Origin of the sequence: Rhizobium leucaenae USDA 9039 (genome assembly GCF_000426285.1) — a bacterium.
Taxonomy (GTDB): Bacteria; Pseudomonadota; Alphaproteobacteria; order Rhizobiales; family Rhizobiaceae; genus Rhizobium; species Rhizobium leucaenae.
Genome location: NZ_AUFB01000009.1, coordinates 1 through 55505, shown reverse-complemented (window position 1 = coordinate 55505; position 55505 = coordinate 1). Strand labels below are relative to the sequence as shown.

The window sequence follows — 55505 nt, the reverse complement described above, 5'->3', positions numbered from 1 at the left end:
CCGAGCCGTTGGGCGCACGGCCACCTATCACCGGCATGTCGGCGAAGGCTAAGCGCGCTGGTCGGAATCCGGCGAAGGAATAGCTGACATAGCCATAGGTGAAGGGAACGACCTCATAGGGACAATCCGGCTGGCTCATCAGATCGAAGACGGCGATCGGGTCCATGTCGTAGCATTTGACATCCATGCCCCCGACGAGCCGCGCCATCCAGTCGAGCACGGCTTCCCCATCCGCCCTGGCAATACACTCCGGCCCTTCGACGCTGCAGGGCGTGCCGAGATGCGCCGCAAGCGTGAAGAAGGTCATCAGCACATGCGGCGGCCGCATCGGCAGGATCGCCTTGCGCTTGGCCGCCAGCGATACAATCGCGGCAAGATCGGTGATCGGGCCGCTCAACCGATCCGGCCGGTAGGCCTGAACCTGCGTTGCCGCATCGATCGGGAATGCCCACTGCCGGCCCTGCCAATTGTAGCTCGGATAGGAGCGCCCGACCGTGCCGGCGGCGATTGCAGCAAGCTCCTCGGCATGCGCGGCATCGTCAAGCGGCAGCAGGCAGTTCTCACGCGTAATCTGGCCGACATGCGGATGATCGATGACGATGAGGTCGTAGGCTGCAGCCAGCTCTTCGACGGGAAAGGTTTCGAAATCCTGCAGCGAGCGCTTTTCCCAGACGACCTCGACGCCGGTCTTTTCCTTCCAGATGGCCGAGCAAGCCACCATCGGATCGTAGCCGCGCGGATGCGACCAGGTCATTCCCTTGAGTTTCGCCATCATTCTCCCTCAGTTTGCCGTTTTGCGCTCGACGATCAGGATGTGGTCGGCGGCGAGTACGACCTCGCCGCGCTGGTTCAGCACTTCGCAGCGTTCGACAACGCGCCCGGATGCCGGGCGTTTCGGATCGTCCTCTTTCGCCGATATCGTCACCCGCGTACGGATCGTGTCACCGATATGGACGGGGCGGATGAAGCGCAGCCGGTCGTAGCCATAGGAAAAGGCGACGGGGTTGATGAGCGATGCGGTCAGCCCGACGCCGATCGAAAAGATCATCGTGCCGTGAGCGATGCGCTGGCCGCCGGGCAAGGTCTTGGCGAATTCCGCATCCACATGATGCGGAAAGAAATCGCCGGTATGACCGGCATGGACGACGAAATCGGTCTCGGTGATCGTCCGCCCGGTCGTCGTGCGGACATGACCGAGCTCATAGTCTTCGAAATAGATGGTTTGTTCTGCCATTCCTCAAGCCTTTGGAAGTTCTGCGATCGGCGTCGCGGGAGCGGCGCTCGATTGATAGGCGGCCTCGACCAGCGCCATGGTCTGCCAGGCATCCTCGACCGAACCGATCAGCTCCTGATCTTCACCGGATGCGAAGCGCTGCAGACTGGCCATGCGATTGACGAAGGCATCCGGGAACCAGGAGCCTTCGAGCTTCACCTCGACCCAATCACTGCCGCCGGCCGGGCTAATCCAGAGCTCGTCCGGCTCGCCGTGCGGATAGTCGAGATTGACGCCGAGCTTGATATAGGCGGCACCCCTGGTCCCGGACATGCGGAATTCACAGGCCTGGAACTTGCGGCCGAAATCATGATCGTGGTTGACGGAGAGCACACAGCGCACCTTGTCGCCATAGTCGAGGATCGCGGCCGTACGTGTCTGTGCCACCTGATGGCTTGGATGGCCGATGGTCTTGGCATGCACGCCCTGGGGATTGCCGAGCAGCCCGCGAATGAAGTCGAGATAGTGGATCGAGTGCATGGCAATCTCGATGCGCGGCAGGCCCTTGAGAAACGGCCAGAGGCCCCAGGGCGTCGAGAGCGCCAGCCAAGCGTCGAAATCGACGACCTCGCCAAGGTAGCCTTTGTCCACTGCATCATAGAGCGCCAGCATCATCGGCGCGAAGCGAAGCTGGAAATTGACAGCCGCCTTGATGTCGCGCTCGCGGCATACCCTGAGAATTTCCGTCGCCGCGGCGAGATCACTGCCCATGGGCTTCTGAATCAGCGCGAAAGAACCACGCGGCAACTTGGTAAGAATAGAGGCATGCGCAGCGGGCGGAGTCGCCAGATCGAAGATCGCACCCTCGACGGCAAACGCCTCCGCCTCGGACGCGAAGGCATGGATACCCCATTGATCCGCCAAGGCCGTCGCCTTTTCCCCATTCGGATCATAGAGGCCGGCGACCGGAAAGCCCGCTTTGTTGTAGGCCGGCAAGTGTGCGTCGCCAACAATGCTGCCGGCGCCGAAGATGATGATCGGGCGCGGCGTAGCGGGCTTCGGCCACCATTGGCGAAGGGATGTGGGATCGAAGGTCATCGGATGTCTCCCGCGTTTGCGGCAGTCTTACCTTCTCCCCTCGGGGAGAAGGTGGCCCGAAGGGTCGGATGAGGGGGTGGCGCGGCATATTCGGAGCAACATTGAGCAACAAGCAAAAGGCGAAATTCGCCCAGCAACGCCCCCTCAACCCGCGCTCTGCGCGTCCTTCTCCCCGATGGGGAGAAGGTGAGAACATCCATCTCAACCATGATGAAACACCTCTTCCATCATGGCCCACCATTCGCCCTCCTTGCGGGTATCGAGCGGCTTCTGGCAGGGTATGCAGACGGACCACCATTCCTGGTTTTTCGGGCTTGCGGCCATCTTGGCCATATCAGCCTCGAAATCACTGCCGACATATTCCCAATAGCCGAAGAGCAGATTTTCCGGCTCCTTCAGGAAGATGGAATAGTTGGTGATATTGCACTCGGAAATCAGTGCCAGGATCTCGGGCCAGACGGCCGCATGCAGGCGCTTGTATTCCTCGATCTTCGACGGCTCCAGGCCGATCACCATACCCATCCGCTGCATGGCCCTATCCTCCTTCAGCCGTGGATCTCTTTCGTGAATTCGCCGATCGAGCGCGCCTTCACCGCTTCCCAATCCCAGGCGATGCCGATGCCGGGTTCGGAGGGCGCGATAGCCTTACCGCCAACGATCTCCATGCCGTTGGTGGTGAGATCGTCGAGCTGAGGGATATATTCGACATATCTGCCATTCGGCACCGCGCAGACGAGGCTAACATGCAGCTCCATCAGGAAATGCGGGCACACGGGAATGTCGAAGGCTTCAGCCGCATGCGCTACCTTCAGCCAGGGCGTGATGCCGCCGATGCGGGCAACGTCCACTTGGACGATCGAACAGGCGCCTTTCTGCATATATTCGCGGAAATGCCGGATCGAATAGATGGATTCGCCGACCGCGATCGGCGTCGGCGTCGAGCGCGTCAGCCGGATATGACCGTCGAGATCATCGGCCGGCAACGGCTCCTCGATCCAGGCGAGATCGAGCTCCCGCAACCTTGCGGCGCGGCGGATGACTTCATCGACCGTGAAGCCCTGATTGCAATCCGTCATGATTTCGAAGCCGGAGCCGAGCGCCAGGCGCATCGCCGAAAGCCGATCGTAATCCTCCGATCCGTGCGGCTTGCCGATCTTCACCTTTGAGCCGGAGAAGCCCTTGGCCTTTGCCTGCAGGGCATCCTCGACCAGTGCTTCCTTTTCGATATGCAGCCAGCCGCCCTCGGTCGTATAGAGCGGGCAACGATCCTTGGCGCCGCCGGCAAGCTTCCAGAGCGGCAGGCCCTGCTTCTTGGCGCGCAGGTCCCAAAGCGCGGTATCGATGGCAGCAAGCGCCAGGGCCGTAATGGCGCCGATGGTCGTCGCATGCGTCGCGAATTCCATTTTATGCCAGATCGCCTCGATGCAATCGGCATCTTCCCCGATCAGCAGCGGCACGAGATGGTCCGATAGCAGCCGCATGACAGAGGAGCCGCCGGTGCCGATCGTGTAGCTGTAACCGGTCCCGACAGCGCCGTCGGAATCGGTAATAGTAACGATCGGCGTCTCCTGGCTGACGAAGCTCTGGATCGCGTCCGTCCGCTTCACCTTCGGCGGCAGGTCGACCATGCGCAGTTCAATTTTCTCGATGCGGGCCATGTGCTGTCTCCCTCGCTCAGCCCGCCAGGCTCTTGCCCGTCTCGGCCGAAAAGAGATGCGCCTGACTGAGATCGAAGCTCATTTTCAGTTGTTCGCCGCTCTTCAATCCGCGCGGATTGAGCATGCGCGACACCCATTCGCGGCCGGCGAATTCGACGAAGACCAGAGTTTCATTGCCGAGAGGCTCGGTAATCGCGACGGGCAACGTCACCTCATGCACCGCCGCCTCAGCGCCCGAATGCAGGCCATGGCCGCTCGGAAAGATATCGTCCGGGCGCAGGCCGAAGGCGACCTTTTCGCCTTCCTTGACCCGGTCTGCAAATTGCCCCGGCAACGGCAGCTTGTCGCCGTTCTTGAACACCAGCGCGCCGGAGGAGACTGTCGCCTCCTCGATATTCATCGGCGGCGAGCCGATGAAGCCGGCGACGAAGCGCGTAGCCGGGCGCTTGAATACTTCATCCGGCGTGCCGACCTGCTCGATATAGCCGTCGCGCATGATGACGATGCGGTCGGCAAGCGTCATCGCTTCCACCTGGTCGTGGGTGACGTAGATCACCGTCGACTGCACCTTGGCATGCAGCTTCTTGATCTCGGTACGCATCTGCGTGCGGAGCTTCGCATCAAGGTTCGACAGCGGCTCGTCGAAGAGAAAGACCTCCGGCTGGCGGACGATGGCACGGCCCATGGCGACGCGCTGGCGCTGGCCACCGGAAAGCTGAGCGGGGCGACGATCCATCAACGCTTCCAGGCTAAGGATTGCAGCCGCCTCGTTGACGCGCTGGTCGATCTCCTCTTGCCGTTGCTTGGCGATCTTCAGCGAGAAGCCCATGTTTTCGCGCACGGTCATATGCGGATAGAGGGCATAGGACTGGAATACCATGGAGATGTTGCGATCACGCGGCGGCAGGTCGTTGACGATGATGTCGCCGATCATGATGGCGCCCTCGGAGATATCCTCGAGGCCGGCGATCATACGCAGCGTCGTCGACTTGCCGCAGCCGGAAGGCCCGACCAAGGCGATGAATTCCTTATCCCTGATATCAAGATCGATCCCGTGGACGATTTCCAGGGCGCCGTAGCGCTTGACGAGTTTTTTGAGCGTAACCTGAGCCATGGGGTTCAACCTTTGACGGCACCGAATGTCAGACCGGACACCAGGTGCTTCTGAATGATGAAGGTGAGAGCGAGCGCCGGGACGATCATCACCACCGCGAGAGCGCACATGCCACGCCAATCGATGGTGAATTCGGCCGTATAATCGAGAAGCCCGACCGGCAGCGTCTTGGAATCGACCGAGCGCGTAAGCTGCGAAGCCAGCGCATATTCGTTCCAGCAGGTGAGGAAAGCGAAGATGCCGGCAGATGCGATACCGGGACCCGCGAGCGGAAACTCCACCTGCCAGAAGGCCTGCCAGCGCGTGCAGCCGTCGATCTGCGCCGCCTCGGCGAGATCCTTCGGAACCTGCCGAAAGAAGCCGTCGATCAGCCAGATGGTGAAGGGCACGTTCAACGCGACATAGGTGATGATCAGGCCGAAATGCGTGTCGATGATGCCGAGCCGAGCATAGACCATGAACAGCGGCAGCGACAAAGCCACGCCGGGCACGGAGCGCGTCAGCATCAGGCCGAGGAACACCGCCGATTTGCCTCTGAAACGGAAGCGGGCAAAGGCATAACCCCCGGACATGCCGATGGTGAGCGCAATGACGGTAGAGGTGACGGAGATCACCAGCGAATTGCGGAAGTAATCCCAGACGGGAATACCGCCCTGCCCCGCGCCACCGAACATGGCGCGATAGGCTTCGAGCGAAAGCTCCTGCGGGATCCAGACCGGCGGCTTCGCCATGATCTCGACTGTCGGGCGCAGCGAGCTGAGGATGATCCAGAAGCCCGGCAGGCAGATGATGAGCATCGCGATGAAAAGGCCGATGAGATAGGCGACTTTCCCGATGCGACGGCGCATGTGTTGTTTGGCGTTGCGATCCATGATTACCACTCCGCTCCGATCTGGGTGCGGGCAAGCGCCAGCTTACGGAAGAAATAGACTGTGAAGGCGATCGACAGGATGATCGAGACATAGGCCATGGCGTTGGCGAGCCCCATCTGCGCGTCGGCATAGGCCGTGCGCCCGACGAGCGTCCAGATCAGCTCCGTGCGCCGCGCCGGGCCGCCATCGGTCATGATCTTGACGATGTCGTAGGCGCGGGCAACATCGAGCGAACGGATGGTCATGGCGATGAAGGCGAAGGGCATCAGGAACGGCCAGGTGACATACCGGAAGGTCTGCCAGCTCGTGCAACCATCCACTTTCGCGGCCTCAACCGGCTCCTGCGGCATGGCAAGCAGGCCGGCAAGGATGAGGATGGCGAAGACCGATGTCGACGACCAGACTTCGGCGATGACGATGGACAGCAGCGCCAGATTGCCGTCGATCAGCCAGGGGATGGCATTGTTGGTAACGCCCAGGGATTGCAGGGCATTGTTGATGATGCCGACATTGTCGTTGAACATGAATTTGAACTGGAAGCCGACGAGCACAGGCGAGAACATCATCGGAAACATCATCAACGTGCGCAGGATGCGCTTGCCGTGAGTGGCCTTGTTGACCAGCAGCGCCAGCCCGAGACCAAGCAGCATTTCCAGATTGAGAGCGATGGTCAGCAGTACGACAGTCCGCACGAAGGCGGCCAGGAAGACCGGATCGGTGAGAATGCGGGTATAGTTCCGCAAGCCGATAAAGGTGAAGAGCGTCGCGGGCCGCGTCAGGCGGAACGGCGTGAAGCTGGAGTAAAAGGACAGAAGCAACGGAAACAGCACCACCGCCACAAGCACGATGATCGCCGGAAGAAGCAGTAGGACCGGTGGAGATATTTTCTTATACATGGTTTGCACCTGTCGGCATTCCTCAGCAGATGGCTCGAACTGCGCGGAATGCGATTGCATGGGGCCGAGAGGCCGGCATCACACCGGCCGGACAGACCGGCCCCTAAAGGCGCAGGTCATGAGTATTTTTGAAGCCCCGCACCCTCTGCCGGATGCGGGACCTTGATTGCAACGATCAGAGCGCGCCGGCGTCCTTCAGAACGTCGGCTGCCTTCTGTGCGGCCGTGTCGAGCGCTTCCTTGGAGGTCTTGTCGCCGAGGATGGCGGCCTGAAGCTCCGGATAGACCACGTTGGAAATCTCGATCCATTGCGGCGTGCGCGGAACCGGGAAGGCATACTTCATCGATTCCTGGAACGTGCTCAGCACTTCCTTCTTGTAGGGATCGGATGCAGCCTGCTGGATGTCCCAGTCCCAGACGGCCTTGCGGGTCGGCAGCGTGCCGTTGGCGGCCTCAAGCTTCTGCGAATCGTCGTTGGTCAGGAACCAGACCAGCGAGGCTGCGGCATCCTTGCTCTTGCAGGCCTCCGTCACCGAGAAGCCATGATGGCCGGACCAGCCGGTGTGCTTGCCGGACGAGCCGACCGGCTGCACGACGACGCCGACATTGCCGGCAATCTTCGAGGACTTTGGATCGTTGAAGTAGGTCGCCCAACCCGGCCAATCGAGATCGAGTGCAACGGTGCCCGACGCAAAACCCGCGCCGAGATCGTCCCAGAGATAGTTGGTCGTGCCGGCCGGAACAGCCTTCGCCTTGTACATGTTCACGAACCAATCGAGCGCGCGCACGCCGGCTTCGGAGTTGAAGGCCGGCTTGCCGTCCTTGTCGAGATATTCACCGCCCTCGGCGACCAGCATTTCATAGAAGCGGCCGTTGATCGCCTCTTCCTTGCCGGGAAACTGCGTGCCGAAGAAGTTCGGCGGATTGGCGAAGAACGTCGCCTGGTCGGAGACTTCCTTCCAGGTCTTCGGCGGCGCCAGATCGTAGCCGTACTTCGTCTTGAACGCCGTCTTCTTGGCCTCATCATTGTAGAGGCTCTTCTGGTAGTAGAGAGCCGAAACGTCGAACTGGGCGCGCGGCAACATGATCAGCCGGCCGTCGATGGTCGATGCCTCGATCGTCGAATCGACGAACTTGGCGATCTCTTCCTTCGGCAAGAGCTTGCCGAGATCGGTGTAGAGGTCGGGATACTGGGGCGCAAAGGACGAGTGGTTCGAGCCGACGCACCAGGAAATATCGCCTGACGCCATGTCCGACTTGATTTCCTTGTCGAGCTCGAAGTGGTTCTTCTTGGAGAGGATGTTGACCTTGGCGCCGGTCTCCTTCTCCCACTCGGAAATGCGCGCATAGAGCGGCTCATATTGCTGGCCGCCGATCAGCTTGGCGTCGATCGTCACGCCCGGGAACTTGCCGGGCAGGTCGGCAGCAGAGACCGCGGAGCTCGCGAGCAATGCCAATACGCCGGCGGCAAGACCGGCCTTCAAATTCCTCATTGAATTTCCTCCCTAAAGAACCGGACATTCCGCCCGATCGTCCTCTCGATCCAAATATGGATCAATGATTTATATGTAAACACCGTATTTACTGACCGTCAAGCTGCCATTGCAGGCGCTTGCAAATCGCTTTCATTCATATATGAATGATGAATCATCTTTCCCCAGCGAGGCCTCCATGAGTGTAGAAGACGATAGCGATCGATACCGCGCACCGGCGCTGGACAAAGGCCTCGATATCCTGGAATTGCTGGCGCGCATCGACGGCGGGCTGACACAGGCGGAAATCGCCAAGGCGCTCGGCAAGAGCCCGAACGAGTTCTACCGCATGCTCGATCGCCTGGTACGGCGTGGCTATGTGCAGCGGCAGGATGGCGACCGCTTCTATCTGACGCTGAAGCTTTTCGGCCTGGCGCATTATCATGCGCCGGTGCGCCGCCTCGTTTCCTTCGCCACGCCGCTGATGCGCGAATTCTCCAATCGCGCCGAGCAGGCCTGTCATCTGGCGATTTTCGACCGCGGCTCCGTTATAGTCATTGCCCAGCAGGATTCGCCGACCTATTGGGGCATCTCGATCCGTGTCGGCGCCCAGATCAACCTGTTCAACACCGGCTCTGGCCATGTTCTGCTCGCCTTTCGCGACGAAAAGCATCGCAAGATGATGATCAATGAGCAGCAGCGGCAACAGGACGAGGATGTGCCGATGCCGTCCGATCTTGATAGGCGCCTTCAGGTGATCAAGGAGCAGGGTTTCGAGACGATGGACAGCCTGCAGACCACTGGGGTACGTAACATTTCGGCGCCTGTGCTGGCATTGGATGGTTATGCGCTGGCCGCGCTCACCTGTCCCTATATCCAGCCGGTCAATTCGAATGCGCCGAGCTACGAGCAGGTGATCCAATATGTCCGCGAAGCAGCCAGGGACATATCGGAGACCGTCGCAGGCACCTTGGACAACGCCGAGATATAATTTCTATTTGAATACACTATTCTTCTGTGAGTATATATTGATCAGCATGATGGGAGGATCGCCATGCTTTTCGATAGTCACCTGCATATCGTCGATCGCACGAAACTTGGATATCCCTGGCTGGAAGGGGCCGGCGCGCTGAATCGCGACAGCCTCTACGCAGACTATGCACGCGAAGCCCACCGCCTGGGGATTACCGACACGCTGCATATGGAAGTGGATGTCGCCGAAAGCGATATTGAGCGGGAAACGGATTACGTCAAGGATCTGAGCCGACAGCCCGGCAGCCTGATCCGCGGCGCCATTGCTGCCTGCCGGCCGGAAGATGCCGGCTTCCCCGCCTATCTCGAACACGTGCTCGCCGATCCCTTCGTCAAGGGCTTCCGTCGTGTGCTGCATGTCGTACCGGACGATGTTTCCGAGGGCGCAGTTTTCCGCGAAAATCTGAAGCGGCTCGCCGGCACCCGCCTCACCTTCGATTTCTGTGTGCTGCCGCATCAGATATCCAAGGCGATCGCGCTGGCCGATCTCAATCCCGATGTTCAGTTCATCCTCGATCATTGCGGCGTGCCTGCCGTCAACGATGGCTTTAGCGCGATCTGGACCGCCGGAATCAGCGAGATCGCCAGGCGGCCGAACGTCATCGTCAAGATTTCCGGCGTCGTCGCCTATGCCGATCCCGATAGTTGGACCGTTGATACGCTGCGGCCCTTCGTCGAGCATTCGATAGCAAGCTTCGGCTGGGATCGCGTCATCTGGGGCAGCGATTGGCCGGTCTGCACGCTGGGCGGCGGTCTCTCCACCTGGGTTGGCGCGACGCATGCACTGACCAAAGGAGCAAGCGCCGACGAACGCAACAGCCTCTATCGGCTCAACGCCAAGCGCCTTTGGTCACTTTGAGCGCTCTACGATTTTCTCGAAAGCCAATGCGATGACCGCCACCGTCGGCATTTCCAGCACTCATCCGAAGACCATGCCGGCGGATCATGCCGATATTCCTGTCTGGAACTCAGAAAACTGGTTCTATGAGGATTTCGAAATCGGCCACAAGATTCGCTCGCTGCGGCGGACGATCTCCGAAGGCGAATCCCAGCAGTTCAACGCCCTCGTGCTCGACATGCATCCCTATGTCAGCGACCAAATCTTTGCGGAGACCGAAGGTCTCTTCGGCAAGCGCCTCGTCGCCGGCGCTTTCGTCTTTTCCGCTGGCCTCGGCCTCGTCGCCACCAACTGCATCAACGCCTTTTCCTATGGCTACGACAAGCTGCGCTTCATCAAGCCCACCTTTATCGGCGACACGATCTACACCATCCGAACCAATCTCGACAAACAGCCGAAATACAAGGATCTCGGCCTGATCCGCTCTTCCTACGAGGTCTTCAAGGGCGAGGGGGAGCTGGTGCTCTATTGCGAGCATATCCAGACGGTACGCTACAAGAACGGCCGGCCCGCAGACGCTCCGGAATTGAAGAGCTGAAATGACCAAAGAAAGCAATGACGGCCTGCTTGCCGGCATCACGGTGCTCGATATGAGCCAGTTCCTCGCCGGCCCGATGGCCGCCCTTCGGCTTGGGGATCTCGGCGCGCGGGTGATCAAGGTCGAGCGTCCCGATGGCGGCGATCTCTGCCGCCGGCTTTATCTCAGCGACACCGAAATCGGCGGCGACTCGACGTTGTTCCATGCGATCAATCGCGGCAAGGAAAGCTTCGCGATCAACATGAAGGACGAAGGCGACCTGCAGGACCTGCGAGCGCTGATCGCAAAGGCCGACGTCATCATCCAGAATTTCCGTCCCGGGGTCATCGACCGCCTGGGTCTCGATTATGCCTCGGTCACGAAGATCAATCCCCGCATCATCTATGGCAGCATCACCGGCTATGGCCCCAACAATGAGTGGCGGCATTTTCCCGGCCAGGACCTGCTCGCCCAAGCCCGCTCCGGCGCCATGTGGCTGAACGGCGAGGCCGATGACGGCCCCGTGCCATTCGGCCTGGCGGTCGCCGACATGCTGGCCGGCAATCTCATCGTCCAGGGCATTCTTGCCGGCCTCGTGCGGCGCAGCGTCACCGCCCAAGGCGTTCATGTCGAAACCAGCCTGCTGGAAGCGATGGTCGATTTCCAGTTCGAAGTACTGACCACCCATCTGAACGATGGCGGCCGTCTGCCGAAGAAATCCTCCGTGCGCAATGCCCATGCCTATCTCGCAGCTCCTTATGGGGTCTACCATTGCGCCGACGGTTGGCTGGCGCTCGCCATGATGCCTTTGGCGAAGCTGGCGCCGCTCTTCGAGCTTCCGGCGCTCGCCGAGTTTACGCCAGAGGAAGCCTTCACTCGTCGCGACCAGATCAAGAGCCTGATCGCCAGCCGCATGCACCAGAAGACGGTGAAGGAATGGCTGGCCATTCTGGAACCTGCGGATATCTGGGCCGCCGAAGTGCTGGACTGGCCGAAACTGCTGAAAACCGCTGCCTTCCGCCAGCTCGACATGCTGCAGACGGTAACCCGCGACGACGGCGTCTCCGTGCACACGACGGCAAACCCGATCCGCGTCAATGGCATCCGCAGCAAGAACGACGTGGCGGCGCCGACGATTGGCGGTCAGTCGGGGAAGATCAGGGCGGAGTTTATTCCCCCTTCTCCCCCGCGGGGAGAAGGTCGCGCGTAGCGCGGGTTGAGGGGGCGATGCACCGTAAGGGATTGTTTCCCAGGCGACCCCCAACCCGGCTCTTCAGGCCACCCTCTCCGCAACGGAGCGCGGGTTATCCCCAAACGCTGCAGCAAGAAGTGCAAAAGAAAAAAAGCGGCCACCCTTCGATAGCCGCCCTTTGTTCATGTCAGTCCAACTGCTCAAGCAGCAGCGAGCTGCAGTTCCTTGCCGACCATAGTGCGCAGGGCGATCAGGTCCTTGGCGAATGCACGAATGCCTTCGGCGAGCTTATCGGTCGCCATCGCATCTTCGTTCATCATCCAGCGGAAGGTTTTTTCGTCGACGGAGATCTTGGAGACGGAGGTTTTGTTTTCCGGCGAGAGCTTGCGCTCCAGCTTGCCTTCATCCTTGGATAGTTCGTCAAGCAGGTTCGGGCTGATGGTCAGACGATCGCAGCCAGCCAGCGCTTCGACTTCTCCAGCGCTGCGGAAGGACGCGCCCATGACGATCGTCTTGATGTCATTGGCCTTGTAGTAGTTGTAGATTTCGCGAACGGAAATGACGCCCGGATCTTCTTCCGGAGTGTACTCCTTGCCGGTTGACTTCTTATACCAGTCGAGAATGCGGCCGACGAAGGGCGAGATCAGGAAAACCTTGGCGTCGGCGCAGGCAACGGCCTGGGCCTTGCTGAAGAGCAGCGTCAGGTTGCAGTCGATGCCTTCCTTTTGCAGCACTTCGGCGGCGCGGATGCCTTCCCATGTAGAAGCAAGTTTGATGAGAATGCGGTCATGGCTGATGCCGCGTTCCTTGTAGGCCGCGATGATGGCCCGAGCCTTGGCGATCGAACCTTCGGTGTTGAAGGAGAGGTCGGCGTCGACTTCGGTCGACACGCGACCGGGAACGAGCCCGGAGAGAGCGGCGCCGACGGAGATGGCCAGACGGTCGGCCACGGCAGCGGCAACGGCGTCCGGCGTACCACCCTGCTTCTTGCCCCAGGCAACGGCTTCCTTGATCGCATCGGCGAACATCGGCGTGCCGAGCGCCTTCAGGACGATAGTCGGATTGGTCGTGCAGTCGACCGGCTTCAAGCGGGCGACCGCCTCGATATCGCCGGAGTCGGCCACGACCGTCGTCATAGCGCGAAGTTGGTCAAGCTTGGATGTCATGATTACGTATCCTTGTTGAATTGGCCCATTTTTGGGGATTATGGACCGGCGCGAATCCTGTCCGGTTCGATGGACGACACGAAACTGCAGGCGGATTGCACCTTTTCTCCCTTGCGTATGTAACGGGAGAAAAAGCGCGAAAGTTCCATTTCCGGCGAGCGGTCTAAGCAGTGAAAAAACAACCTGCTGGATCAGGCTTTCCACCGAAACAGAGCGCACTATATCGCATCCTGCCCAATGAAATATGTCCAGGGTTGCGCACCCGCACATTGTCCTCCTCGACTGGACAAAGACCGACTTCCTCACCGCGACTATCATCAATCTCGCTGCGAAAAGTCAAGGACATTTGTGCATTTCAATTGACATAAGTTTCAGGCCATAGAATATCGGCGGTAGAAGAGCTGATCTTGCCGCCCCTGTCCTGTGCAAACGCCGCAACCTTTGTCGTTTGCGATCATTAAGATAAAAGGGCGTGTAAAAATCTTGCCGGAGGATCTGTGGCCAAACTCAGACGCGGGACACATACCGCCTATTCGGAGACGGCGTCTCTGAGGCTGCGCGCTGCGTGGCTCTATTACAATCAGGGCCTGACGCAGAAGGATGTCGCCGAACAGCTCGGCATCAGCCGGACCACAGTGATCCGTCTGCTCGACGAGGCGATGCGTCGCAGCGAAGTGCAGATCTGGATCAATGAAGGCATCGACGATTGCGTCGAATTGGCGATCAAGTTGGAGCGCGCCTATGGGCTGGATGAGGCGATCGTCGTCCCCTCGCCTGCCGGCGGCGACGTCGACGCTCAGGCGAAAAGCGTCGGCCTTGCGCTCGGCCAGTTCCTGACTGAAGCAATCCCCGACAACTATACGATCGGCGTCGGCTGGGGCCGGACGATGACCGCCTCGCTCGCCAGCTTCCGCCCGCCGCGACGCGACAATTGCAAAGTCGTCTCCCTGCTCGGCGGCATCGTCGCCGTCCAGCAGACCAACCCCATTGATTATACCTGGCGTTTGGCGAGCCAACTCGGCGCCGAATGCTACATGTTCCTCGCGCCGCTCTTGGTCGATTCCGTCGAGACCAAACGCAATCTCATTGAAAAATGCGGTCTTGAGGCGATCTACCGGCTGGCCGAAAGCCTCGATCTCGCCATCGTGAGCTGTGGCGACATCGGCCCCCGCTCCACCTCGCTGTCGGAAGGCTTCATATCGAAGCAGGTGCTGGATCAATTGATCGACGCGGGCTGCGTCTGCGACACCATGTTCAATTTCCTCGATGCCGAGGGCAACTCCGTCGATCATCCGATCAACAAACGCGTCATGTCCGTCGATCTCGACACGCTGAAGAAGGCCAAGCACATCGTACTGTCTTCAGGCGGCGCCCACCGCGCCCTTGCGATCCGCGCCACCATCAAGCGCATCGGCTGCAATACGCTGATCACGGACGAAAGCGCGGCAAAAGAGCTGCTGCAGATGGCGATGGCGAAGGCGGCTTAAGGATATTTACCTTCTCCCCCGCGGAGAGAACGTCGCGCGGTACGCGCGGGTTGAGGGGGCGTTACCGGCATAGTTCGCCACATCGACTAGCGATAAATAAGGAAATTCTCCTCGTAACGCCCCCTCATCCGCCCCTTCGGGGCACCTTCTCCCCGCGGGAGAGAAGGTAAGTGTCTCACGCCTTCCCCGCTTCCCAGCCCAGCATTGCCCGCTTGCGCGTCAGGCCCCAGTGATAGCCGGTGAGATCGCCTTTCTTGCCGAGCGCGCGGTGACAGGGGACGACGAAGGAAATGGGGTTGCGGCCGACCGCAGCGCCGACCGCGCGCATCGCCGTCGGCTGGCCGATATCTTTGGCGATATCGGAATAGGTGACCGCCCGCCCCATCGGGATCTTCAGCAGGCTTTCCCAGACCCGCACCTGGAAATCCGTGCCGATCAGCACGACCCGCAGCGGCTGATCGCTCGACCATTTCGATGGCTCGAAAATCCGCGCCGCATAGGGCATGGTCGCCTGCAGGTCTTCCACATATTGCGCATTCGGCCAACGGCAGGTCATGTCTTCAAGGCAGGCTTTCTCGTCGCCGGAATCGCTGAAGGCAAGGCCGGCAAGGCCTCGGTCGGTGACCATGATCAGCGCCAGGCCGAAGGGCGAGATGTGGAACCCGTAGCGGATGACCAGCCCGCCACCCTTCGCCTTCCATTCGCCGGGCGACATCGCCTCATGCGTCACGAAGAGATCGTGCAGCCGGCTTGGACCGGAGAGACCCACTTCAAACGAGGTTTCCAGCAAGGGCAGGTCCTCCTCGCGCAGCAACCGCTTGGCATGGTCGAGCGTTACGGCCTGCAGGAAGGCCTTTGGCGACAATCCGGCCCAGCGGGTGAAGGTCTTCTGCAATTGAGTCGGCGATTGTCCGAGCCGCTCGGCGATCGTTTCCAATGACGGCTGATCGCGATAATCCTCGGTGATGAGTTCGATCACCCGGCGGACGGTATCATAATCCGGTCCTTCCGGCGTGATGTCTGTCTTCAACTGTGCGATAGCATTCATAATCTTTCTCCTTAAAAAGGAGAACACCACGAAGAGAAGGGTAAAACCACCCGTTTCTTGCGTAAGGGCGTGATCCCGAACCGAAGGACCGCGTCAGCGAAAAGTGTGAAGCGGTTTTTGGACAAGATCACGCCCATCAAGCAATCTATATCCGTTGCGTCACCGTTGCCAAAGCCCGCTTGAAGGCTTTGGCAAAACTCTCCCGGTCTTCCGGATTGAGAAAAGAGCCGACATCCGTGTCATGGCTTCTGTCGCGGACATGCATCGAAACGACGCCGATTTCGCTGTGCCGGCGGACGAGGAACCGCGTCCAGAAGGGATTGAAGCGATGCTCGACCATGCGGCCCGAAGGCGAGAATTTTCGGATCGAGACATTGGTGCGTGACACCGTCACCTCCTCGCGCACCCTGCCCGAGCGATAATTCAGCCAAAAAGCGCCGTAGAGCAGAATGAAATCGGCGCCGAAGAAGATGCCGATCGGCCATGCGCCGCGAATGACGAACACGATGCCGTAGATTAGGCAGAACGCTCCGGTCAGCATCAGCATCACCTTGAATCCCCTTCGCCCCAATGAGCGATGAGGAAACAATTCGGCGGCGAAGACCGGCCTGCTGCCATCGATGGCGGTATCGGCGTTGCGTTCGGTCATAGGACTTGAGTATAGGTCGTTCATGGCAAACCCCAAGATCAAATCCAGCGCGCAAAACGCGAAAAAGTCAAATGCGACGGCGAGCCGCAAGCCGGCTCGCAAGAGCCTCTATTCCAAGGCGGATTTGGAAGAGATCTTTCGCCGTTTCTCCGTCCAGCGGCCCGAGCCGAAGGGGGAATTGGAGCATGTCAATCCCTTCACGCTCGTGGTTGCCGTGGCTTTGTCGGCACAGGCAACCGATGCCGGCGTCAACAAGGCGACCCGCGCCCTCTTCGCGGTCGCCGATACGCCGCAGAAGATGCTTGATCTCGGCGAAGAGCGTATCCGCGACTACATCAAGACCATCGGGCTTTACCGCAACAAGGCGAAGAATGTCGTCGCACTTTCGGAGAAACTGATCCGGGATTTCGACGGCGAGGTGCCGCAGACGCGCGAGGAGCTGATGACGCTGCCGGGCGTCGGCCGCAAGACCGCCAATGTCGTGCTCTCCATGGCCTTCGGCCAGGCAACGCTCGCCGTCGACACCCATATTTTCCGCATCGCCAATCGCCTGCTGCTCGCCCCCGGCAAGACGCCGGACGAAGTCGAACAACGGCTGATGAAGGTGATCCCGAACCAATACCTCTACCACGCCCATCACTGGTTCATCCTGCATGGGCGTTATGTCTGCAAGGCACGCAAGCCGGAATGCGAGCGCTGCGTCATCGCCGATCTCTGTCGCTCGCCGGAAAAGACCTGCGATATCCCCGCGCCATTGATGGAACTGCCGCCGCAACTGATCGGCGCCGCCGATTAGAGCTGTGATCGCCAAACATTTGCTTAGCCGCGACGAGCCGCTTCCTTCTGAGAAATCAGCTTGTGCAAGTGGACCATCATTCCCGCCGCAAACAAAGGGGTCAAAAGATTGACCAAGGGAATGGCGAGGAAGGCGGCGATCACCAGACCGGCAAGGAAGACGGTGAAGGCATATTGGGAGCGAAACCGGCGTGCTTCTTCCGGCGGCCGGAAGCGCATGGCTGCGAATTCGAAGAATTCCCGGCCGAGGAGATAGCCATTGACCATGAAGAAAGCGACGAGATTGACACCGGGAATGAAAAGCAGAAGCAGCGCGATGATGTTTCCGGCCACAACAACGCCGAGGAATTTCAGCGAACTCTTCATCGCCGCAACGAACGGCAGAGCTTTTCCGGGCGCATCACCCGGATAATCCCTCCTCTCCACCACCTCCGCGACATCATCCAGAAAGAGCCCTGCGATCAACGCCGTTACCGGTGAGATCAGCAGCGCCAGGATCAGCGCCAAACCGAGACCGGCGAGAACAGCGAGGAGAAAGGTAAGCCAGTTCGTCCAATCCGGTACGGGCGGCATGACGCTTTGTAACCAAGGCAATACAAAGGCGATGAAGGTGCTGCGCAGCACGAACCAGAGAGCGATGAGCGCCAGCAATGTCAGCCCGAGAACTTTCCAAAAAACCTTGCGCGTCTCGGCTGCAAAGAGATTGGCGATGGAAAGACGCGCGGCATGGATGATCATTCGTCCGATATCCCGTTGGTCGTGGCCGGATATGTAAGTAGTAATTGCAGATATATCAATATATTCCCGCCAACCGCGTAATAACCCTCACCCATTTGAATTGTTGTAATCAAGTACGCACTAATATATTGTGTGTTTCATATGAAAAACAACAACCTAACATGATTAGCGGCCATCCAAAATCTGCAAGCACTCCGATTGTTTCGACGCTCGGCGCGATCACACTTCGGATAGACCGTCAACGAGGCGCAACATTTGGAAGACCTTGGCCAAAAGCTTAGACAATATATCAAAACAGGCACTCCTGCCGAGCGTCGAATCGCCAAGTATTTCTCCGAACACTTGAACGAGCTGCCTTTTGAAACCGCCTCTTCCGTCGCCGACAGGCTGGAACTGAGTCCGATGACTGTGGGGCGTTTTCTGCGGTCACTCGGCTATCAGGGCCTGGACGGCATCAAGGTGCATCTGCGGGAAAATGTGGCGCCGGTGGCACTGCAACTGCCGAACATTCTGGAACAATTGCAGAAGGACGCCAACGAGGGCCGCCCGATTGCCGGCCAAATTGCCGAGCAGGTCGAGATGCTGCAGCATATCTACAATCTCACCGCCCAGCCGCAATGGCTGGATGCGGTCGCGACGATATTGTCGGCGAGCGAGGTTTTCGTCACCGCACATCTCAGTCTCGCGAGCCTCGGCCGCCATCTCTGCAACCGCCTCGCATTCGCTCGCGACCATGTGCAATTTCTCGACGGCGCCAATGGCAGCTATATCGAGCTGCTCGGCCATCAGTCGAACGACGCATTGGTGGTGATCGTCGATTCGCCACGCTTCGTCGTCTCGCGGCTGCTTGCGCGCTCTGCCCGCCGCTCCGGCTACAAGGTGCTGCTGATCACCAGCCAATATACCGAATGGGCGCATGAATTCGCCAACATGACGCTGTCGCTGCCGCCGCTCCGCGCTGGCAACCATGAAAATCTGTCGGCAATGATGGCGCTCCTGGAATTCCTCGCCGCAGCCGTCATTCACGCGGCCGGCGAAGAGGCCGAGAGCCGCATCCACAGGATCGAAGAGCTGGAAGGCATGTTCGCCCATACGCCACTTCGGTAAGTCACGGCTTGAACGCCCGAAATCCTTTCGGCGTTTCTTATTCCATGGACTCCAACTCGGCACGGTGACGATACATCGCAAGAAAGCGCCGGTAATCGCGATCATAAATCGTCTTCTTACGCGTGTCGGGCAGGCGCTCGTGACCGCCGGGATACATGGCGGCGCCGGCTGCACCGAGGCTGTCGTAAAGGCCGCAGGAGACGGAAGCCGCAATCGCCGTTCCCAGGAGCACCGCCTCATTCATCTTCGGCACCACCACCTTACAGCCGGTAATGTCGGAATAAAGCTCCATCAGGACCGCATTCTTCACATGACCGCCGGCGACATGCAGCGTATCCGGCACATAGCCGTAGTCATGCATCTTCTCAAGAATATGGCGAATACCGAGTGCGACACCGATACTGGTGCGCCAATAGAGACGGCAGAGACCGTCGAAGGATGCATCGAGCGTCAGGCCGCTGACGACGCCGACCGCATGGGGATCGGCAAGCGGCGATCGATTGCCGTGGAAATCCGGAAGAACGTGGATGCGCTCGGCAAAGGCGTCGCCTTCGATGGCGCGAAGTTCGGCGATGCGCTTGACGATGCGGTCGTGCAATGCCGCTGTCGGTTCACCGCCGGCCGCATGCATGCCGACGATATAGTCGAGCAGCGCACCGGTCGCCGATTGCCCGGCTTCGACCAGCCAGGTGTCGGGAAACACGGCTTCGTAGTAGGGTCCCCACATGCCGGTGCTGCGCTTGCGTTCGCGCGAGAAGGAAACGATGCAGCTCGACGTTCCGGCAATCAGCGCCAGTTGATGCTCCAGCGCGTTGAGGTCTCCGGCATGTCCGCCGAGCGTGCCGAGCGCGCCCGCATAGGCGTCGATCATGCCGGCGCCGACGTGGCACTCGCGGTCGAGCCCCAAGGCCTCCGCCGCTTGCGCAGTCAGCGTGCCGACGCTTTCCCCGACCGGAGTGGTCTCTTCCGGCAGGCTGCCGCGCTCGCGCAGATCGCCAAGACCGATCACATTGAGGAAATCCGTCTGCCAGCCGGGCTGACGATGGGCAAGGTAGTTCCATTTCGCGGTCAGCGTGCAGCGCGAGCGTGCCAGCGAACCCGTAGCCTTCCAGGTCATGAAATCGGCAAGGTCGAAGAAATAGCCGGCCTTTGCCCAGCTCTGCGGCAGATTTTTCTTCAGCCACATCAGCTTCGGCATCTCCATCTCCGGCGACATGAAGTGGCCGGAATGTTCGAGAACCTGATGCTTGGTCGCCGTGCAGAAATCCGCTTCGGCAAGCGCCCGGTGATCGAGCCAGACGATGGTGTCGAACCGATCTTCGCCGCCGGTCGAAACCGTCAGCGGCTTGCCCTCCGTGTCGCGCACCACCAGAGAACAGGTGGCGTCGAAGCCGATGGCACCGATGACGGCCACATCGACGCCGGAGGCTGTGACGGCGGCCCGCACCGCCGTGCAGACCGCGGCCCAGATGTTTTCGGAATCGTGCTCGGCGTGATTTTCACGCGGGCGGTTCATGATGATCGGATGTTCGCCCTTGCCCAGCAGGGCGCCGCGTGATGTGAACACGCCGGCGCGCGCGCTGCCAGTGCCGATATCGACCGCAACCACGTGATCACGCATACAGCAGGGGCCCCATCCACTTACGTCTTGCTGCGGACAAGGTGTATCAAATCCGACATTGCGTCAAACACGACTTCTGGAGAAAGCCGCTCCAGTTCAGCCCGATAACTCGGCGAATGGGCATGCGAACCGCCGGTGAAGGCAAAAACCGTCATCCCTGCCGCCCTTGCCGCCGTAATCCCGGCCGGGCTGTCTTCGATGACAATGCAGTCCTGCGGAGCGACCTGCATCTGCTTGGCGGCATAAAGGAACAGATCGGGCGCCGGTTTGCCGCGCTTGACCATGCTGGCGCTGAAAATATTCGGCTCCAGCCGCGGCAGCAGGCCGGTAACGCCGAGCGACAACCGGATGCGCTCTATCTGGCTGGAGGACGCGACGCAACGCCGAGTTGTCAGCGCATCCAGCGTCTCGGCAACCCCATTGATCGGCTTCAATTCCTGCCGGAAGCGGTCATAAAGGTCGTTGCGGATACGATCGAGAAAAGCCTGGTCGATGAAAACATCGAACTCGGTCTCCAACGTATCGACGAGCGTAGCAAGGCTCTTGCCCAGGAAGCGGCTGTAGATGTCTTCCTCGCTCATATCCACGCCGACGTCGTGCATGGCCTGGATGAGCACGCTGACGGACAGCGGCTCACTGTCGACGAGCACACCATCGCAGTCGAAGATTACGAGTCCCTTCTCCGCATCAGTCATCGCAGATCCAGCCCGAACCCTTTATTAGTCGCGTCTCTCAAACGCAGGCTTGGCCATAAAAATTCGGCCGGGACTAGGGCGCCCCGGCCGATGGACAGTTATTCCGCGAGTTTGTTATCGAGGTATAGCTGCAGGGTGGCGCGGGTACCCTTTTCCCACAGCGTTTTTAATGCGTGGGCAAAGCGCCTGCGGAAGAGATCCGATTTGGCGACGTTGCCGAAGATATCGTCGAAGACGAGAAAGGCGTTTGGATCGTTCTTGGCCTTCAGCGCTGCAGCATGCAGCCGGTCGGCACTGGCATCGTTGAAGACGATATCCTTGCCGCTATCGGTGGTGCCGGCGAAGTAGCGGCACCAGAGCGCCGAAACCAGCGCCAGGCCCACGACATCCTCCTTCCGGCGAAGACGATCGGCCGTCGACGGCAGGATGAACTTCGGCTGCCGGTTCGAACCGTCCTGCGCCAGGCGCGGAATGGTGTCGGCAATCTTCGGATTGGAGAAGCGGCGCTCGATCAGCTTGAAATAATCGGCAAGCACCGTGTTCGGCACCGGCGGGATCACGGGAATGATCTCTTCGTTCTCGAGCTTCGCGAGATAAGCGCGGATCAAGGGCTCTTCCATGGCCTCGTGCACGAAATGCACATCCATCAGCGCCGCCGGATAGGCAATTGCCGCATGGCCGCCATTGAGGATGCGAATTTTCATGTGCTCGTAAGGCGTAACATCCGGTACGAACGTGACGCCGACCTTTTCCAGCGCCGGACGGCCTGCCGGAAAATTATCCTCCAGCACCCACTGCTTGAACTCTTCGCAATAGACCGGCCAGTTGTCCTCGATGTCGAAGACTTCCTTCAAGAGATCGATCTCGCGCGCGCCGGTCGCCGGCGTAATGCGGTCGACCATGCCGTTGGGGAAGGCGACATTGGTGGCGATCCAGTCGGCAAAGGCCGGGTCCGAAAGCTTCGCCGTGCCGACGACCGCGGCTTTGGTGACGCCGCCATTGTGGGGAATGTTATCGCAGGACATGACGGTGAACGGCTGCAGGCCGGCGGCGCTGCGGGCTTTGAGGCCAGCGACGATCAGACCGAACACCGTCTTCGGCTCATCCGGGTGCTGGCCGTCGGCAACGATCGCCGGATGGCCGGGGTTGAACTTGCCGGAGGCATCGATGAAATAGCCGCCTTCGGTGATCGTCATCGAGACGATGCGGATCGACGGATCGGCGAGCTTGGCGATGATGGCCTTGGCATCGCCGACCGGCAGGATGTCGATCATCGGGGCCGTGACGCGCGCGGCGGTGCGATTATTGTCCTGCTCGACCACCGTCGTCAGGAAATTCTGAGCCGCGAGTTTTTCGCGCATGGCGGCGTCCGAAGGCAGCACGCCCGCACCGATGATCGCCCAATTGTGATCTTGGCCGGCATTGAAGAGGTCATCGAGGTAGATTGCTTGGTGGGCGCGATGGAAATTGCCGACGCCGAAATGAACGATGCCCGCCGACAGTGACTTTGGATCATAGGTCGGGATGGCAGCCGTTGCAGCCGCCTCCTGAAGGGTTGCGAGCGATAATTTGCACGTCATGTCTCAAGTCCTTCTGAAAGGTCTTCTGCTCCGGATGGATTGGGAACGGCTCATCCGGCTAGGATGACCTAGGCCCGCCCGATGCGGGCTCAGGTTTGAACGGTATTCGCCATGCCGCGTGGGGCCGGGCATGGCGAGGGCTTCGACTAGATCGACAGGCCCCTTTCGTTGAACCGGTGGATGCGGGATTTATCGGGTGTCAAATAGACCGTATCGCCGGCGCGCGCCGGGAAGTCGCCGGTTCCGCGGGCCGTGATCGTGCCAATTCCGTCGGCATCGATATGCAGGAACGTGTCGGAGCCGAGGTGTTCGGCGACGCTCACCTTGCCCTGCCAGTCGCCTTCGGTGGTCGACAGCAGCACGTGTTCCGGGCGGACGCCGATCGTTTGCGCGCCGAGGTTTTGGGCATAGGCACCCGTGACAAAGTTCATCTTCGGCGAGCCGATGAAGCCGGCAACGAAGAGGTTCTGCGGATTGCGGTAGAGTTCGAGCGGTGAACCGACCTGCTCGATATTGCCGCGGTTCAGGACCACGATCTTGTCGGCCATGGTCATGGCTTCGACCTGGTCGTGCGTCACGTAGACCATCGTCGTCTTGAGTTGCTGGTGCAACTCGCTGATTTCAAGGCGCATGTTGACGCGCAATGCCGCGTCGAGGTTCGACAAAGGCTCATCGAACAGGAAGGCCGCAGGCTGGCGCACGATGGCGCGGCCGATCGCGACGCGCTGGCGCTGACCGCCGGAGAGCTGGCGCGGCTTGCGTTCCAGATAATCCGTCAGGTTCAGCACACGTGCTGCTTCCGCCACCTTCTTGTCGATCTCCGCCTGCGGCATGTTCGCCATCTTCAGCGGAAAAGCGATGTTCTTGCGAACGCTCATGTGGGGATAAAGTGCGTAGGACTGGAACACCATGGCGAGGCCGCGTTCGGCGGGCGCCAGATTGGTGCCGTCCTTGCCGTCGATCAGGATCTGGCCGCTGGAGACATCCTCGAGGCCAGCGATCAGGCGCAGCAGCGTTGACTTGCCGCAGCCGGAGGGGCCGACGAACACCACGAACTCGCCGTCATTGATGTCGAGGTCGATGGAAGGGATGACCTTGGCTTCGCCGAAGACCTTAGAAACCTTCTTAAGGACAATGCTACCCATGTTTCTCTTCCTTACTTAACCGCGCCGAAGGTGAGGCCGCGAACGAGTTGTTTTTGCGAAAACCAGCCGAGGATCAGGATCGGGGCGATCGCCATGGTCGATGCCGCCGAAAGCTTGGCGTAGAACAAGCCTTCCGGGCTGGAATAAGAGGCAATGAAGGTGCTGAGCGGCGCTGCGTCGACTGCGGAGAGGTTCAGCGTCCAGAAGGCCTCGTTCCATGCGAGGATGATGTTCAGAAGCATCGTCGAGGCAAGGCCTGGGATCGCCATCGGGGTGAGCACATAGATGATCTCCTTGGCGAGCGACGCGCCGTCCATACGGGCCGCTTCGAGAATCTCGCCGGGGATCTCCTTGAAGTAGGTATAGAGCATCCAGACGATGATCGGCAGGTTGATCAGCATCAGCACGACGACCATGCCGAGGCGGCTGGCGAACTGATTGTTGAGCAGGCCGAAAGCCTGGAACAGCAGGTAGATCGGGATGAAGGCGCCGACCGGCGGCATCATCTTGGTGGACAGCATCCACATCAGCACGTCCTTGGTGCGCTTGGTCGGCGAGAAGGCCATGGCCCAGGCAGCCGGAACGGCGACGAGCAAACCGAGGATCGTCGAGCCGAAGGCGATGAGGACCGAGTTGCCGAAGTGGAGGAAATAGTTCGAGCGCGATTGCACCTCGAAATAGTTCTCCAGCGTCCAATGGAAGAAAAGGAATTGCGGAGGCGAGGCGATGGCGTCGCCTTCCGTCTTGAAGCTCGTCAGGAACGTCCAGAGGATCGGGAAGAAGATCAGGATCGCCACCACCCATGCGGCGACGGATACGACCACCTTGCGTTTGGTTGAGACAGTACGTGCCATCTTAAGCCTCCAGATTCTTGCCGACCGCGCGCATCAGGAAGATCGCGACGATATTGGCGAGGATGACGGCGATGATGCCGCCCGCCGATGCGCCGCCGACGTCCTGCTGCAGAACGAGCTGCGAATAGACCAGGTAAGTGAGGTTGGTCGTTGCCGTGCCCGGACCGCCATTGGTGGTGACCAGGATTTCGGCGAAGGCCGAGAGCAGGAATATCGTCTCGATCAGGATGACGACCGTGATCGCACGCGCCAGATGCGGCAGGATGATGTAGATGAACTTCGATACCGCGCCGGCGCCGTCCATTTCGGCGGCCTCCTTCTGCTCTTCGTCGAGGGACTGCAAGGCCGTCAGCAGGATGAGCGTTGCAAAGGGCAGCCACTGCCAGGCAACGATGATGATGATCGAAAATAGCGGAATCGTCTCCAGCCAGGTCAGCGGATCGAGCCCGAAAAGCTTGAAAAGATATGCCAGAAGCCCGTTCACCGGGTTCATGAACATGTGTTTCCAAATGAGGGCGGCGACCGTCGGCATGACGAAGAAGGGCGCTAGCACCAGCATGCGCACAATGCCCTGGCCGAAGATCGGCTGATCAAGAAGGAGCGCGAGAGCAATGCCGCCGACCACCGTGATGATCAACGCGCCGACCACGAGCAGAATGGTGACGACAAGCGAATTCCAGAAGGCGGGGTCGGTGACGAAATATTCGTAATTCAAGAACCCGATGAAGTCATGCGCACCGGGGGACATGAGATTGTAGTTCAGCGTCGAGAAATAGATCGTCATGACCAGCGGGACGATCATCCACGCGAAGAGAAGCAAAACCGAGGGCGCCATCATGGCGCGTGCGGTAGAACGGGTGTGTAACGTTGCCATGGCAAGTACCGACCTATCTTTTAGCAGGGAGAGTGGCCGCGGACCGGCTGAAATAAAAGAGGCCGCCGAAGAGCAGTTCGGACACTCGGCGACCTGAAGGAAGGGGAGCGCTGCGAGACGCGCCCCTTCATACCTTGGGAGGTTTCTTATTTCGGATAGCCAGCCTTGGTCATTTCACGGCTGGTCAGTTGCTGTGCCGACTTGAGCGCCTGATCGACGGAGATCTGGCCGGCAAGGGCAGCAGAGAACTGCTGGCCGACGGCGGTGCCGATACCCTGGAACTCAGGGATAGCGACGAACTGGACGCCGACATACGGGACCGGCTTGACGGTCGGGTGGGTCGGATCGGCCGAGTTGATCGAGTCGAGCGTCATCTTCGCGAAAGGTGCTGCCTTCTGGTAGTCCGCATTCGCATAGAGCGACGCGCGAGTGCCGGGAGGTGCATTCAGCCAGCCTTCCTTCTGAGCAACAAGGTTGATGTAGTCCTTGCCGGTTGCCCAGGAGATGAACTTCTCAGCAGCTTCGGTCTTCTTCGAAGATGCCGGGATCGCCAGGCTCCAAGCCCAGAGCCAGTTGCCGCGCTTGCCGAGGCCCTTGTCCGGCGCCAGAGCGAAGCCAACCTTGTCGGCAACCTTCGATTCCTTCGGGTCGGAAACGAAGGAGGCTGCGACCGTTGCGTCGATCCACATCCCGCACTTGCCGGATTGGAACAGAGCGAGGTTTTCGTTGAAGCCGTTGGACGAAGCGCCCGGAGGGCCGGCGTCCTTCATCAGCTTGACGTAGAAGTCGAGCGTGTCCTTCCATTCCGGCTGATCGAACTGTGCCTTCCACTTCTCATCGAACCAGCGAGCACCGAACGAGTTCGACATCGCCGTCAGGAAAGCCATGTTTTCGCCCCATCCGGCCTTGCCGCGAAGGCAGATACCGTAGACTTCATGATCCTTGTCGGTGATCTTGCGGGCTGCATCGGCGATGAAATCCCAGGTCGGCGCATCCGGCATTTTCAAGCCGGCCTTATCGAACAGGTCCTTGCGGTACATCACCATCGAGCTTTCGCCGTAGAACGGCGCAGCATAGAGCTTGCCGTCCACCGTCAGACCGCTGCGGATAGCCGGGAGAAGGTCATCCACATCGTAGTTTTTGTCGGCAGCAAGCTTGTCGAGCGGCGCGAGCCAGCCAAGCTTACTCCAGATCGGCACTTCATAGGTGCCGATCGTCAGCACGTCGTATTGGCCGCCCTTGGTAGCGATGTCCGTCGTAACCTTCTGGCGCAATACGTTTTCCTCGAGCGTGACCCACTGCAGGTCAATGTCGGGGTTTTTAGCTTTGAAATCGTCCGTAAGCTTCTGCATACGGACCATGTCGCCGTTGTTCACGGTGGCAATCGTGAGGGTTTCGGCGGACGCCATCCCAGCAAACATTAGTGCGGAGCACGCGCCCAGCAGGAAAGTTTTCAATTTCATATCTTCCTCCCAGAAGATCAGCTAGCTATGAGCATTCGCTTTGCTCGTGAGCAATTACTCACCGCTTGCGACCAAATGTCAATGCGGATTCATTGCTGCGGTGCCGAACATGCGGCTCATCCTTTTGTTTTTGTGTGATTATTTTTTGCTCAGTCTTTGAGCAGAAATTCAGCGGCCGCTTCGTCGGTGATCAAACCATTGATCTGATGGCCGGTAACGGCCGCTTTAATGGCTTCGAACTTGCGTTTGCCCTTGGCAATTCCGATGACGGAAGAGGCTTCGCGCGGCGGAAGCGGCGCGCTGGCGACGCGGTCGTTGATAGCGTCCGACATCAACTTGCCGTCGCCGTCGAACACCCAGCCGCAGATTTCGCCGGCCGCTCCGCGTTTCATTAGCGCCAGCATCTCGTCCCTCTCGAGAAAGCCATCGAGACAAAGCGGGGCTTCGATGCCCATCTCGCCGATGCCGACGAAAGTCACGTCGGCCTGCGCGCTGATATCGAGCGTCGAGCGTACCAGTGCCTGCGCATGCAGAAGTTCTCGCTCCTCCGCCGAAGAGACGAGGACCGGCAGCGGCATGGGATAATGCCGCGCCTTGATCGCGTCGGCCATGCTGAAGATGACATTGTAATAGGCGGCCGAGCCATCCGGACCGATATTGCCGGTCAGCGATACGATCCGGTGCTGCGGACATTCGATGGCCGGTAGCTGATCGACCGCAGCCTTCAGCGTGCGGCCGGTGCCGATCGCCAGCACGATCGGGTCGCTGCGCTTCAGCCAACGCTCGATTTCGGCGGCCCCGGCTTCGGCGATACCGACCGTGGAGGATGTTCCGTCAGGATCGCTCGGCACCACTTCGACATGCCTGAGCTTGAATTTTTCCCGCAGCGCCACCGCATATTCGAGGCAGGCGGCGATCGGATGGTCCAGCCGAACCTTGATCAGCCTTTCGGCAACCGCGAGCGAGACCAGCCGCTGTGCCGATTGCCGGGAGATTCCCATGGCAATCGCGATCTCGTCCTGCGTCCGCCCGGCTACGTAGTACAGCCAGCCGGCCCGCGCCGCATCGTCAAGCCGCCCCTGGGAATCCAACTTCCTGACCATCACATTCCTCTGCGAAAGCAGCACCGCTTAACCCGATACGGCGCCAGTGCGGTACGTCACTCAGTTTCCGGCGGGATGACGCCCTTGGTCAAGGTGAAACAGCCATAGAAGCGGCGTTCGCCGGTTTGGATCACGCAATAGGCGGCTTTTGCCCGTTCATAGAAAGCAAAGCGCTCGACCGGCGTCAGCGGCCAGTGCTTGCCCTCGGCGCGATCGATCGCCGCCTGCACTTCCTGCTGGACCTGCGGCACTTCATCGGGCGCGCCGACCACTTCCATTCGGCCTGCCGCATCGGTGATGAACGTATCCAGCGGCATCAGCGACAGCACCGCTGCGACAGCCTCGGCAGCCGATACATTGTCGATCCGCAAAAGATGGCCGAGCCTCGTTTGGCGTGCAATCGCATCGGCCGGAAAATTCGTATCGACGATCGCCAGCATGTCGCCATGCCCCATCGATTTCAACGCATGCAGCACATCCGCATTCAATAGCGGTGAAATTCCCTTTAGCATGAACGAGTCTCCTCAAGGTCTTCGATCAGCGGCAGTTCCGACGGCCGCTCTCCTTATTGAGAGCAAAGAAGTAATCGCGGCTCCGATCTCTGTCCATAGTCATCGTGAACGTTCTCGGCCGGAGAAGTCAGGGATAAGAACTGCGCTTCTCTTTGTGGCTTATTTCGGCCTTTATTGACCAGATAGGTGCGTCGGCATTAACTGATGCGCCGACTATGGTTGCGAGGGACAGGTGAGGATTCTTCTGGTCGAAGACGACGATACGATCGGGGGCGCGGTTCGCGACCATATCGCTGCGACCCCACATGCGATCGACTGGGTGAAAAACCTTGCCGATGCGGCAGAGGTGACCAGCGCCGTACATTACGGCCTCATCCTACTCGACCTTCAGCTTCCCGACGGCATTGGCATCGATTTCCTCAAGAAACTGCGCCGCAAACCGGACGAGACGCCCGTCATCATTCTGACCGCCCGCGACCAGATTTCCGACCGTATCGAAGGCCTGAACAGCGGTGCCGACGATTATCTCGTCAAGCCTTTCAATCTCGGCGAGCTTACGGCCCGCATCATGGCGGTGGCCCGCCGTTACAGCGGCAGCCCGCAGCCGACCGTTCGTTTTGCCGATCTCGAAATCGACCTGCCGCAACGGCGCATCACGCTTTCCGGCAAGGATATCGTGCTGACCGGGCGGGAATGGGCCGTCCTCGATCTACTTGTTGCGCGGCCGGGCGCCATCGTCTCGAAGGACCAGATCGAAGAAGCGCTTTATGCCTTCGGTTCGGAAATCGAAAGCAACACCGTGGAGGTCTATGTCAGCCGCCTGCGCAAGAAGATCGGCAAGGACCGCATCCGCACGGCCCGCGGCGTCGGCTACTGCCTGGGTGAACGATGACGCGCAAGGGTCTCAACCGCACCAGCATCACCCGCCGCCTGATCGCGGCGCTGACCGGCACGGTCGTCCTGTTCTGGCTGATCGCCGTCGGCATCGGCGTCTATGTGGTCAACAAGGAGCTCTCCGAGACTTTCGATGGCGCGTTGCAGGAAACCGCTCAGCGGCTGATGCCGCTTGTGGTCGACGATCTTGCCGATCGCGATCCCTCTGCAGACCCGCAAACCCTCGAAAATATGGAGAGGGGACTTAACAAGGAATATCTGACCTACCAGGTGCTCGACGTGACAGGCAAGCTCATCCTGCACTCCCATGATGCACCGAAAACGCCCTACGACGTGCCTCTGAAGATCGGTTTCCACAACACGCCGAAATACCGAATCTACACCGAATCCTCCTCTGACGGCTCGCTCTTCCTGCATGTCGCCGACGCCTTCAAGAACCGCCGGGAAGCGTCGCGCGAAAGTGGCGTCGCCCTGCTCTGGCCGCTGCTCGCGCTCATCCCCGGCAGCATCGTCGCGATCTGGTTCATCGTCGGCCGCTCGCTTCGGCCGATCGATCGGCTGCGATCGGAAATCGCCACCAAGGACGGCGGCAATATGGCCCCGTTGGAGAGCGACACGCTGCCGCGCGAACTCCAGCCGATAGGTCGCTCTGTCAATCTATTGCTGGGCCGCCTGCGCTCCGCGCTCGAGGCCGAGCGCGAATTCACCGCCAACAGCGCCCATGAACTGCGCACGCCGATCGCCGGCGCGCTCGCGCAGACCCAGCGCCTGATCGCCGAACTGCCGAAAGGGCCGCTCACCGAGCGCGCCGGGCGGATCGAGACTTCGCTCACCAATCTCGGGCGCCTGGCGGAAAAGCTGCTGCAGCTCTCCCGCGCCCAGGCCGGTATTGGCACCGGCGACAAACCGGCCGATCTAATCACCGTCATCGAAACAGTCATCGGCGATTATGACCGGGATACGGGTACGGCAGGCCGCATCCTCCTCGAGAACGAGGTGGACGGAAAGCTCATCCGCAACGTCGATATCGATGCCTTCGCCATCGCTATGCGCAACCTCATCGAAAACGCGTTGATTCATGGCCCGACCGATGACGAGGTGACCGTCAGGATCGACCGGGCAGGAACGATCCGTATTCTGAATGGCGGCCATGTGCTGTCGCAAGAGGAATTGGCCGATCTGAAAAAACGCTTCTGGCGCGGCAAGACGAAAGCCTCCGGCTCCGGTCTCGGCCTTGCCATCGCCGAGCGCATCGTTGCGCAGATCGGCGGCCGCCTCGATCTCCTGTCCCCCGCAACTGGTCAGGTGGACGGTTTTGAGGCCAGGATCACTCCCCCGGAAGCCTGAGCACGCCGAGACTGGCATCGCGCGGATTGGTCTTGCAAAGACCGGCAAAGGGTGCGAGCAAGCGCAGGACGTTTCCTGCAGGCCACCATTTATGATCGTTTCTTTCGATATCGGGGGCACCGCCATCAAGGGCGGCATCGCCCATTCCATGACGGACATCACGCCGCTCGCCCGCCGCCCGACGCCGAAGCATGATTTCGGCGCATTCGTCGCGGCCTTGCGCGCCGTCGTCGCCGAGGCCGGCGAGAAGCCGGATTGCATTTCCTTTTCCATTGCGGGCGTCGTGGACGCCGATACGCAAGCGCTCATCTGCGCCAACATTCCCTGCATCCACGGCCGGCACCTTGCCGCCGAACTGGAAGCGGAACTTGGCTATCCCGTCCTGATCGCCAACGATGCCGATTGCTTCGCCATGGCGGAGGCCATCTCCGGCGCAGGCCGCGGCCATCGTATTGTCTTCGGCGCCATTCTCGGCACCGGCGTCGGCGGGGGCCTGGTGGCGGACGGCCGCCTCGTCAATGCCGCCGGCGGCTTTGCCGGCGAATGGGGCCACGGCCCGATCATCGCCTCCTTCGCCGGCAGTCCGCCGGCGGTCATCCCCGCCTATCCCTGCGGCTGCGGCCAGAAGGGATGTGTCGACACCATCGGCGGCGCCCGCGGTGTCGAGCGCCTGCACAGGACCTTGCACGGGTTGGAGTTTTCCAGCGAGGAGATTATCGGCCAATGGCTTACTGGCGACGCCAAGGCGGAGCGGACGATCGATGTCCTCGTCGATCTCGTCGCCTCGCCCCTGGCGCTGACCATCAACATCACCGGTGCGACCATCGTCCCGGTCGGCGGCGGCCTGTCCAATGTCGAGCCCCTGCTGGCGCGGCTGGACGCGGCGGTGCGCGCCCGTATCCTCCGCAAGTTCGACCGCCCGCTGGTCGTGCCGAGCGAATGCAAGGTCGAGCCCGGGCTGATCGGCGCGGCCTTGCTGGGACTGAAATTTGGCGAAGAGCGCAGCCATGCTGCTTGAAGTCTGCGTCGAGGATATTGCCGGCCTCAACGCCGCTATTGCCGGCGGTGCGGATCGCATCGAGCTTTGCAGTGCCCTCACCGTCGGCGGTCTGACGCCGAGTGCCGGCCTGATGCTGGCGGCAGCGCGCGCGTCCATCCCTGCCTATGCCATGATCCGCCCCCGCGCCGGCAGCTTCGTCTACTCAGCCGATGAACTGGACGTCATGAAGAACGACATCGATGCCGCCCGGCATGCCGGCCTGCCGGGCGTCGTGCTCGGCGCCTCCTTGCCGGACGGCCGTTTGGACGGCGATACGCTCCGCGCGCTCGTCACCCATGCGGGAAGCCACGGCAAGACATTGCATCGTGCCTTCGATCTCGTTCCCGATATCGAGGAGGCGGTGGAACTCGCCATCTCCCTCGGCTTCGAGCGCATCCTGACCTCCGGCCGCGCGAAAACGGCCGCGGAAGGCCTCACCGGATTGGAACAGGCGATCGCCATTGCCGCCGGCCGCATCTCCATCATGCCCGGCTCGGGGGTCAACATCGGAACGGTCGGCAAGCTATGGCCACGACTGCCGATCAGCGAAATCCATGCGTCCTGCTCCATTGCCGAGCCAGAGACGAAGGAAGGCCTGCTCGCCTTCGGGTTTTCGACACCGACAGTGCGCCGCACCCACGCTGCGACCGTCCGGGCGCTGAAGGCGCATTTCGCCTGAGCAAGCGCGGCGATTTGACAAGAATTGGTAGAGTGATCAATCGTTCATAAACGCATATTCTGTAGCTATGGATCGGCTGCAGAATGCCAACCCATTGCAGTTAAGCAGGTTTCCTCCGGAGTAGCTGTAGATCTGAACCATGTCGGTCGCGCCACCTCGCAAAAAAAGCAGGGCTGTTTTCTGGATTGCGGCGATCGTCATCGGCTCGATCATTTTAGCCACGGCCTTGCTTGCAAACGACATGCGCAATCTGAGAGCGCTCGATGCGCGCTATCATCTCGATCTGTTCAACGGGTCGGCGCAGCAGCCCTCGCCCCCCGCCGTGACAACCGCCGCCTCGCAAACCGCCACCCAACCTGCCAATTCGAAACCAGCGGAAATCGCCGGCGAGAAGAATGCGACGTCAAATCCTGCAGCGACGGCCGCACCTTCACAGAAGCAGGCCGCACATGCCAAGAGCCCGACAGCGATGAAACCGACGCCGGCCCGGCGCTCCCACATATTCGACCCGCCGGTCGATCCTCTGCGCGGCGCATTCGTGCGAAGCTGGCGGATAACGGGTCAGACGCTCTGTGCTGACCTTTCAAAATCGGGGCTGCCCGTCGGCGAATGGAAGCAGAGCGCGCTTGGCGCGGGAAACTTTGAATGCAGCTATGAGATTCAGAAAGGCGGCAACGATGACCCGAACGCCGCGTCCTTCTTCATCATCGTTCGCGGCAGCCCGACCGGAGAGCTCGACAATATCCGCATCAAGGTGATCATGCCCGACAATGCCGACGGCCGGGCCATCGGCGAGACATTCGTCGACGCTGTCGTCCTGCTGCTGACGGAAACCCGCTGGCTCGACTTCGAGACGGCCCTCGACGCGATCGGCAAACTGCAGGACGTGACGCTGGAAGCTTTCGGCGCAAAGCTCAGCTTCTTTCGGGAGTTCCGCAACGACCGGAGCTTCAATCTTCAGCTCGGACTGCAGCGAAAAGCACCGGAACAGATCCGCACCGCCATCGTCTTCGACAAGGCGCGATGGACGCTCCCCTCGCCGCCCCCTGCCAAATAACAAACCGCTCGCGAAAATTTTACATCGCCTTTGCGGCGAAGGGGCATGATTCGTTGGCTTTTTGTTGCACCGCGCCATCGATGGTGGTCAAATATGGCAGATCTCGATGGCCGGTGAATCGCCGGTTGCTCATTGCATGGTTCCCAAACTGCGTGATTTCCCAAAAATTGCGAAGCGGTTCTTGGACAAGATCATGCGCCAGCATTGACGCGCCGGCCCTCCCATCCGGCCGTGGAAAGCAATTGCATCCTGATGGATTCGACAGATACCGCCCTGGAAGGCCAGACCTTCGCGATCGACCGTGACCCCCGCCTGCGCTACATCATTCCCGCCGTGGTCGCTGTCGCATTCCTGATGGAACAGCTTGATGCGACCATCCTCGTCACCGCCGTTCCCGATATCGCCAGAAGCCTTGCCACCACGCCGGTGCGGATGAACCTCGCGGTGACGACCTATATCCTGACACTCGCCATGTTCATCCCGGTCAGCGGCTGGTTCGCCGACCGTTTTGGCGCGCGACGCATCTTTGCGCTCTCGCTCTTCACCTTCACTCTCGGCTCGATCCTGTGCGGCCTCGCGACAAGCCTGCCGATGCTGATCGTCACCCGCGCCCTGCAGGGTTTCGGCGGCGCGATGATGACGCCGGTCGGGCGCCTCATCCTCATTCGCAGCTTTCCCCGCAGTCAGTTGGTCACGGCGATGACCTACATGACGCTGCCGGCCATTATCGGCCCGGTAATCGGCCCCGTGCTCGGCGGTTTTCTCACGACCTATCTTTCCTGGCGTTGGATCTTCTGGGTCAACCTGCCTTTCGGCATCATCGGCATGGTGATGGCGCTGCGCTATGTCCGGGATACCGAGCGCGATACCTCGATCAAATTCGATTTTCCTGGTTTCATCATGGTCGGCGTCGGCTGCGTGCTGCTGCAATACGGCATCGAGAATATCGGCCGGCCGACCATTCCCGTCTGGGCCATCATCGTCGTCCTTGCCGCTGCCGGTCTGCTTCTCCTCGGCTTCATCCGCTATGCAAAGACGGCGGAATCGCCGGCCGTCGATTTGACTCTGTTCAAACTGCGCACGTTCCGCGTCGGCACATTGGCCGGCGGCATCTGTCGCGTCGGCCTCAACGGCACGCCCTTCCTGCTGCCGCTGATGCTGCAGGTCGGCTTCGGCTTAAGCCCCGTCGTTTCGGGCACGCTGACCTTCGTCAGTGCCTTGAGCGCTCTCGCCATCCGCCCAATATCATCGATGATGCTGCGCCGTTTCGGCTTTGATCGCGTGCTGATCTGGAGCGCCATCTTCGGCGCTGCCATCGTTGCCGGCTTCGCCCTGATCGGGCCGGAAACGCCGCATTGGTTCATCATCACCTATGTCTTCGTCTTCGGCCTTGCGCGGGCAGCGCAGTTCATGACGTCGAATACGCTCTCCTATTCAGAAACGCCTGCCGCCCAACTCAGCCGCGCTACCAGCCTCGGTGGCGTGCTGCAGCAGTTGAGCGTCAGCTTCGGTGTCTCCATCGCCGCCATGCTGCTCGGCCTGGTCACACTGGACGGATCGCCGCTGACGCCGGAAAAATTCCATCTGACATTCCTGCTGATGGCCGTGATCCCGCTTTTCGGCCTGCCCGGCTTTTTCATGCTGCGGCCGGAAGACGGCAGGCAGGTCAGCGGCCATTATCGCCAGTCGAAGGAAGCAGCCTGAAATTTTGCGCCGTCAAGCGGCAATGGCCGACGGACGCGGATGGACGAGGTGGTCGCGAAGGACTGAGCCGGAGCGGTCGACCTCCTGCAGGAGCACGTCGTAGCTCCAGAGATCGGCAAGATGCTGCAGCACGCGCTTGGCATCAATATCCTCCAGCAAGCCGCCGTTCAGCACCGTATGCTTGAGCATGAGCCGCCGGTCGCCGGCAAGATCGACATCGACGATCTCGATGTGCGGATCGATCCAGCCGACATCATATTGCCGTGCCAGCTCGCGTCGAATGCGCCTGTAGCCGCGCTCGTCGTGGATTGCTGCCACCAGCAATCCCTCTTCCTCTTCCGGATCGTCCGTGAGGTGGAACATGCGCATCTTGCGCATCAGATGCGGGCTGAGAAACTGCGATACGAAGCTCTCGTCGCGGTAATTGGCCCAGAGATCACGCAGCACCGCCATGGCATCGCCGGTCCCGGCAATATCGGGAAACCATTGCCGGTCCTCATCCTTCGGCTTCGTCACGATCCGCTCGATATCCTGCATCATGGCGAAACCGATCGCATAGGGATTGAAGCCGGAAAAACGCGGATCGTTGAAGGAAGGCTGGAAGACGACATTGGTGTGCGACTTCAGGAATTCGAGAAAATCGCCGTCACCGATGCCACCGAGCTCATGCAGCCGCGTCATGATGCGGTAATGCACGTAGGTCGCCGTGCCCTCGTTCATAACCTTGGTCTGGCTCTGCGGGTAAAAATACTGCGCCACATGCCGGACGATGCGCAGGATTTCCCGCTGCCACGGCTTCATCCGCGGCGCCATCTTCTCCAGGAAATAAAGGATATTTTCCTGCGGTAGGCCGGTGAGCGAACGCCGGTGCTCCAGATCGAGGTCGGGTGCCTTCTTGCCCTTTGCGACCGGAACCGTCCGCCAGAGATCGTTGAAGATCCGCTCGTCATATTCGCGCCGTTCGCGCTCGCGCCGCTCCTCGTCGCGAAGATCGAGCGTCTTCTTGCCTGCATAACGATGGACACCATGCGACATCAGCGCATGCGCCGCATCCAGCGTCCGCTCCACGGCGGCATGGCCATAGCGCTCCTCGCAGCGGGCGATATAGCCCTTGGCGAAGTTGAGGTAGTCAAGAATACCCTCCGCGTCGGTCCAGAGCTTGAACAGGTAATTGTTCTTGAAAAAATGATTATGCCCGAAGGCGGCGTGGGCGACCACCAGCGCCTGCATCGTCGCCGTATTCTCCTCCATCAGATAGGAGATGCAGGGCGAACTGTTGATGACGATCTCATAGGCAAGGCCGCGCAGACCTTTGCGATAAAAAGCCTCGTGATGCGCGAAATGCTTGCCGAAGGACCAATGCTTGTAGAACAGCGGCATGCCGATCGAGGAATAAACGTCGAGCATCTGTTCGGCGGTGATGATCTCGATCTGGTTCGGATAGACGTCGAGGCCAAGCTCGTCGAGGGCGATCCGCTCGCAGGCATTGTGGATCCGCTGGATGGTTGCGAAATCCCAGTCCGCACCGTCAAAAAGCCGCTCCATCGATGCCTTTGCCATTATCCACTCCTGGTTTCCGCCGCCCGGCGCTGAAAGAGATCATGGAAGACTGGGTAGATCTGGCTGCGATCGCTGACGCGGCGCATCGATAGCACGGGCCAGCCCACCTGAATGCGCTCATAGAGCGACCAGAGCGCTGAGCCGGAAGAGATCGCGACGCTCCGTGCCTCCCCCACCTCCAGATAGGCGAAATATTGGCTGACCGGCAGGATGGCATTGGTGAGCAGCGCCGCCGCCGTCGCATTGTCCGAATAGGCGTTGTCGCCATCCGATGCCTGCGCAGCGTAGATGTTCCAGTCCGATGGCGGAAAACGATCATGAACGATCCGCCGCATGGCTTCGAGCGCGCTCGACACCTGCGTGCCGCCGGTCGCCGGGCTGCGGAAGAACGTTTCCTCATCCACCTCTTCGGCCACGTCCGTATGACGAATGAAGACGATCTCGACACGGCGATACTGCCTCGTCAGGAAGATGTAGAGCAGCATGTAGAAGCGCTTGGCGAGATCCTTCATATGCTCCGACATCGAGCCGGAAACATCCATCAGACAGAACATCACGGCCTGAGCCACGGGCTTGGGCTCGTTCTCGAAACGGCGGTAGCGGATATCGATCGGATCGATATAGGGGATGCGCCGGACCTTCGATTCCAGAATCTTGATCTCGGCCTCCAGCGCGGCGCGGCGCTCCTCGTCCTGGCATTCCGCCGCCTCGGCAATAAGCTCCGCCACGGTCTCGGGCTTCGGACGGTGCAGCGCCACGCGCCGCATCATCGCGAGCCGCATGGTGCGGTTGATGGCAAGATTGGCCGGCGACCCCGTCACCGAATAGCCTGACCGTACCGGATTGGGTTGATCGGTCGTCGTCAGTCGCTTCTTGGCAAGATCGGGAAGTTCAAGATCGTCGAGGAAAAGGTCGAGGAATTCGTCGCGGGTGAGAATGAAGCGGAAGGCATCTTCGCCGCTGCCCTCGCCGCCGGCCCGCCCCCTTCCGCCGCCGCTCTCCGGCCGCGGAAGAATATCGCCTTCAAGGAAGTCCTTATTGCCGGGAAGTATATGCTCATGGAGGCCATCTGGGCCGCGATGGAACCGGGGCTCCTCGGTTCCATCTATGGGAATGCTGATCTCACCGCCCTTCAGAATGTCCTGAATGTCGCGATTTTGAGAGGATTCATAGACCGCTCTCTGCACCAGCGCTTTTGCTCTTCGCAAAAATCGTTGACGATTTTCTAGACTTTTGCCGCCTGGATTCAGGCGCCGGTCAACAATGTGCATTCCTTCTTCCTTGGTGGCTCATCCTGCCTGTTTCACACGCATGTACCATTCCACAAGCCGCCGAACCTGACGCTCGGTATAGCCGCGAGCCATCATGCGTTCGACGAATTCGCCATGTTTCTTTTCCGTCTCGCCATCCTTTTTGGACCCGAACGAGATCACCGGCAGGAGGTCTTCGACCTGGGAGAACATTCGCTTTTCGATGACCTCGCGAATCTTCTCGTAACTCGTCCAGGACGGATTCTTACCGCCGTGGCTTGCCCGCGCCCGCAGGCAGAACTTCACGATCTCGTTGCGGAAATCCTTTGGATTGGCGATACCCGCCGGCTTTTCGATCTTGGTCAATTCCTGGTTGAGAAGCTCTCGGTCCAGAAGCTGACCGGTATCCGGATCCTTGAAATCCACATCCTCGATCCAGGCATCGGCGTAATCGACATATCGGTCAAAGAGATTCTGGCCGTAATCCGCATAGGATTCCAGATAGGCTTTTTGAATCTCATGTCCAATAAATTCCGCATAGCGCGGTCCAAGCTCGCTCTTGATGAACTCGATGTAGAGCTTTTCGGTTTCAAGCGGCAGTTGCTCGCGGCGGATCGCTTGCTCCAGCATATACATCAAATGCACCGGATCAGCGCCGATCTCCGTCGTATCGTAGTTGAAGGTCGCCGCCAGCACCTTGAAGGCGAAGCGGGTGGAAGCCCCGTCCATGCCTTCGTCGACACCGGCCGCATCGCGATACTCCTGCACGCTACGCGCCCTCGGATCGGTCTCCTTCAGGCTCTCGCCGTCATAGACCCGAAGTTTCGAGAACGCCGTCGAGTTCTCGTGCTTGGCAAGCCTTGTGAGAACCGTGAAGCGGGCAAGCGTCTCCAGCGTCGACGGCGCGCAGGGCGCGTCGCTGAGCTCGGATTCCTCGATCAGCTTCTCGTAGATCTTCTGCTCCTCGGTGACCCGCAGGCAATAAGGCACCTTCACGACACAGATGCGGTCGATGAAAGCCTCATTGTTCTTGTTGGATTTGAAGGTCTGCCATTCCGACTCGTTCGAGTGCGCCAGAATGATGCCGGAGAAGGGAATGGCGCCGATATTCTCGGTGCCGATATAATTGCTCTCCTGCGTCGCCGTCAGCAGCGGGTGCAGCATCTTGATGGGCGCCTTGAACATCTCGACGAATTCGAGAATGCCCTGGTTGGCGCGATTGAGCGCACCGGAATAGCTGTAAGCGTCCGGATCGTTCTGCGCCAGGCTTTCGAGCTTGCGGATATCGACCTTGCCGACCAGCGAGGAAATATCCTGGTTGTTCTCATCACCCGGTTCGGTCTTGGCGACGGCGATTTGTCGCAGCCTGGACGGCTGGATTCTGACCACACGGAAGCGGGAAATATCGCCCTCGAACTCTTCCAGCCGCTTCAGGCACCACGGGCTCATCAGCCCGGTCAGCCGCCGACGTGGAATGCCGTAGCGCTCCTCGACCATCGGCCCCATGGAGACGGGATCGAAAACGCTGAGCGGGCTTTCGAACACCGGACTGAGCTCGTTGCCGGCCTTGAGAACATAGATGGGGTGGACTTCCATCAACGACTTTAGCCGCTCGGCAAGCGAGGATTTACCTCCGCCGACAGGCCCGAGCAGGTAGAGAATCTGCTTGCGCTCTTCCAGCCCCTGCGCCGCATGACGGAAGAAGGCGACGATGCGTTCGATCGTCTCTTCCATGCCGAAGAAGCCCGAAAAAGCCGGATAGGTCCGGATGGTTCGGTTCATGAAGATACGCCCGAGGCGGGTATCCTTGGCCGTATCGATCAGCAGTGGTTCACCCATCGCGGCCAGCAGTCGCTCCGACGCATTGGCGTACATGAGCGGATCATCCCGGCACGCATCCAGGTATTCAGAGAATGACATCTCGACTTCGCGCCGTGCTTCGAAAGAACGGGCGAACGTGTTGAATAGCACATCGTTGTTTAACATGGCGCCTCGATAGCTTGCTATTGCAATAAACGCCGGACTTAACGGGATCACTTCCCGCTAGTATCTAAGGTGCGGTAATACTCGCTTCGAATCAATAGGTGACCCTTCAATAATTCGTACGCTTCATTGCATTAGCCATCAATATCTTGAAAGGTTCTTTCACCGGAATTAATAATGAATACCTCTAAAGTTGCGCCGTTTGCCCGGATCTCCACCATTAGACGCGATTGACAGCCCCTGCAAAAGCGCGAGCCAGGCTCGCCCTTTCTGATGGCCCGAAGGCACGATATTCCGCTTGAAACAGAGGAAAAATTCAGAATGGAAGCTGGAGCGGAATCTGCACTGCCGGCCACCTACGGACGTGGATACATCCCGCAATTGCCGTTGCACATGAGCCACGCATTGCCGCCGACAGGGCGTCCGCAAATCGCGATGATCTCAAGAGGAAGTAAGGATGGTGCCCAGGACCGGAATCGAACCAGTGACACGCGGATTTTCAATCCGCATTTTATTGTGTGTTTTCTTTTCAGTTAGCATTTTCAATTGTGTCTAGACTGCGAACTGGCGTCAATAGCTTAGCTCGACATTGTCTAGAGAAAAATCAGACTGAGTTCGCCACCCGCCTACCCTTCGCATCCTAATCATATCCCATGCCCTCCGCACACATTTGTCACTTCTTCACAACATACATCTAACGCAAGGGCACCCTCATAAATTAACGTATTGCGCGATAGCCCGTTTTACTTATTAATCAACCTTGGGCTTAGACACCCTGACCTTCACTAGGCTCACACAAGTTTGTGAGCCGAACCATGCGCAGCTTAGCGGCTGGCGTATTTCACCTGGCCTTTATGGGCCGGGGGCAATGCGTCGCGCGTGCGTAACTGCCGCGCACCGCGCGAGCTCCGGCTCGCGCATATGTCCAAGGTTCGCCTAAAGGTGCATTGGCTGGTCGTGAGGCTGGTGTCTAACCCCCGGCTCGGCGCCGACAGCCGCCTTGGGGGGTTCATAAGAAAAAATGTCACTAGCAATGGACGATGGGAGAAACGCCAGAGTTAGAGTTTTCAATAAAGAGTGGAAATTTCGAATCGGGCAAACTGTTTCATTTGGGAATTTATCGGCGATCGTTCTGTCGAGACAGTGCTCCGCCATGGGGCGGCAGATCTACTATCTGTGGATTGTCGAAGAGGGCCGGCTTAGATGGGTGCTCGCCGATTATTTGCGGGCTGGCTTGGGGTAAATAAAAAAACCCGCCGGGCGGGGCGGGTTTTTGGTTGTTACTATCGCGCGTTTGAGATGCGGGAAAGTTACGCCGTCACCTTCAGCCGCTCAATCGCCTCGCTGGCCGACGCGCACTCCGGCCGATCGTCAACCAACCGACCGCTGGCCTGCGCATCGAGCAGGATAGCCATGCACGCCCTGACGTGCGCCAGGTGCGACGCGCCGCTCTCCTGATCAACATCCTCACCAGAGAACCATTGCAGCAAGTGGCGGATAGCCGCGCTGTAATAGGTGGTCGCATCAATCGGCTCGTCCTGCCAATTGAACGCGCCGTACTTAGCTGCGCCGAGCGCCATCACGGCGCTCTCCTCGAGGATTGCCACGGGCGGTATGAACTGCGCCGACGGCTTGCGGGCACCGAAGGCGCGCTTGGGGTTGGTGGAGGGGAGCTTGGTGATCTCCATGACTCGGTTGAACATGCTGCCGTCTGTGGTGGGTCCGTCCACCTTCCCTATTGCAGCGCCAAGCGCGCGCAATTCGGAAGGGGCGGCGGTAAGGTCGCCTTCTGCTGTGAATAGTGCTGTCATGGTTGCTCCTTGAGTGCGGCGTCGATCAATTCCGACATAAGCTTGCGAGGGAAAATCTCACCGTTGCTTTCAGTGCCGTATTTACGCGCGTCGCCAAGCGCGGCTTTCATCGCCTCCGTCGGCTCGCGCATCGCTTCGATTGCGGCGCGGGCGTATCGAAAATAGCTGTCGTCTTTGTCTACATCTCCCCAATCTAATGCAGCCATAGCCCTAGCCACCTTCTCCATCATACTGCTCACACCCTCTCCTCCTCTTTCACTTTCACCGGCCGCAACGGCCCTTCCACACTTGGCGCCAACGGCTGGCCCGGTACGAGCAACGCCCTTAACGACCCCAACCTGTCCGCTACGAGCGGGCGGAAGCGCGTAGCGCGGAAAGGCGTATCCACGTCTCCCCATATTTGGCACGTGCCGCGGTCGATGCCCTCAAGCCGTACGCCGATATAGGTTCGGTCCAAATAATGCGTATGCTCGCCGATCCACCTGATTTTGTAGATGGCCCCTTCCGTCAATTCAGACGGAAGGGTTGTGTTTGCGGGTTGGGCTGCCGAGATGCAGACGACTTGTTGGCCGACGTAGAATTGGTGGTTGGTCATGCTGCCTCCCCGTTACGAATTCGCCAAAGCTCGGTCGCTTGGCAAGCGCTGCCTGTTTGCCCGAACACGTCAGACACGCCAGACGCGGCGCGGATAACGTCAAGCAGGTGCCGATTCTCGCCTATGTATTCATCCCAGAGGCCAGAGTAGAGTTTGCGAACTTGCGTCATGTTGACGGCAAGCTTGCCCTTCGCATCGCGCCAGCCGAGCCCCGTAGACCCGTCAGCAAATACTTTCGAAGCCTGATAGATATCTTCAATGCTCTTTCCGCCACGCGAGCGTATGCGTGCGTGGAACGCAGAGAAGCGACGGTCACCCTTGCTGCTGCATTCTAGGTATGGTGCCTCACCGTGCCTAATCACGCCGCCGCCCTCCGCTCACTAACCCGCAGATCAGCCGGTTCGAGATAAAGGATCGGCTTGCCCGCCCGCATAAACTCCGAAATCTCATAGGTGAGCCCGACGGACTCCCGCCATCCCTGCATTTCAAGCACGATGATCGCGGCTGCAGCATCAATCAACGGCTGGTCTTGCGCCTTCCAGAAATCCCACTCGCGCGGCAAGGCGACATTCCGCGACACAGCATGGCCATGTGCGATCGGGCAGTAAATGCGCAGACCGCGCTGCATCAGCACGCCTGCGCACTCGGACACGACGCGAGCCGCCTCGTCGAGGCCGTGCGGATATTTCGCATACGGCGAGCCTAGATAGACGTATCCGGCCAGTTCGGCCAGCGCCTCGACGCCTTGCTGCTTGCGATATGGGAGCGTGTCGTTGGCCCGCCACTTGGCAACGTTGTCGTTGTGCTCTTCGTGGGTGGCGCGCATTTCTGAGGGGGTGCGCCGCAACCCGATATACCCGCCAACCGCAAAGCCAGCCGACGCGCCGGATTCGTCCGCGATGAAATTATCATTCGCAGGCACGGGTTGCGCGCCGTAGCCGGGGATCATAAGCGGTTCGTTATAAGGTTGTGGCACAACCTTATAACCGTCGCCGTCCTCGTTGGGGATTCTTCCGCCGAATAGGGTCATTGTACAGCCTCCTTCTCTTCCCAAAAACGGCAATACTTGGCGCCGATGCCGACTTCCTTTTCGGGGTAGCCATCGCGAACTAGCGTGTCTTCAAGGGTTTCGCCTGGATGGGGGTTATAGACGCGCGGGAAGCCGTGACGCCAGCCGCCTGGCGGGTCGTAAATGGTGGTGGTCATGAAGTCTCCTCTTCTGTGGTGGTTGCCGATTGGTGGTCGGCGGGTGGTGGTTAGTATCCGAGTCCGGTCATAATGAAGTGCTCAAAAGCAGCCTCGTATTCATCGTGCTCCGGACTTCCATTCCGATGCGGGTTGTTGGCGATAAATTCGGGAGGCATCCCAGATATAGACGCCTCGCCAAGCTGGCTCTTGGCTTCCCTCCTGGCCTCTTCCCATATTTCATCAGCGTTCAAGCCGCCCTCCTCTGCTCTGCCGGCACGTTGTCGTTTGCATTTGCGTAAAGCTCCGCCTGACGGATAACATCCAACTCCTGAACCTCATCAGACTGCGCCGCCACCCACGCATCAAATTCAACAATGGCCAGTTCAACTATTTCGTTGCCGGTCACGCCGCAGCCCTCAATGGAGCGTTGTCGTTTGCTGCATCAAGCATCGCGACACGAACACGCGAAATCTCGCCGTACTCCCTGTGGTAGGTGATCGTCTGCAGCGAACGGCCAGACAGGAAGCCGGAGCCGAAATGCCAAGCATCCTGCGGTATCGGTGCTTGGTGTGATTCCATAATCACGCCACCACCCTCCGTCGCAAGCTTAGACTTGTGGTGGACGTGGAATCCGTGGGCGTACCTGAACTTTGACGCTCCCCAGTCCTCGGCTCTGCGGTGCGCCATTATTCCCGGCATGTCCTGCAGCTTGGCCTCGTGGCCGTGTGTCGCAGAAATCATCACCTTGTCATAGCGACGATGGAAGAAAAGCGATTTGTCGAGATCTACGATGACACGAGGCTCGTTGCGATACCAAGCGTGCAGGAACCACGCGATTGCCGGCGCCGTCTCCTCGTCGTGGTTGCCCTTGAGATTGCGAACCTCAACGACAGCATTGCGTCTTAGCGCAGCGTCAATGGTGCGGACTAGAAGCCTGCCCGCAGTCTCCGTGACCTTGGTGTGCCTGCCGTCGACATCGAGGACGTTCTTGGATCTCGATGTCCTGTTCTCGTTGTTGTCTGCGTGTGTTAGGTCGCCTCCACCAAGAACGATTGCCACCCCGCTTGCCGGTGATCTGGCGACAGCCTCCTCAATACCGCGACCAATGACGCGTTCCGCTATTTTCAGATCCCAGTTTTCGTCTGTCTCCTGGCTCCACGCGAACATTCCGACGTGCCAGTCATTGCATGGAATGAGCGTAACGAGCTCTTCTTGGACGTGTTCCGGCGCGGGCGTCGGGATGGCGGCCGGCTCATAGTTGGAGAATGCCGCCTTCAACGTTTCGGCGATGTCGATCGCCGACGGCTCTTCCCTCGTCTTCACCCACTTAAGGACTTCCCGCCCCCCTTCATCGACGAGGGCTGAGATTCCTTTTATCGTATGGCCAGACGGCACTTCGAATTCGGCGCCATGCTCGCGGCGTTGCTTGATGTAGTCGCCGTTCGGCGTGTTGCTGACCTGCGCAATCCGGAATCCCGGCAACACCGGTTTCGTTCCTAAAAGACCCCGCTCCGCCGCAACCTTCAAGCGGCTGTTAAACGTTTGACGCGGGATGCCGAGCAATAGGGCTGCAGCCGTCTTCTCACCTAGCGCAATGAACGCGTCGGCGGCTTCCTTGGCTAGTTCGTCACTAAGGGGTGGTGTGGGCAAGATTAGGATTCCTTCTTTCTTGCGGCTAGCATGGCGTCGGCGAAGCGATAGCAAGCCGCAGCGACTTCATCGGGCTGATGGTATTTGTCGAATGAGTCGTGCGGCGAGAATGAGAGTTGGCCGCTCAACGCCTGCCCAGCGAAGTAATCGCGCAGGCTCATGCCGTAGGCGCTGTTGCCATACGGGACGGGAAACGCCGCCCCGCCATCATCAATCTTAGCCATCACGCCCGCCCCATCAGCATACAAACAGTCGAAGACGGCACGACCATACCGAAGCCGGTAAGCGACGGCGTGGCGCCGATAATGCCGCCGGGAAGGGTTGCAGACGCAACGCCTACCGTGATGCCAACGACGCGGCCATCAGCCTCAAATACCGGACCACCTGATTGCCCCATGACGATCGTAATGTCTGTAATCAACACCTGACGCCACGGCCCTAGCTCGCGAACGTCGCCAGCGATGCGACCGAAGGAAGAAACGAATTCAAGGTCCATCGGATTGCCTGCGGCCTGAATTTCTTCGCCAGCCTTTGCGGTTCGGCAATCGAGCGAGCTTCCGACGGTGGGCAGACCGACGGCTCTTAGTAAAGCAATGTCGTATTCTTTGTTTACCCAGAGCACGTCGGCATCCATCTCGCGCCCGTCGCTCGTCTTGAGCTTCGCCTTTGCGTTGCCATCAGCAACGTGGCCGGCCGTGATGACGTAGCCATTGCCGATATTGACGCCTGAACCGTGGCCGTCTTTCTCGGTGACCTTGACGACGGATGCTTCGGAGATGGTGCGCGCCGCCGCCGTCTGCGCCGGGGTGGTGACATAGGTGATGCCGCTGAATAGAAGTGCGGTAAGCGCTAGAACTGCTACGCCCAAATATCTGAAATATCTCATGGCTGTCTCCTCTTCTGGTGTGGTGGTGCCGAGGTAACGGCGTTGCTGGTTGGTTGCCAGTTTTATTACATTGCTGTAAAGTTACAAATTTGTCAAGACCCGCACCAAACTCTTGACATAGAACAAACTGAGAACTACTCTCGCCGAATGTGGAAAGTTTGGGAAGCGATAATCCCCGGCAGCAAGCCGCAATTCAAATGGCGGCATAGCTGGAAAGAAAAGCCGGGTGACGATTTCGTCGGATTTGACGACGACAGGCAGATAGGCCGCATCTTCAAGATCGATGCGCCGTGGACGAAAGACCGATGGTTCTGGATCGTCCATACCGAAGGCGGCGAGAAACTGAACTGGCCTACCGCTGGTTATGAGGAATCGGCCCTGTACGCGGCGTGCCGCGTTGAGATGGTCTATATCCATCAGTTGCAAGGCGAGCGGCGTGCCGTGATGGATTAGGGTGTGGAAAACAAAAAAAGCCCCTATCCTTTTTAGGGGATAGGGGCTGGAATCAGGGTACGTGCTGTTTGATTAGAACATAAGAATATTTGGAAGGCTAGGCGCGAGTTACGAAACAATGGTGCCAGTCATACCGCCCTGAAAGAACGTTGCCGTTCCTGTAGCGTCGGCCTTTTCGTTCCATGACAGGAAGTGAAAACCTGCGGCCGGCACAATGTCTATAGACGCGCGGATCTGCTCGCCGTTGCCTGTGTTGTTGAAGCCCTGGTTTGATATGAAGGAAGTAAACGCGGTTGTCGTATCAAGACCCAAGCCGATAGCCACGTTTTGCGCCGCGATGGTCGACACACCATAAGTATCGATATTCGCGTTTACTGCTTCCTCAGCCACACCGATCACGAAATTCAACTGATTCAGTGTGTTGCCCTGAGCCTGCCGGATGGTCGTTGCATTGTAAGTCCAGCTTGCCGATGCGGCATTGAACGCCATCCACCGACGGACGCGGTTGTAGTAGTTCCACACATACCGGAATTGTAGCGAGTCCGCACATTGCCCGGCCGTTGAGGGGTATATCGTTCCGAGATACCGCCGCGTGAGCGATCCACTCTTCGAGAGGACGCCATTCTGCAACACAAGCGCCGTTGCGCGGGTAGTGTTGTTTGTCCAGGCAGCAAGCTCAAGTGCCAACGTGCCCGCATTGTCGAACGCAAATACGTCGTACGGCTTGCCGGTCGTTATGGTCGATAGCGAAATCGAAGTCTCGACAAACGTCCGCTCAACCCAAGCAGTGCCGGAATAGAGCGCTATCGTGTCACCCTTGTACGGCGTGAAATAGAGCGTCGTCTTTGCGCTTTGGTCGGCGGTGCTGATTGGAACGCCACTTTCGAGCGTTAGGCGACCTTCACAGGCGTATTGCTGCAAACCGGCCGATATGCCGAGGTTTGCACGCGTCGTCGCGGCGCCCGTGCCAGCGAATGAGATCGCGCCGTTTGTACCCATGGCGATGGAGTTCGCGGACATACCGTTAAGTGCTACGAAACCGCTACTCTGCAGGGTCATCGAAGTAACGGCAGTAGCAAAATTGTCCGTAGAGTGCTGAAAGACAAGACCGCCGTCGCTACCGGCCACCGTATCTCGCGTTACGCGCCAGTGCGTATCGAATTTTACCTGTGTGAAATCACCCGTAAGGGATAGGTTGGAAGCGGTCGCCGGACCAGAAACGGCAAGAGATTCAAGCGTCGTTAGGCCGGTTGCACGGTTGATCTGGAACGGCGCACCAAGGAATGATCCGTTATCACCATAACGAAGAATTTGGAAATCAGATCCCGCGTTTGCGCCCGTTTCAGCCGATGGTTCGGCGCGCGCTTCCCATCTGTTTGATCCAGAGGTAAGAAAATATATGGGCCTCTCGGTCCCTGCGGCGTTGTTCAATACAACGGAAGGCGCGGTAAGTGCCCCCGTCATCGTATCGCCAGCCTTAGCGACGCGAGCCGAGACCTGAGCCTGCAACTTCCCCAACGCCGACAGCACCGTATCCGACGCTGTGATAACCGCATTCGTAGCCGTGCTAAGCCCGGTCAATACCGACGCGAGAACGCGCGCCGCCGTGAAATAGAGGTTAGTCGACCCTTCCGGCACGCTGTCGGTAGAACCGGGCGACGGGCTTATCTCGACGTACGCGCTACCAGACCATCGGTAAATCTTGCCAGTGTCGTCAGCGACGTAGATTATTCCGGTACTACCCGTTGCCGGAAAAGAACCGAGATTGGCGAATTCCAAAACGTCATCCACATACGACGGCAATTGCGCGGCCGGTACGCGCCCGCCGCTATCCAGCCCTGCATAGCCGTTCGCCATGCCCTTGTGTGCGAGCGTTTCAGCGTCGGTAATCCCGTATCCTGCAACGGTTGTCGGCTTGCCGGTTATAGACGCCCACGCATTCGAGCCCGGCGGCCCCTGAATGCCCTGCGGACCCGTAGGCCCTTGCGGACCAGCGACAGCAACTTCTACGACGTTCGTGGATATCTCTAAAACAGTGACTTGATCCATTATGCGTCCTCGAATTTGTTAGCATAGATCGCGACAAAGCCGCTCAGCAGCGTGGTAATGCAGCCGTCCAAGTCGGTGATGCGGATCTGATATTCCGCCTGTGAAATCTTAGGCAGCGCATCGGTCTGCGTTGCGGTCGCGTGAAACGAAATCTTGCCTTCGGCTGCGACGATAGTTCCGTCGAGCACAAGATTGTCCGTCACCTTCACGCGGCCAAGGCCGCGCTCGTAGGTGTACTGAATGGACATCTGCGCCCCGTAGCCTGTTAGATCGACAACGGAGCCGGCGGCCGTATAGGTGAGCGAGAAATCGAAGCAGTCGCCCTTCGTCAGGTACGTGTCAAAACGTGGTCTTTGCATGGGTTATCCCGCTCTTGTGGTGCGACCGGTGGTGCGCTCAAAGGCGCGGTCGAGGCGCTCGTGCAAGCCGTCGATGCGGTTGCCTACGCCCTCAATCGCGCGCAGCAACTGCGCCGTCTGCTCTTGCATTCCGGCCTTGGTGGCGAATGTTTCCGCGGCATGTAGTTTATGTTCGGCGAGGTCGGCCGCGTTCTTGTTGGCCTTCTCCTCAGCGGCTGCAATCTTCTTGCCGGCAGCCTCTTCGACCTTCTCGACCTTGGCGTCGATCTTCCACCAAATGCCCCATCCTGCGCCGGCGACGGCAAGGATGAACATGACCGCCTTCATGATTTCTTCTGGTGTCATTTCCCACCCGCCAATCTGCGATCGCGGTCAGCATAGAAGTCGCGTAGGGCAGCCTTGCCGCGACGGCATTCGACGAGCGCCTGCCTGTCTTTTGTCCAGAATTTTTCAGCCGCGGCCTGCGTCATCGCCGCACTGCCGATATCAACCGGCCGCGCGCAATCCTTAGTCAATGCCGAATCCGGCGCGGCCAACTGGGGCGGCGGGCTAGCGAATTTGGTTGATGCGGCGCACGCTGGAAGAGCCGAGAGCAGCGCGGCCAGCATCAGGGTCTTGATCAGCTTCACGCTGCAGCTCCTCGATTTTGTTTTGAAGGGTGTCGTTGTCGGCCTGCATCTGCGCGATGGTGGCCGCCTCGCGGGCCTTGGCGGCGTTGTTGGCCGTATCCTGGCGCTCGATCTCGTTGGCGCGCGCCGTGGCGATGTCAGCCTTTAGCTGTGCAATCTGGCCTTGGTAGTAGGCCTGCGCCTGTACATAGCCGCTGTGGTGGGCATAGGCGTAGACACCAACCAGAACAGCAATGGCGGCCAGCGCGCCTATTAGCCAGCGGCCTAGTGGTGTTGCCAGCAGACTCATGATGGCAACCCCGAAACGCAGAGCTCTGCCTCGCCGATACGCTGCGCGTCTCCCATTTCGCGACGCTTAACCAACCCCGGCACGACTTGGCCACCCGCCCTATTCCAAGCAGTCTGCGCCTCGCATGCGGCGCGCCACTGGCCTTCCTTTGCCAAAGTCATCGCCTTGGAGTGGACCATGCCGCCTACGCCGAAGTTATAGGCGCCGGAAAGCTGCGCGGCCTGAACGCTGACGGGGAAACCTACGTATGCAGGCACCTTCTCAGTGAGCGGCACGTAATATTCGTTGTAGAGGTCATCCTCCAAAAAAGAGGCGCACTGTTGCTTGGTGAACTTCATGCCCTTGGTGATCGGCTTGCCGTTCAATGTCGTCTTGCCGTAGCAGATGTCGTAAATCTTGGCGTAGGGATCCCAATGTGCGGTCAGCACCTCGCCTTCCCATGTCTCGATAAGCGCCTTCTGAGCGAGGATAACGGCCGGCGGGTGGACGGTAGGCGAACTATCGCCAACAGCGTGCCAGCCGCCCGCTGCGGCCGCTATGATGGCAGCCGCAATAGCAGCCTTGCCGCGCTTGGTTGCGACAATCTTATTTATCGGCATGGAGGTTTCCTTGGTAGATGATCGCGCCGAAAGGAGATGCCAAGAGCGCGACGAGCGAAGCCCAATGCGGGATGTAGCCGTCGAGGTACGGGACGATGTACGGAACGATCTGAAGCAGCCCGGCGATGTAGACGCACCACATGGATAGCGACCACGCGAGAACGCGCCCGGGCTTGCGCACGAGTTTCGGTTTCATTGATTTTCCTTGGAAGCGACGCCACTTTTGTTAGTGCGGCGGTTGTATTTTCATTAACTAATTGGCTATGGTGCCGCCGGTTAACATACTAAGGGTGCCATAGTGAAAGACTTGAAAAAGGATGCAATCGCGGTCGGCTTTATCGTCGTGGTGACGTCACTGATCGCTGGCAAACTTTTTCACGTTCTAAGCCACGACATCAGTCTCCCGATGCATTACGACGGCTTGGATTCGGTGTGGCAACTCGTGCTCACAAAAGTCCTTACGCAGACTGGTTGGGTTTTGACAAACCCCTATCTAGGTGCGCCAAGCATAGCGCATTGGCATCTGAATTCTGCTGCACAAACAAGCGCGCTGCATTCAGTAATAATGCTCGCTCTGTCGCCAATCTTTAAAGATCCGGTTAAGTTGCAGACTGCCTATTATCTCATAAACTTCCCGCTCATCGCGACTACAACTTATGTTGCTTCGCGAATGTTAAATATTTCGCGGTCGCCTGCTGCGTTCGTCGGCATTATATTCGCATTCACAACGTTTCGTCTCAGCGGAATGATCTATTCATTCCTGCCAAACTACTTCATGTTGCCGCTGGCCGTCGCCGTCGTCATATGGATTTCCGCAGGTGCCTTTACGCGCCACGGCGCGCTTTCTGGCAAAGCTATAGCCAGTTACGCGATCATTGCGCTGCTCGCCTCGTCGGACGGTTACTATGCGTTTTTTATCCTGCTATTGCTGGGATTTTCGATTGCTTTCCGCCTGCTAAATGGCGACCTGAAGCAGCCGTCGTCACTTGTCGCGCCAACGGCAATGGTCGCCATTGTTCTAGGCGTGTCGCTATCCCTGATGATCCCCTTGAAGTCATACGAGCGGTCACACGTGAACGAATTCTACGTCAACGGCGTGGTGGATCCAGCAGTTGCAAAGCGCCCGGCAGAGGCGGAAATATACGCTCCCAGCCTGAAGATGCTTTTCACGCCAAACCACAATCATCGGATTCCGTTCTTGGCTCACGTCGAGCGGTATATGAAATCTACCAGCGATGGGTTCAGGGCCTACCCGCTTTTTAACTGGTCGCCCTTGGGTCTCTTTGGAAGCTTCTTGCTGCTGTCTGCGGCAATTTTGCTTTGCATCCCTCGTTATCAGTTATTCTTTGGCGTCACTGAGCGGTATGGCCAAGCATTGCTGCCGCTCATCCTCTTTTCGTTGCTCTGCACGCTGACCGGCGGCGTAGGGGCGATGGCGGCTATGATTTTTCCAGCAATCCGAGCATATGACAGGTTCGGAATAATCTTACTGCTGTTGCTCTATATTCTGTTCGCCCATATTTGGTCGATAAAGAACCGCACCGATTTGGTGTCGTCCGCGGTACTTGCCGTGCTTTGTGCCGTTGTTCTTGTGGACCAAATACCGATCCTTGATACAGGCTCGCCAGCGCTCGACAAGCGCTTCTTGGCTGAGCGCCGTTTTGTCCAGCGCGTCGAATCCGAACTCCCGGCTGGCGCAGAAGTCTACCAGTACCCACACTCAAACTATCTTGAAGATAACAAATATTACGGCTGGGGCTCATTCGCGCCAGTTCGGCTTTATTTGCATTCGAAATCGGTAAGGTGGAGCAACGGAGCGTCGAAAAACAGCCTTGTAGAATTGTGGCATAACCGCATTGCGGAATTGCCATTCCCGAAATTGTGGGCCGAAGTCCAGGCGGCCGGCTTTGCTGAGATCGTCATAGACCGCACGGTTGTCCCTCAGAAAGAATACGACGCAATTGCCGCCTACCTCAACAGCATCGGCGTCGCTCTCACCAATGATGATGAGAGCGGGCTTGCGTCAGCAAAAATTCCGCAGGGGGCGGTTACGCTGAAATTCCAGGCCGATCCGTTTGCTGTTTCCGGCGTCACAGTCAATTCGCCTAAAGAAATCGATTATGGAAGCTTGCCGCTTTCGATTAAGTCGGATGGCCTCGAGAAGCTCGTCGCCAGCAATAACAAATTCCCGCTGTCAATCACCGTTGCGGACCACCCGGAGGTGTTCAGGACGCAAGATGAAATAGATATTGCATCAGGGAATCATATATTCGACCAGCTAAATGGTGAGATGTCGTGCGCATTAGTCGATAACGAAATACGCATCAATTTGAAAAATGAAGGCAAGATTGATTGGGTGTTTGGCCAAGGCCAGCGCCCCCTGTTTATTGGCCTTCATTTGCTTTCCGCGGACGGTAAAACGGTGAATTGGGATGCTGGCGGCAGGTATCCAAAGGAACCCGCCACCATTCATCCTAATGAAGAAGCCAACTTATCCGTCCCATTACCGGCGGGCACGTCAGCAATCGTTCAGCCACAAGTCCTTCAAGAGGGCCATATGTGGTTCAACAATATGGCCTGCTCAGTTGCGCGACAATAGCGTCAAGTCGGGTATGTCTGCGTGACGTTGGCAATCGCGCCACCACCCATTCCGAGTCCGACGCCATAGGGGAAATTGCCGCTGGCGTACCCGAACGACCCGGCCGAGTAATATACGCCGTATTGGCAGTTATTGCCGCCCATCGGGTCGTTCGTGCCGCCGCCGAAGTCATTGCCTGTCACATTGACTCTGTTGGCGGTAGTCGCCAGAAACACGCCAGCCGTAAAGTCTGGCGTCGTGCCACCGCCACGATTATGGTAGGCGGTGAAGATGTTGCCGTTGATCTTCACACCAATGGCGCCATCGATGCGAACGGGCGCCATCAGGTGATTTTCGAACACGTTGTTGGCGATGATGACATCGACTGCAGACTTGATCGAAGACGTGAAATTGAACGATATCGCCTCCGGGCCAGCTTGCTGGCCGTTGAAGCCGTTTGCGTCAATAATAACGTCGGTAGGATAGATGGCGCTATTTGTGCCAGACAAGAATTTGATGGTGCCGTCGCGGCCGGTATCAAAGAAGTTGTGATGAATCTTCGGTTGCGCAATGACAGCTATCGGCGAGAACGCAATACAATACTGTGACTGCCCGCCGAAGTAGTTGGCGAAAACGTTCAGACCTTCGCATGTCTCGACAAGCAAGCCAAGAAGCGGGCCGATCTGTTCGTTTATAGAATACGTAACCGTTCCGATCGTTTTCGACCGCAGCGCCGAGAAATAGCCGCCGCTGACATGGTTGTTGTCGATCGTTATCAGGGTGTTGTGCGCCAAGCCGGCGGCTAGGTATATGTGTGCGCGCCCTTCCTGAAGCCCGGCAATCTGCGTATCCCATATGCCCAAGAAGTTGTTGCGGCTGATGCGCAGCAACGACGTGTCTTGCACCACAATGCCGTAAGGGACATTCCAATAGTAGTTGTCGCAGATGTCACAATCCTGGCCGCCAACTACCCTAACGTGAGCGGTTGTGTTCCCGACTGGATTCGTAATCGTGGTCGTGGTGCCTGCGACGTAGTTCTGCGGTTTGTAGAACCAAAAGCCGGAAATTCTGAAGTTGCCAGCGCCGGCCGATGTCGAGCCAATTTTCAGCGTGTCGCCATAATCGCCAGTGCGTTGGAGGATTGTTTGCTCGCGGCCATCGCCCTCGAAATAAGTGCCAGCCTGAAGCGTTATCGTTGCGGTCAGGAAATAGCGGCCAAACGGAACGCGGATCTTTTTGGAAAGATTAGCCGCAACCTGAAAGGCTGCTGTATCGGCCGTCACGCCGTCGCCGACTGCACCAAACCACCTGACATTGACCTCTATCGAGATACCGGTGTTTCGAACCCACGCACCCGCCGTTGCCGCAATGGCATTGGCTTTGATATAAATCCCTTCGGCCGTGTCAGCGGCAATTTGTGCGCTGTAGTCGCCGGTTCGCCAAAGAAATTGGCCTTCGCGCCCCGCTTCGCGGAGATAGGCCGCCGTAATGGTCGACGTGTTGAGCGCTTTAAGTGCGGTGCGCGTTAATGCAAAGGTGTTTGGCACCGCGGCTAATGCGGCTGCCGCTGCCGCCTCTGCTGCTGCTTGCGCGGCTTCTGCTGCCGCAACAATCGCGCTAGACACCTGATCATTCAGAATGCGGAACGTCGAGCCAGAGACGATGCCCAGAACAACCATTCCGCTGGTGAGGCCGCCAGCGGCAACGTCGTTGCCGGTGTTCGTCTTGACAGTAAGGGCTGATCCACCGCTGAAGGAGATAGTCAGTATCCCCACGCCGAGGACCGCCTTGCTTTGTCACGGTGATATCGATGTTTTGCTGAGGTGAGCGGTATCGCCACGTTGCTAACAACGAGGATAACGACGTGTCTATCCATCAGCTTGAGATTTTGGCGGGCAGTATGCGGCGCCGGAAGTTCACACGAACTTCCAAGGAATCGATCGTTTCGGAGACGCTGACTGGCGAGATGACGGTGACGGAGGTTGCGCGACGTCACGACGTTGATCGGTCACTGGTTTATCGGTGGCGTCGTGAGCTTGGTGTTGCAGAGAGAGCGGAAGAGCCGCGCGCCTTCGTTCCGGTGAAGGTACAACAGGCGCCGGACTCGG

The 55505-nt window shown here is 59.1% G+C and carries 61 protein-coding genes and 1 tRNA gene (1 of these 62 running past the window's edge); 16 read left to right on the top strand and 46 right to left on the bottom strand.

Annotated features, from left to right (window positions below; genetic code table 11):
* The 9 genes from K290_RS0115480 to K290_RS0115440 form a co-directional block, all read right to left on the bottom strand.
* Positions 1-775, bottom strand: partial view of an extracellular solute-binding protein gene (locus tag K290_RS0115480; RefSeq protein WP_028752763.1) — the 5' portion only. It extends 359 nt beyond the left edge of the window; the window shows 775 of its 1134 coding nt (coding positions 1-775); it begins with the start codon at positions 773-775; the stop codon falls past the left edge of the window.
* A 6-nt stretch (positions 776-781) separates the two neighbouring features.
* Complete coding sequence (locus K290_RS0115475) at positions 782-1234, bottom strand: MaoC family dehydratase (RefSeq protein WP_028752762.1); 453 nt, start codon at positions 1232-1234, stop codon at positions 782-784.
* 3 nt (positions 1235-1237) lie between these two features.
* Complete coding sequence (locus K290_RS0115470) at positions 1238-2311, bottom strand: Gfo/Idh/MocA family protein (RefSeq protein WP_028752761.1); 1074 nt, start codon at positions 2309-2311, stop codon at positions 1238-1240.
* Between the two features lie 201 nt (positions 2312-2512).
* Positions 2513-2842: an L-rhamnose mutarotase gene (locus tag K290_RS0115465; protein ID WP_028752760.1), complete on the bottom strand. Its 330-nt coding sequence runs from the start codon at positions 2840-2842 to the stop codon at positions 2513-2515.
* 14 nt (positions 2843-2856) lie between these two features.
* Complete coding sequence (locus tag K290_RS0115460) at positions 2857-3969, bottom strand: mandelate racemase/muconate lactonizing enzyme family protein (protein ID WP_028752759.1); 1113 nt, start codon at positions 3967-3969, stop codon at positions 2857-2859.
* Positions 3970-3985: 16 nt separating this feature from the next.
* The gene (locus K290_RS0115455; protein WP_028752758.1) at positions 3986-5083 is read right to left on the bottom strand and encodes an ABC transporter ATP-binding protein; all 1098 of its coding nucleotides are present in this window, start codon (positions 5081-5083) and stop codon (positions 3986-3988) included.
* 5 nt (positions 5084-5088) lie between these two features.
* The gene (locus K290_RS0115450) at positions 5089-5955 is read right to left on the bottom strand and encodes a carbohydrate ABC transporter permease (RefSeq protein ID WP_028752757.1); all 867 of its coding nucleotides are present in this window, start codon (positions 5953-5955) and stop codon (positions 5089-5091) included.
* A gap of 2 nt (positions 5956-5957) precedes the next feature.
* Complete coding sequence (locus K290_RS0115445) at positions 5958-6851, bottom strand: carbohydrate ABC transporter permease (protein ID WP_028752756.1); 894 nt, start codon at positions 6849-6851, stop codon at positions 5958-5960.
* A 175-nt stretch (positions 6852-7026) separates the two neighbouring features.
* A complete protein-coding gene (locus tag K290_RS0115440; RefSeq protein WP_028752755.1) occupies positions 7027-8343 on the bottom strand; it encodes an ABC transporter substrate-binding protein in 1317 nt (438 codons plus the stop codon).
* Positions 8344-8521: 178 nt separating this feature from the next.
* Here K290_RS0115440 and K290_RS0115435 point away from each other — a divergent pair, with 178 nt between their 5' ends.
* From K290_RS0115435 to K290_RS34395, 4 genes are all read left to right on the top strand, one after another.
* Positions 8522-9313 carry an IclR family transcriptional regulator gene (locus K290_RS0115435; RefSeq protein WP_028752754.1) on the top strand — a complete coding sequence of 264 codons (792 nt, stop codon included), beginning with the start codon at positions 8522-8524 and terminating at the stop codon, positions 9311-9313.
* Positions 9314-9376: 63 nt separating this feature from the next.
* Entirely contained in the window at positions 9377-10213 is an 837-nt protein-coding gene (locus K290_RS0115430) for an amidohydrolase family protein (RefSeq protein WP_028752753.1), read from the top strand.
* Positions 10214-10244: 31 nt separating this feature from the next.
* Complete coding sequence (locus K290_RS0115425) at positions 10245-10790, top strand: MaoC family dehydratase (RefSeq protein WP_028752752.1); 546 nt, start codon at positions 10245-10247, stop codon at positions 10788-10790.
* Position 10791: 1 nt separating this feature from the next.
* Complete coding sequence (locus K290_RS34395; RefSeq protein WP_051264108.1) at positions 10792-11979, top strand: CaiB/BaiF CoA transferase family protein; 1188 nt, start codon at positions 10792-10794, stop codon at positions 11977-11979.
* A 182-nt stretch (positions 11980-12161) separates the two neighbouring features.
* On the opposite strand, the gene tal is transcribed toward K290_RS34395, so the two are convergent.
* Positions 12162-13127 (bottom strand): transaldolase, encoded by a 966-nt coding sequence (gene tal / locus K290_RS0115415; protein ID WP_028752751.1) that lies wholly within the window; start codon positions 13125-13127, stop codon positions 12162-12164.
* A 497-nt stretch (positions 13128-13624) separates the two neighbouring features.
* Between tal and K290_RS0115410 the strand changes: the two genes are divergently transcribed.
* The gene (locus K290_RS0115410; RefSeq protein ID WP_028752750.1) at positions 13625-14614 is read left to right on the top strand and encodes a sugar-binding transcriptional regulator; all 990 of its coding nucleotides are present in this window, start codon (positions 13625-13627) and stop codon (positions 14612-14614) included.
* A 175-nt stretch (positions 14615-14789) separates the two neighbouring features.
* On the opposite strand, the gene K290_RS0115405 is transcribed toward K290_RS0115410, so the two are convergent.
* Positions 14790-15662, bottom strand: a complete 873-nt coding sequence (locus K290_RS0115405; RefSeq protein WP_028752749.1) for a methylated-DNA--[protein]-cysteine S-methyltransferase — start codon at positions 15660-15662, stop codon at positions 14790-14792.
* Between the two features lie 145 nt (positions 15663-15807).
* Positions 15808-16311, bottom strand: coding sequence for a DUF2244 domain-containing protein (locus tag K290_RS0115400; RefSeq protein ID WP_028752748.1), 504 nt, complete (start codon positions 16309-16311; stop codon positions 15808-15810).
* 22 nt (positions 16312-16333) lie between these two features.
* Between K290_RS0115400 and nth the strand changes: the two genes are divergently transcribed.
* A complete protein-coding gene (nth, locus tag K290_RS0115395; RefSeq protein WP_028752747.1) occupies positions 16334-17107 on the top strand; it encodes an endonuclease III in 774 nt (257 codons plus the stop codon).
* A gap of 23 nt (positions 17108-17130) precedes the next feature.
* On the opposite strand, the gene K290_RS0115390 is transcribed toward nth, so the two are convergent.
* Positions 17131-17844 (bottom strand): sulfate transporter family protein, encoded by a 714-nt coding sequence (locus K290_RS0115390; RefSeq protein ID WP_028752746.1) that lies wholly within the window; start codon positions 17842-17844, stop codon positions 17131-17133.
* A 255-nt stretch (positions 17845-18099) separates the two neighbouring features.
* Between K290_RS0115390 and K290_RS0115385 the strand changes: the two genes are divergently transcribed.
* Entirely contained in the window at positions 18100-18951 is an 852-nt protein-coding gene (locus tag K290_RS0115385) for a MurR/RpiR family transcriptional regulator (RefSeq protein WP_028752745.1), read from the top strand.
* Between the two features lie 37 nt (positions 18952-18988).
* Here the strand turns inward: K290_RS0115385 and K290_RS0115380 are convergent, their stop codons facing one another.
* The 9 genes from K290_RS0115380 to K290_RS0115340 form a co-directional block, all read right to left on the bottom strand.
* A complete protein-coding gene (locus K290_RS0115380; RefSeq protein ID WP_028752744.1) occupies positions 18989-20572 on the bottom strand; it encodes an FGGY-family carbohydrate kinase in 1584 nt (527 codons plus the stop codon).
* Positions 20573-20592: 20 nt separating this feature from the next.
* A complete protein-coding gene (locus K290_RS0115375; protein WP_028752743.1) occupies positions 20593-21267 on the bottom strand; it encodes an HAD family hydrolase in 675 nt (224 codons plus the stop codon).
* Between the two features lie 98 nt (positions 21268-21365).
* The gene (locus tag K290_RS0115370) at positions 21366-22847 is read right to left on the bottom strand and encodes a mannitol dehydrogenase family protein (RefSeq protein ID WP_028752742.1); all 1482 of its coding nucleotides are present in this window, start codon (positions 22845-22847) and stop codon (positions 21366-21368) included.
* Between the two features lie 146 nt (positions 22848-22993).
* On the bottom strand, positions 22994-23992 hold the full coding sequence (locus K290_RS0115365; protein ID WP_028752741.1) for an ABC transporter ATP-binding protein: 999 nt from the start codon (positions 23990-23992) through the stop codon (positions 22994-22996).
* 11 nt (positions 23993-24003) lie between these two features.
* Positions 24004-24846, bottom strand: coding sequence for a carbohydrate ABC transporter permease (locus tag K290_RS0115360; RefSeq protein ID WP_028752740.1), 843 nt, complete (start codon positions 24844-24846; stop codon positions 24004-24006).
* A 1-nt stretch (position 24847) separates the two neighbouring features.
* Positions 24848-25720 carry a carbohydrate ABC transporter permease gene (locus K290_RS0115355; RefSeq protein ID WP_028752739.1) on the bottom strand — a complete coding sequence of 291 codons (873 nt, stop codon included), beginning with the start codon at positions 25718-25720 and terminating at the stop codon, positions 24848-24850.
* Between the two features lie 146 nt (positions 25721-25866).
* Positions 25867-27183, bottom strand: a complete 1317-nt coding sequence (locus K290_RS0115350; protein ID WP_028752738.1) for an ABC transporter substrate-binding protein — start codon at positions 27181-27183, stop codon at positions 25867-25869.
* A 149-nt stretch (positions 27184-27332) separates the two neighbouring features.
* The gene (locus tag K290_RS0115345) at positions 27333-28286 is read right to left on the bottom strand and encodes a sugar-binding transcriptional regulator (protein WP_028752737.1); all 954 of its coding nucleotides are present in this window, start codon (positions 28284-28286) and stop codon (positions 27333-27335) included.
* 56 nt (positions 28287-28342) lie between these two features.
* Positions 28343-28798 (bottom strand): RbsD/FucU family protein, encoded by a 456-nt coding sequence (locus tag K290_RS0115340; protein ID WP_028752736.1) that lies wholly within the window; start codon positions 28796-28798, stop codon positions 28343-28345.
* Between the two features lie 232 nt (positions 28799-29030).
* Here K290_RS0115340 and K290_RS0115335 point away from each other — a divergent pair, with 232 nt between their 5' ends.
* From K290_RS0115335 to K290_RS0115320, 4 genes are all read left to right on the top strand, one after another.
* Complete coding sequence (locus tag K290_RS0115335; RefSeq protein ID WP_028752735.1) at positions 29031-29690, top strand: response regulator; 660 nt, start codon at positions 29031-29033, stop codon at positions 29688-29690.
* A complete protein-coding gene (locus K290_RS0115330) occupies positions 29687-31039 on the top strand; it encodes an ATP-binding protein (protein WP_028752734.1) in 1353 nt (450 codons plus the stop codon). The genes K290_RS0115335 and K290_RS0115330 overlap by 4 nt, the downstream gene beginning before the upstream one ends.
* Positions 31040-31130: 91 nt before the next feature.
* Positions 31131-32057: an ROK family protein gene (locus K290_RS0115325; RefSeq protein ID WP_028752733.1), complete on the top strand. Its 927-nt coding sequence runs from the start codon at positions 31131-31133 to the stop codon at positions 32055-32057.
* Positions 32047-32757, top strand: coding sequence for a copper homeostasis protein CutC (locus K290_RS0115320; protein ID WP_028752732.1), 711 nt, complete (start codon positions 32047-32049; stop codon positions 32755-32757). The genes K290_RS0115325 and K290_RS0115320 overlap by 11 nt, the downstream gene beginning before the upstream one ends.
* Positions 32758-32793: 36 nt before the next feature.
* Here K290_RS0115320 and K290_RS38345 read toward each other — a convergent pair whose 3' ends face one another.
* A complete protein-coding gene (locus K290_RS38345; protein WP_245276560.1) occupies positions 32794-33000 on the bottom strand; it encodes a hypothetical protein in 207 nt (68 codons plus the stop codon).
* Between K290_RS38345 and K290_RS0115315 the strand changes: the two genes are divergently transcribed.
* Complete coding sequence (locus tag K290_RS0115315) at positions 32999-33814, top strand: DUF6030 family protein (protein WP_245276559.1); 816 nt, start codon at positions 32999-33001, stop codon at positions 33812-33814. The two genes, K290_RS38345 and K290_RS0115315, sit on opposite strands and share 2 nt — an antisense overlap.
* 19 nt (positions 33815-33833) lie before the next feature.
* On the opposite strand, the gene K290_RS0115310 is transcribed toward K290_RS0115315, so the two are convergent.
* Positions 33834-34019, bottom strand: coding sequence for a hypothetical protein (locus K290_RS0115310; protein ID WP_028752730.1), 186 nt, complete (start codon positions 34017-34019; stop codon positions 33834-33836).
* Between the two features lie 47 nt (positions 34020-34066).
* Between K290_RS0115310 and K290_RS0115305 the strand changes: the two genes are divergently transcribed.
* Positions 34067-35518: a DHA2 family efflux MFS transporter permease subunit gene (locus tag K290_RS0115305; RefSeq protein WP_028752729.1), complete on the top strand. Its 1452-nt coding sequence runs from the start codon at positions 34067-34069 to the stop codon at positions 35516-35518.
* A 12-nt stretch (positions 35519-35530) separates the two neighbouring features.
* Here K290_RS0115305 and K290_RS0115300 read toward each other — a convergent pair whose 3' ends face one another.
* The 14 genes from K290_RS0115300 to K290_RS0115230 form a co-directional block, all read right to left on the bottom strand.
* The gene (locus K290_RS0115300) at positions 35531-37078 is read right to left on the bottom strand and encodes a SpoVR family protein (RefSeq protein WP_028752728.1); all 1548 of its coding nucleotides are present in this window, start codon (positions 37076-37078) and stop codon (positions 35531-35533) included.
* Positions 37078-38349, bottom strand: coding sequence for a YeaH/YhbH family protein (locus tag K290_RS0115295; RefSeq protein WP_028752727.1), 1272 nt, complete (start codon positions 38347-38349; stop codon positions 37078-37080). The genes K290_RS0115300 and K290_RS0115295 overlap by 1 nt, the downstream gene beginning before the upstream one ends.
* Positions 38350-38367: 18 nt before the next feature.
* Positions 38368-40314, bottom strand: coding sequence for a PrkA family serine protein kinase (locus tag K290_RS0115290; RefSeq protein ID WP_028752726.1), 1947 nt, complete (start codon positions 40312-40314; stop codon positions 38368-38370).
* 455 nt (positions 40315-40769) lie between these two features.
* Positions 40770-40880, bottom strand: a tRNA-Ser gene (locus K290_RS37330).
* 741 nt (positions 40881-41621) lie between these two features.
* Positions 41622-42122 carry a dATP/dGTP diphosphohydrolase domain-containing protein gene (locus K290_RS35890; RefSeq protein WP_051264107.1) on the bottom strand — a complete coding sequence of 167 codons (501 nt, stop codon included), beginning with the start codon at positions 42120-42122 and terminating at the stop codon, positions 41622-41624.
* Positions 42119-42361, bottom strand: a complete 243-nt coding sequence (locus tag K290_RS0115275) for a hypothetical protein (RefSeq protein ID WP_028752724.1) — start codon at positions 42359-42361, stop codon at positions 42119-42121. Before K290_RS0115275 ends, K290_RS35890 begins: the two co-directional genes overlap by 4 nt.
* Complete coding sequence (locus K290_RS0115270) at positions 42358-42717, bottom strand: hypothetical protein (RefSeq protein ID WP_028752723.1); 360 nt, start codon at positions 42715-42717, stop codon at positions 42358-42360. The genes K290_RS0115275 and K290_RS0115270 overlap by 4 nt, the downstream gene beginning before the upstream one ends.
* Positions 42718-43075: 358 nt before the next feature.
* Positions 43076-43747 (bottom strand): DUF1937 family protein, encoded by a 672-nt coding sequence (locus K290_RS0115260; RefSeq protein ID WP_028752721.1) that lies wholly within the window; start codon positions 43745-43747, stop codon positions 43076-43078.
* Complete coding sequence (locus K290_RS0115255) at positions 43744-43923, bottom strand: hypothetical protein (protein WP_028752720.1); 180 nt, start codon at positions 43921-43923, stop codon at positions 43744-43746. Before K290_RS0115255 ends, K290_RS0115260 begins: the two co-directional genes overlap by 4 nt.
* Before the next feature lie 50 nt (positions 43924-43973).
* Complete coding sequence (locus tag K290_RS0115250) at positions 43974-44156, bottom strand: hypothetical protein (RefSeq protein ID WP_028752719.1); 183 nt, start codon at positions 44154-44156, stop codon at positions 43974-43976.
* A complete protein-coding gene (locus tag K290_RS37325) occupies positions 44153-44311 on the bottom strand; it encodes a hypothetical protein (RefSeq protein ID WP_154668617.1) in 159 nt (52 codons plus the stop codon). The genes K290_RS0115250 and K290_RS37325 overlap by 4 nt, the downstream gene beginning before the upstream one ends.
* The gene (locus tag K290_RS34385) at positions 44308-45432 is read right to left on the bottom strand and encodes a hypothetical protein (protein WP_037135569.1); all 1125 of its coding nucleotides are present in this window, start codon (positions 45430-45432) and stop codon (positions 44308-44310) included. Before K290_RS34385 ends, K290_RS37325 begins: the two co-directional genes overlap by 4 nt.
* Before the next feature lie 125 nt (positions 45433-45557).
* Complete coding sequence (locus K290_RS0115235; protein ID WP_028752718.1) at positions 45558-45779, bottom strand: hypothetical protein; 222 nt, start codon at positions 45777-45779, stop codon at positions 45558-45560.
* Positions 45779-46441, bottom strand: coding sequence for a S1C family serine protease (locus K290_RS0115230; protein ID WP_028752717.1), 663 nt, complete (start codon positions 46439-46441; stop codon positions 45779-45781). The genes K290_RS0115235 and K290_RS0115230 overlap by 1 nt, the downstream gene beginning before the upstream one ends.
* Before the next feature lie 42 nt (positions 46442-46483).
* Between K290_RS0115230 and K290_RS0115225 the strand changes: the two genes are divergently transcribed.
* Entirely contained in the window at positions 46484-46894 is a 411-nt protein-coding gene (locus tag K290_RS0115225; protein ID WP_245276558.1) for a hypothetical protein, read from the top strand.
* A gap of 108 nt (positions 46895-47002) precedes the next feature.
* Here the strand turns inward: K290_RS0115225 and K290_RS37945 are convergent, their stop codons facing one another.
* From K290_RS37945 to K290_RS36255, 7 genes are read right to left on the bottom strand one after another with little or no spacing between them, the layout of a single operon-like run.
* Positions 47003-48943, bottom strand: coding sequence for a hypothetical protein (locus K290_RS37945; RefSeq protein ID WP_051264105.1), 1941 nt, complete (start codon positions 48941-48943; stop codon positions 47003-47005).
* A complete protein-coding gene (locus tag K290_RS0115215; RefSeq protein WP_028752715.1) occupies positions 48943-49302 on the bottom strand; it encodes a hypothetical protein in 360 nt (119 codons plus the stop codon). The genes K290_RS37945 and K290_RS0115215 overlap by 1 nt, the downstream gene beginning before the upstream one ends.
* Before the next feature lie 3 nt (positions 49303-49305).
* Positions 49306-49647 carry a hypothetical protein gene (locus tag K290_RS0115210; protein ID WP_028752714.1) on the bottom strand — a complete coding sequence of 114 codons (342 nt, stop codon included), beginning with the start codon at positions 49645-49647 and terminating at the stop codon, positions 49306-49308.
* Entirely contained in the window at positions 49644-49817 is a 174-nt protein-coding gene (locus K290_RS38340; RefSeq protein ID WP_245276557.1) for an anaerobic dehydrogenase, read from the bottom strand. Before K290_RS38340 ends, K290_RS0115210 begins: the two co-directional genes overlap by 4 nt.
* 34 nt (positions 49818-49851) lie before the next feature.
* Positions 49852-50220: a hypothetical protein gene (locus K290_RS0115200; RefSeq protein ID WP_051264104.1), complete on the bottom strand. Its 369-nt coding sequence runs from the start codon at positions 50218-50220 to the stop codon at positions 49852-49854.
* A complete protein-coding gene (locus K290_RS0115195; protein ID WP_028752711.1) occupies positions 50217-50819 on the bottom strand; it encodes a lysozyme in 603 nt (200 codons plus the stop codon). Before K290_RS0115195 ends, K290_RS0115200 begins: the two co-directional genes overlap by 4 nt.
* The gene (locus K290_RS36255; protein WP_081670333.1) at positions 50806-51015 is read right to left on the bottom strand and encodes a hypothetical protein; all 210 of its coding nucleotides are present in this window, start codon (positions 51013-51015) and stop codon (positions 50806-50808) included. The genes K290_RS0115195 and K290_RS36255 overlap by 14 nt, the downstream gene beginning before the upstream one ends.
* 102 nt (positions 51016-51117) lie before the next feature.
* On the opposite strand from K290_RS36255, the gene K290_RS0115190 reads away from it, so the two are divergent.
* Positions 51118-53418: a hypothetical protein gene (locus K290_RS0115190; protein WP_154668616.1), complete on the top strand. Its 2301-nt coding sequence runs from the start codon at positions 51118-51120 to the stop codon at positions 53416-53418.
* 2 nt (positions 53419-53420) lie between these two features.
* Here K290_RS0115190 and K290_RS0115185 read toward each other — a convergent pair whose 3' ends face one another.
* The gene (locus K290_RS0115185; RefSeq protein WP_028752709.1) at positions 53421-55172 is read right to left on the bottom strand and encodes a glycosyl hydrolase family 28-related protein; all 1752 of its coding nucleotides are present in this window, start codon (positions 55170-55172) and stop codon (positions 53421-53423) included.
* A gap of 89 nt (positions 55173-55261) precedes the next feature.
* On the opposite strand from K290_RS0115185, the gene K290_RS0115180 reads away from it, so the two are divergent.
* Positions 55262-55505: transposase (locus K290_RS0115180; protein ID WP_028752708.1), on the top strand; the 244-nt coding region annotated here is incomplete at its 3' end.

What these genes read in the sequence shown, in the direction of transcription:
- K290_RS0115215 (WP_028752715.1), bottom strand. Translation starts at nt 49,302, where the DNA reads ATGCAAAGACCACGTTTTGACACGTACCTGACGAAGGGCGACTGCTTC.
- K290_RS0115200 (WP_051264104.1), bottom strand. Translation starts at nt 50,220, where the DNA reads ATGAGTCTGCTGGCAACACCACTAGGCCGCTGGCTAATAGGCGCGCTG.
- K290_RS0115330 (WP_028752734.1), top strand. Translation starts at nt 29,687, where the DNA reads ATGACGCGCAAGGGTCTCAACCGCACCAGCATCACCCGCCGCCTGATC.
- K290_RS0115475 (WP_028752762.1), bottom strand. Translation starts at nt 1,234, where the DNA reads ATGGCAGAACAAACCATCTATTTCGAAGACTATGAGCTCGGTCATGTC.
- K290_RS0115300 (WP_028752728.1), bottom strand. Translation starts at nt 37,078, where the DNA reads ATGGCAAAGGCATCGATGGAGCGGCTTTTTGACGGTGCGGACTGGGAT.
- K290_RS0115210 (WP_028752714.1), bottom strand. Translation starts at nt 49,647, where the DNA reads ATGACACCAGAAGAAATCATGAAGGCGGTCATGTTCATCCTTGCCGTC.
- K290_RS0115340 (WP_028752736.1), bottom strand. Translation starts at nt 28,798, where the DNA reads ATGCTAAAGGGAATTTCACCGCTATTGAATGCGGATGTGCTGCATGCG.
- K290_RS0115465 (WP_028752760.1), bottom strand. Translation starts at nt 2,842, where the DNA reads ATGCAGCGGATGGGTATGGTGATCGGCCTGGAGCCGTCGAAGATCGAG.
- K290_RS0115455 (WP_028752758.1), bottom strand. Translation starts at nt 5,083, where the DNA reads ATGGCTCAGGTTACGCTCAAAAAACTCGTCAAGCGCTACGGCGCCCTG.
- K290_RS0115360 (WP_028752740.1), bottom strand. Translation starts at nt 24,846, where the DNA reads ATGGCACGTACTGTCTCAACCAAACGCAAGGTGGTCGTATCCGTCGCC.
- K290_RS0115325 (WP_028752733.1), top strand. Translation starts at nt 31,131, where the DNA reads ATGATCGTTTCTTTCGATATCGGGGGCACCGCCATCAAGGGCGGCATC.
- K290_RS0115425 (WP_028752752.1), top strand. Translation starts at nt 10,245, where the DNA reads ATGACCGCCACCGTCGGCATTTCCAGCACTCATCCGAAGACCATGCCG.
- K290_RS0115195 (WP_028752711.1), bottom strand. Translation starts at nt 50,819, where the DNA reads ATGCCGATAAATAAGATTGTCGCAACCAAGCGCGGCAAGGCTGCTATT.
- K290_RS38345 (WP_245276560.1), bottom strand. Translation starts at nt 33,000, where the DNA reads ATGTCGTTTGCAAGCAAGGCCGTGGCTAAAATGATCGAGCCGATGACG.
- K290_RS0115320 (WP_028752732.1), top strand. Translation starts at nt 32,047, where the DNA reads ATGCTGCTTGAAGTCTGCGTCGAGGATATTGCCGGCCTCAACGCCGCT.
- K290_RS0115355 (WP_028752739.1), bottom strand. Translation starts at nt 25,720, where the DNA reads ATGGCAACGTTACACACCCGTTCTACCGCACGCGCCATGATGGCGCCC.
- K290_RS0115370 (WP_028752742.1), bottom strand. Translation starts at nt 22,847, where the DNA reads ATGACGTGCAAATTATCGCTCGCAACCCTTCAGGAGGCGGCTGCAACG.
- K290_RS0115460 (WP_028752759.1), bottom strand. Translation starts at nt 3,969, where the DNA reads ATGGCCCGCATCGAGAAAATTGAACTGCGCATGGTCGACCTGCCGCCG.
- K290_RS0115295 (WP_028752727.1), bottom strand. Translation starts at nt 38,349, where the DNA reads ATGCACATTGTTGACCGGCGCCTGAATCCAGGCGGCAAAAGTCTAGAA.
- K290_RS0115445 (WP_028752756.1), bottom strand. Translation starts at nt 6,851, where the DNA reads ATGTATAAGAAAATATCTCCACCGGTCCTACTGCTTCTTCCGGCGATC.
- K290_RS35890 (WP_051264107.1), bottom strand. Translation starts at nt 42,122, where the DNA reads ATGACAGCACTATTCACAGCAGAAGGCGACCTTACCGCCGCCCCTTCC.
- K290_RS0115255 (WP_028752720.1), bottom strand. Translation starts at nt 43,923, where the DNA reads ATGACCACCACCATTTACGACCCGCCAGGCGGCTGGCGTCACGGCTTC.
- K290_RS0115450 (WP_028752757.1), bottom strand. Translation starts at nt 5,955, where the DNA reads ATGGATCGCAACGCCAAACAACACATGCGCCGTCGCATCGGGAAAGTC.
- K290_RS0115375 (WP_028752743.1), bottom strand. Translation starts at nt 21,267, where the DNA reads ATGACTGATGCGGAGAAGGGACTCGTAATCTTCGACTGCGATGGTGTG.
- K290_RS36255 (WP_081670333.1), bottom strand. Translation starts at nt 51,015, where the DNA reads ATGAAACCGAAACTCGTGCGCAAGCCCGGGCGCGTTCTCGCGTGGTCG.
- K290_RS0115270 (WP_028752723.1), bottom strand. Translation starts at nt 42,717, where the DNA reads ATGACCAACCACCAATTCTACGTCGGCCAACAAGTCGTCTGCATCTCG.
- K290_RS0115235 (WP_028752718.1), bottom strand. Translation starts at nt 45,779, where the DNA reads ATGGCTAAGATTGATGATGGCGGGGCGGCGTTTCCCGTCCCGTATGGC.
- K290_RS0115440 (WP_028752755.1), bottom strand. Translation starts at nt 8,343, where the DNA reads ATGAGGAATTTGAAGGCCGGTCTTGCCGCCGGCGTATTGGCATTGCTC.
- K290_RS0115315 (WP_245276559.1), top strand. Translation starts at nt 32,999, where the DNA reads ATGCGCAATCTGAGAGCGCTCGATGCGCGCTATCATCTCGATCTGTTC.
- K290_RS0115260 (WP_028752721.1), bottom strand. Translation starts at nt 43,747, where the DNA reads ATGACCCTATTCGGCGGAAGAATCCCCAACGAGGACGGCGACGGTTAT.
- K290_RS0115365 (WP_028752741.1), bottom strand. Translation starts at nt 23,992, where the DNA reads ATGGGTAGCATTGTCCTTAAGAAGGTTTCTAAGGTCTTCGGCGAAGCC.
- K290_RS0115290 (WP_028752726.1), bottom strand. Translation starts at nt 40,314, where the DNA reads ATGTTAAACAACGATGTGCTATTCAACACGTTCGCCCGTTCTTTCGAA.
- K290_RS0115305 (WP_028752729.1), top strand. Translation starts at nt 34,067, where the DNA reads ATGGATTCGACAGATACCGCCCTGGAAGGCCAGACCTTCGCGATCGAC.
- K290_RS0115350 (WP_028752738.1), bottom strand. Translation starts at nt 27,183, where the DNA reads ATGAAATTGAAAACTTTCCTGCTGGGCGCGTGCTCCGCACTAATGTTT.
- K290_RS0115400 (WP_028752748.1), bottom strand. Translation starts at nt 16,311, where the DNA reads ATGACCGAACGCAACGCCGATACCGCCATCGATGGCAGCAGGCCGGTC.
- K290_RS0115435 (WP_028752754.1), top strand. Translation starts at nt 8,522, where the DNA reads ATGAGTGTAGAAGACGATAGCGATCGATACCGCGCACCGGCGCTGGAC.
- K290_RS0115380 (WP_028752744.1), bottom strand. Translation starts at nt 20,572, where the DNA reads ATGCGTGATCACGTGGTTGCGGTCGATATCGGCACTGGCAGCGCGCGC.
- K290_RS0115430 (WP_028752753.1), top strand. Translation starts at nt 9,377, where the DNA reads ATGCTTTTCGATAGTCACCTGCATATCGTCGATCGCACGAAACTTGGA.
- K290_RS37945 (WP_051264105.1), bottom strand. Translation starts at nt 48,943, where the DNA reads ATGGATCAAGTCACTGTTTTAGAGATATCCACGAACGTCGTAGAAGTT.
- K290_RS34395 (WP_051264108.1), top strand. Translation starts at nt 10,792, where the DNA reads ATGACCAAAGAAAGCAATGACGGCCTGCTTGCCGGCATCACGGTGCTC.
- K290_RS0115470 (WP_028752761.1), bottom strand. Translation starts at nt 2,311, where the DNA reads ATGACCTTCGATCCCACATCCCTTCGCCAATGGTGGCCGAAGCCCGCT.
- K290_RS0115345 (WP_028752737.1), bottom strand. Translation starts at nt 28,286, where the DNA reads ATGGTCAGGAAGTTGGATTCCCAGGGGCGGCTTGACGATGCGGCGCGG.
- K290_RS0115405 (WP_028752749.1), bottom strand. Translation starts at nt 15,662, where the DNA reads ATGAATGCTATCGCACAGTTGAAGACAGACATCACGCCGGAAGGACCG.
- K290_RS0115310 (WP_028752730.1), bottom strand. Translation starts at nt 34,019, where the DNA reads ATGCTGGCGCATGATCTTGTCCAAGAACCGCTTCGCAATTTTTGGGAA.
- nth (WP_028752747.1), top strand. Translation starts at nt 16,334, where the DNA reads ATGGCAAACCCCAAGATCAAATCCAGCGCGCAAAACGCGAAAAAGTCA.
- K290_RS0115390 (WP_028752746.1), bottom strand. Translation starts at nt 17,844, where the DNA reads ATGATCATCCATGCCGCGCGTCTTTCCATCGCCAATCTCTTTGCAGCC.
- tal (WP_028752751.1), bottom strand. Translation starts at nt 13,127, where the DNA reads ATGACATCCAAGCTTGACCAACTTCGCGCTATGACGACGGTCGTGGCC.
- K290_RS0115230 (WP_028752717.1), bottom strand. Translation starts at nt 46,441, where the DNA reads ATGAGATATTTCAGATATTTGGGCGTAGCAGTTCTAGCGCTTACCGCA.